We start from the raw sequence: 42196 nt of genomic DNA on the forward strand, positions 1-42196 counted from the left end.
AGATGTGCAGAACCAGGGCCGTACCGGTACCTGCTGGTCTTTTTCCGGCCTCTCTTTCTTTGAATCAGAAATACTGCGTACCGGTAAAAACAAAGGACTGAATCTCAGTGAAATGTACGTGGTGCGCAAAATGTACCCCTTAAAAGCAGCCAACTACGTGCGTATGCATGGAAAAGCCAACTTCGGCGAAGGCGGCGGCTTCCCCGACGATCTGCTGTGCCTCCGCGAATACGGCCTGGTTCCGCAAAGCGTTTACGATGGCAACAGGGATAAAGTATACAATCACGCCGAAATGGAAAGTCTCCTGGAAGGTATGGTGAATAAAATAGGCAACGCACAGGGCACTATCAACCCCGACTGGTCAAAAGCTTTTGACGGCGTACTCAATGCTTATATGGGCGATGCTCCCGAAAAGTTCCAGTATAACGGTAAGTCCTATACGCCGCAATCTTTTGCAAAAGAACTGGGCCTGAATGCTGACGACTATGTACTGATCTCTTCCTTTACCCACCATCCCTACAATTCACAGTTTGTGCTGGAAGTACCGGATAACTGGAACTGGGAAAAAGTATATAACGTAAACCTGAATGACTTTACCAGCATCGCTGAAAATGCCATCATGAATGGCTACACCATCGCATGGGCTGCTGATGTAAGTGAAAAAGGATTCAACTTCAAAGACGGACTGGCTATTGTTCCTGAAAAGGACTGGGCTGATATGTCGGCCGAAGAAAGAAGAAACGCCTTCCTTGAACCAGGCAAAGAAAAAACCATCACTCCTGAAGTTCGCCAGAAAGCTTTCGATAACTTCGAAACACAGGATGATCATGGTATGCATATCGTAGGCCTGGTGAAAGATCAGAATGGCAATAAGTATTTCCGGGTGAAAAACTCCTGGGGTACCGACAATCCCGGCCAGGGATATTTCTACGCTTCTGAGCCTTACTTCGCGTACAAAACCACCTGCTACATGGTAAACAAAAAAGCATTACCTGCAGATATCGCAAAGAAACTGGGTGTTAAATAATTTTTTTAGAGAGATAGAAAAGAGGGGAATATGTGTTAAACCTGTTCCCCCCGGAGAGAAGAACTTCGGAGTTGACCAAAAAGTAAAAACAAGATCAAGCTTCATTTCTCTGAAATCTTTTAGCGCCGAAATTGAAGGAAAAAACAAGGGCTGACCAAAAAGTATTGGTCAGCCCTTGTTTTTTGAGACAACTTTCAACGCTGCTGTCTCTTTTTGCAATCAGCGCCAGCTTGCAGATAAGACCGCCTGTTCCAATATGAGTGAACGTTGCTATAAAGCATTGTTGAATGTTTCTACCTGTCAGGCAGGGTTTATGAAATTATCAATGAGTCAGGGCCATAAAGTATTGCCGAGTATTTCTACTTGTCGGGCAGGGTTTATAAAATTATTAATGAATCAGACCTATAACGCATTGTTGTATCTTTCTACCGCTCATTGAACCTCCTGCCGATTACACAGATGTTATACCTGGTGAAAGCCCTGGCATTCGACAAGATTTTCCCCCTGCTTTCATATTTATCTTTTTAAAATATATTTGCTTCGATCAACTGATTATTATTGACTTTGTCAATTATTATCTTCCAAAATAAATATGGTAAAAGAGATCAGCGTTTTCTCACGCTGCCGGGCATAAGAATAACTTTCTAAACGGAATTTAAGTGGCAGCCCTGTTTGTTTCTGCCTCGCAAACCCTAAAGAGATCAGCGTTTCCCTTCCTGTTGCTGGGCATAAGAATAACTTCCCAAACGGAATTTAAGTGGCAGCCCTGTTTGTCTCTGCCAGGCCCATTCCTTTTTGCAAAAGAACCCGAAATGCTGCTGATAATAAGCATCGGGCGCTAAGCGGTAAACAGGGGTAGCTACCGGTTGCCGGGCAGGGAATGTACGAGGTAAAGAGGATAGCAGGCTAACGGGTTGTAACCCAAGCCGGTGAACAGGAGTGTCCTGTAAAATAAAAGACAAAGGCTTCACGGCCGTCAATGATACCGGCTTCACCATACCGGTTTGCGCCCCGGCCATTATAGCCGGGAATAAACAAAGCACACTAATCCACCATCGCTGCTGCATATATTATCAGGATATTTCTTCAAAACTTCCAATGCCCTCACGGACCAGTTCCGGCACAGGGCCTGTGCAATCTACCACTGTGGAAAAACCCATACCACCAGGGCCTCCATCTATCACAATATCTACCTGTTTTCCAAACTTTTCGTAAATGATCTCCGGGTCAGTGTATTCTTCTACGTAATCCTCTATCGGCAGCGTGGTGCTCATAATCGGGTTGCCCAGCTCTTTCACAATAGCACGACAGATATTATTATCAGGCACCCTGATACCCACTGTGTCCTTTTTCGTTTTCAACAATTTTGGCACCAGCCGGCTGGCCGGTAAAATAAATGTATACGGCCCCGGCAACGCTTTTTTCAACATACGGAAAACAGGCGTATCCACACTCTTCGCATAGTCCGATAAATGACTCAGGTCGTAACAGATAAATGAAAACTGCGCTTTTTTCGGATCTATCTGTTTAATTCTTGCAATACGCTCTATAGCCTTATGTTGTGTAATATCACAACCTAAGCCATACACCGTATCGGTTGGATAAATAATAATCCCCCCGTCTTTTAAACATTCAATGATCGTTTTTAAATGACGGGGATTCGGGTTATCCGGATGTACGTTTAACAGCATACATAAAGTTAACGATTGTGTGTCACTTTCAGGTTTTTAGCCTACCTTTCGTCCCGATTTTTCTAAACCTACGCGATGAACTTAAAAGGCATTGTTCCCAGAACGTGGAGGAGATTGAAGAGAGTTGTACTGGTTTTAATTGTTGCACAATTTTTATACATCCTGCTGTTGAAATGGGTGAACCCGCCTATTACTATCACCGAAATAGCCAGCTGGTTCAGCCTTTGGGGAACAGACAAAAAATTGCAGAAAACATGGGTGAGCTATGATGAAATATCCCAACATGCCAAGCTGGCTGTAATAGCCAGCGAAGACCAGCTTTTTACAGATCATAACGGGTTCGACTTTAAGTCGATAGAAAAAGCCATGAAGCATAACCAGCAGAGCAAAAAAATCAAAGGCGCCAGCACTATCAGCCAGCAGGTGGCCAAAAATGTTTTTCTCTGGCAGGGCCGCAGCTGGTTCCGGAAGGGCCTGGAGGTATACTTTACTTTCATGATCGAAAAAATATGGGGCAAACAACGCATCCTTGAAGTATACCTGAACGTAGCAGAAATGGGAGAGGGTATATTCGGTGTAGAAGCCGCTGCACAGGTAAATTACCATAAAGATGCCGCCAGCCTGAACAGGGAAGAAGCCGCCATGATAGCCGCCTGTTTACCTAACCCGGTCAAATATACCATCAATCCACCTGCACGGATCACGGCTTACCGGCAACGGAAAATACTGGTACAGATGCGCAACCTTGCCCCCGATCCGGACATTATGGAACTGGTTACAGGCAGAAAATAATCAGTGCCGGTGCAGCAGTTGCTGTACCGCCGCTATTGCCAACGCTTCCCGCTCTTCATAACTGCCCCTGATGTCTTTCCATTCCACACCGGAATTTATGACTATCTCCCGGTAAATATTATAAAAGTAATGACGCATTTCAGGGTCCGGATACTCCCTTTGCGGATCTTCCTCCCAGGGCAGATCAATATAGGTAAGCAGGTACAGATCGCATTGCTGGCGGGCTATCTGCTGTAGGATACGCGGATCGCAGCGCCCGTATTTATGCTCACTCCATACCTTGATCACATACAGATCAGTATCACAGATCAATACTTCATTGGCCCGGCTGGCCATCTGCTGCTCGAGCGCTACCTGTCCGGCCGCAATCTGCAGGAGATCGGCTTCTTCGTATGGCCGTTGGAGTTGGTCGATGTACTCACGCGCATATTCCGGCGTCCATACGGTATTAAAATGCGCCGCCAGCTTTTCGCTGAGGGTGCTTTTCCCGGTAGATTCAGGCCCTATAACAACTACTTTCTTCATGTATGTTCTCTTTGCAGCACTTCTTTTCTCCAGCTAAGATACCCGAATATGGCGATGGTAAATAAAAAGATGGTTAACCCTGCGGTAAGATACAGGTGCTTGTATAACAACAGCGGTATTGCTACCAGGTTGGAAATATTCAGCAATATCCAGTTTTCCAGTTTCCGCTTGGCCAGTAGCCACATACCCGCACAGGCCGTGGCAGATACAAAAGCATCCATTACCGGTACATTGGAATCTGAGAAACGGCTTAACAGGAAATAAAAAATTCCCCAGCCGGCCAGTGCGATAAAAATAGCGGTAACCAGCTCCCTGCTGTTGCTGCGCATCACCGGTGTGGCGGGTTGTTCAGGGCCCTTCTTTGCCCAATAAAGCCACCCATATACGCTCATCACCAGGTAATAGGCATTCAGCGCGGCATCTGCATACAGCTTAAAATGCTCCCTGGACAGCAGGTAGGTATAAATACCCGTGCTCACAATACCGGTAGGATATACCAGTATGTTATTATTTTTTTGAAAGATGACCGATAAAACAGCAAAGAAAACAGCGACTGCTTCCAGCCAGGTCATCTGGTGCAACCCCTCTAATATACCCTGGTATAAATCGTTCATAATGCGAATGTGGATCAATAATTCCGGATTATAGCCACCGGGATGCAGCTAATGCTACATCCCGGAAAATTATTTTTTTTCTCCGATCAGTGTACCGGATACATTCCAGAAGCTTTGGCTGCTCCCTTCCGGTTTACCCTGTGGAATAGCTACCTGTATAGTATGCTGTCCCGGCGTAATATCGGGTAAAGAAATGAATACCGGGGAGGTAAGCGTGCCCGGGCACCAGTTGGAACGGCTCAGATCAGAAGAAGAAAGCCCGTTGCCAAAATTACCGGAAGCAGGGTTCAGCAAACGGTAAGTAGCGCAATCTGTACGCCACGGAATAAAATGATATACCCGTTTTCCATCTACAAAAATTTCATTCTGCTTAGGATTAAACTCATCACCGCCTCCCCAGCCACCATGGCCGGTAGTCAGAAATCTTAACTGTATATTTTTAACCCCTTCCGGAATGGTAACGGTCACTTTAAGGGAATCTTTATCAAAGAGAGTGGCATACTCCTGTCCGGCCATTTCCATCAGGTTGGTAGTATTGAAAACGGGGTAGATCCAGTTGGCAGCGGGGCGGTTCTCATCTTCCGGATCACCTGGGTAATATTTAAGGCTCAGGCTTACCTTATGACCGCCTTTATCATAGTTGCCGATATACACGCCCAGCCATACATCGCCCTGCAGGCGGCCATGCAGTTCTGTGATATCTTGTTTATAGATAACGGAATCAGCCCAGTTATAGCCGGCAATTTTTACCTGGTTATTAAACTGCCGGACACCGAACGGCGTGAAGAAACGCAGTACTTCCAACGCAGGCAGATAATTGTCTGTAGCTACCATGCCCTGGTATTGTTTACCATTTTTAGCGCTGAATAACGGTAACGCCCCCACGCCTTTTTGCAGGCCGTCCAGGAAAGAGGTGGCTTTATCTGCCGGGATCATAAATACGGAACCTGTTCTGTCGTATGCATCGCCATTGGAATATTGGGTAAGCTCTGCAAAAAGAGTTTCTCCATTTTGGGCTGCCGGTAAATTTATTTTTTTTAGAATGACTGTACCGCCTGCAAAATGATACGTTTGATTAAGCTGTTCCCCCGGAGGATTAGGTGTGTTATTACCCCAGCTGATCTGTTCCTGGTTAAATACCGGCAGGGTAGTGTACCGGCTGTCGATTACCTGCCGCATATACGCGGCGTCGTTTACCAGCGAGCCGGTATTGGCTGGCCAGGCCAGCGCTGCTCCGGGTACTTTGCCCCAGGTGATCTTTTTTGCCAGGGTTTCACTGTTACCATTACGCACTATTTTAAGCACCAGGCCCAGGCCGGGCGCAATGGTAATATTTGGCGTGCCTTTCAGCGGCAGAGCATCGGTATACCATACTTCTATGGTGTTGGACCGGATAAACAATTTGGCTTTTCTACAGGGATATCCCAGTATGGTAGCGGTGTCTGGTAATAATTCGGGAACAGTATATTCAGAGAACGCTTTTTTCAGCGTGTATACTTCCCCGTTGGGAAGACTTAACACCTGCAGGGTAGCCTGTTCCTGCAGCTCCAGGAACTGCTGTTCTTTCTGTTTGCTGTTGCCTGGAACAATATGCGCCCGCTGATGGTCAATGACCAGCTGCAGTCCATTGCCGGGAATTTCTTTCCCGTTGCTGCTAAAGCCGTAGGTAATAATGGCCGATGCACTGTCTACCGGCTTCTTCTTTTGCGCCTGTACCGGTTGCAGGGCGGAGAGGATCCCGGTAAAAATCAGTATTAGTTTCTTCATTGTAACTGTTTGCTTATAATATCAGGGAGCAGCTGGCAGGCACGGCGCTGGTAAATACTAAAAAAAAGCACAGCCATAAAGACTGTGCTTTCGTTTAACACTATCATTCACTCAACTATGGCTTATTCTGCTTCTGCCACTACTTCTTTCACTTCCGGGATCATTCGCTTCATCATGCCTTCAATACCGGCTTTCAGCGTGATCATGGAGGAGGGGCAGCCTGAACAGGAACCTTGCAACATCAGTGTAACCGTACCATTTTCGTAGTCTTTGAACTGAATGGCGCCGCCATCCATTTCAACAGCCGGTTTCACATAGTTCTCAAGTAATTCCTTGATCCGTTTTACCACGTCTGTATCGTCTGCACTCACTTCATTGCTCGCAGTAGACTTGGTAATTACCACCTCGTCTTCATTGATAACAGGTCGGGAGTCTTCCAGGTATTCTTTCAGGAAGGCCTTCACGGTAGGAATTATATCGTTCCAGTCGGTTTCGCTGGTTTTGGTAAGCGTAATAAAGTTAGCCATGATAAATACGCCCCTGATGAAAGGGAAGCTAAACAGCTCTATGGCTAAAGGAGACGGTTTTGCACTGGCTTCATCCGGGAAATCAATGCTTTTGCCGGGGTACAGGAGCTTGTTGGCTACAAACTTCATGGTTTCCGGATTGGGCGTCATCTCCGTATATATGCTGATGATTGGATTTCCTGTTTTAATCATTTTATCCTAATTTACTTATGCAAAGGTAACATTTTTCAGGCAGATTTCCGGGATGCATCTGAATGTAGCCTATTGAAATTACCAATCCGGATATAGTTCCCAGTGATATCCCCGCCACTCCTTGATCTTCTACATATTATACAAATTTTTCATTATGTTATTAAAAGAACTTTCTCCGAAAATTCATGATGCGCTGAACCAGCAGGTGGAAATGGAAGCAGCCTCCTCCCAATATTATCTTGCCATGGCTTCCTGGGCGGAGGTACAGGGGTATAACGGCGTGGCCCAGTTCCTGTACCGGCACTCAGACGAGGAAAGGGCGCATATGCTGAAACTGCTGAAGTTTATTAACGAAAGAGGCGGTCATGGCCTGGTTCCGGCCTTAAAGCAGCCTACCGTGAAATTCAAGAACATCCATGCCATTTTTGAACATGTGTTCAGCCACGAGCTCCTGGTTTCCAAAGAAATCAATAACCTGGTAGATATGTGCCTGAAGGAAAAGGATTATGCCACACACAATTTCCTGCAATGGTATGTTACCGAGCAAATTGAGGAAGAACGCCTTGCCCGTCATATCCTTGATAAATTAAAGCTGATAGGAGAGGACAAGGGGGGTCTTTATATTTTCGACCGGGATCTTGCCACATTGGATACCAACGACAGGCATTAATATCTGATTTAATTTCTGCGTGCTACTTATTACTTTTGTAACCATATATGCAAACATCCAAAGTCTTAAAAGCGCGCAAAAGAATAGCCCTGATTGCTCACGACCATAAAAAAGCGGAGTTGATAGAATGGGCCACTTATAACAAAACGGTGCTCAGCCGCCATGAACTGTACGCAACCGGCACCACCGGCCTGCTGATAGAACAGGCGCTGGATGTATCTGTAAGAAAACTCCTCAGTGGCCCCCTGGGCGGCGACCAGCAAATTGGCGCCCTGGTGGCCACCGGGGAACTCGATGTGATCATTTTTTTCTGGGACCCCATGGAGGCATTGCCCCACGACCCGGATATCAAGGCCCTGCTCCGCCTCGGCGTGGTATGGAATATTCCTATGGCCAGCAACCGGGCATCAGCAGATTTTCTCCTTACTTCCCCCCTGATGCACCAGGAATATGAAGCCAGCCTTCCGGATTACAGCCAGTATACAAAAAGAAAGATTTAGCCAACCACCGCTACCCGAATTTTCCGTATTTTAAATAAAAGCTACGGGAATGAAAATTGCTGATACCCTTTACTTCGCAGCCATACTGGTTGGTCTGGTTTTTCCGTGCCATGCACAAAACGACAGCAGTAAGGCCAGCCGCGACTCCCTTACCGATTCACAACTGATCCTGACCACCCGCCTGCTCAGGGAAAGCGATTCCCTTCAGAAAGCAGATAATGAACAAAAAAGGCAATTGCAGCAGCAGCTGGCGCAGATCAATAATGACAATGACCAGCGTAAAAAAGAACTGCAACAAAAACTCTCCGCTTTTGAACAGGCCGATTCCCTGAAAAAAGCCGCCGCCACCCAGCGTATCCTCCGGATAAAAGCCATCAGCAAGGGTATTCCGGTGGTGCCCTTTCGTGACGATACCCTTTTCTATATTTACAATAAACTGGGCCCGCTGAAACCAAGCGACCGCGCTCAGAACATTGAGCATAAACTGAGGCTGCTGGCCGATGATCCCTTTTTTGCCTCTGACTCTATAAAAATTATACCCAACGAAAACAATATAGACCTTATCTATAACGAACTGGTACTGCTGACCGTAACAGACGACGATGCATTATGGCTGGAACAGGATAAAGCGCAGGTGGCACAGCAATATGCAAGCGCTGTGCGCAATGCCATCCTGCAGGAAAAGAAAGACAGCAGCCTGCAGAGTGTTCTCATCCGCATAGGATGGCTCTTATTGATTGTCGTTGTTTTTTCCTTCATCGTTTATGGTATCAACCGTTTATTCAAACAGCTGCGCAGAAGAATTGTACGCGAAAAAGACCGCTACTTTAAAGGCGTTAAAGTAAAGGAATATGCATTGCTGAACCAGCAAAAGCAGATAGGCATTGTTTTTAACATCCTGCGCATTGTGCGGATCATTGCCATTCTTCTCGTTTTTTATATTACCCTTCCCTTTGTATTCAGCATTTTTCCATGGACCAAAGGGATTGCGGACAAACTGATCAGCTGGACATTGTCTCCCATCAAATCCATCCTGCTGGGATTCCTGCACTATCTCCCCAAATTACTCACCATCATCGTGATCTATTTTGTAACCAGATACCTGGTGAAACTGGTGAATTACCTGGCAGAAGAAGTAGCTACCGGCAACCTTACTATCAAAGGATTTTATGCGGACTGGGCAAGGCCTACCGGAAGCGGCGTAAAGTTCCTGCTGTATGCCTTTATGTTCGTGGTAATATTCCCTTACCTGCCAGGGTCCGACTCAAAAATATTCCAGGGAGTATCCGTTTTTCTTGGCATCCTGTTCTCATTGGGCTCATCTTCCGCCATTGCCAATGTGATAGCGGGTTTTGTAATTACGTATATGCGTCCGTTTAAGATCGGCGACCGGGTAAAGATCGGGGAAATTACGGGAGATGTAATAGAAAAGAACCTTCTTGTCACCAGGCTTCGCACCATAAAAAACGAAGAAATTACAGTCCCCAACGCCAGTATATTAAATGGCCACACCATCAATTTTACCACGTCCAGCAAAGATCTTGGGCTCATCTTACACACTACTGTAACTATCGGCTACGAAGTGCCATGGAAAAAAGTACATGACATGCTGATCAAAGCGGCTGTAGCCACCGATGGCGTTATGAAAGATAAGCCGCCGTTTGTGTTACAAACCAGTCTTGATGATTTCGCCATTGCCTACGAAATCAATGTATATACCGACCATTCCCATAAAATGGCGGTTATCTACTCGGATCTTCACCGGCATATTATTGACGAGTTCAATGCAGCAGGTATTGAAATTATGTCGCCACACTTTATTGCACACCGCGATGGCAACATGACTACAGTACCGGCGGAATATCTGCCGGAAGATTACCAGGCGCCGGCCACAAAACTTAAGATGGAGAAAGATTAGTTCCCTATCTTCATAAGAATCACATATTTGTATCGAATCAGCCCTGCTTTTTGCTATTTTCGCATCTTACGGTAAAAAAAGTCAGGCTGATGTTGAAGCAATTTATAGCAGGCGTAATACTATTGATTATTGGAATGCAGCAGGCATGGGCACAATTGCCTCCCAAACGCGAACTGAGAGCGGTATGGATTGCCACTGTGGAAAATATTGACTGGCCATCCAGGCGCGGATTAAGTACAGAACAACAAAAGCAGGAGTTCATTGCAATACTTAATCAACAACAACGGAATGGTATGAACGCTGTAGTGGTACAGGTGCGCCCGGCTACCGATGCCTTTTATGCTTCACCCTACGAGCCCTGGTCTGAATATCTCACTGGTGTACAGGGCCAGGCTCCCAATCCCTACTACGATCCTTTACAATTCATGGTGGAAGAAACCCATAAACGCGGTATGGAGTTTCATGCCTGGTTTAACCCATACAGGGCTGTATTCAATACCAGCCGGAGCAGCGTGGCGCCCGATCATATCACCCGCCTGAAACCGCAATGGTTCGTTACTTACGACAATAAAAAATATTTTGACCCGGGCATCCCTGAAGTGCGCGAATATGTAACCTCAGTGATCCGCGATGTGGTAAAACGTTACGATATTGACGCCGTACATTTTGACGACTATTTTTATCCCTACCGGGTTCCCGGAAAAGAATTCCCGGATAACAGCTCGTACCGGTTATATGGCAATAATATGCTGCGGGACGACTGGCGCCGTGCCAATACAGATGCTATTATAAAAATGCTGAGCGTGGCCATCAAAGCGGAAAAGCCCTGGGTTAAATTTGGCATCAGCCCCTTTGGCGTTTGGCGCAATAAAGACAAAGACCCGGAAGGATCTTATACCAAAGGAGGTCAAACCAACTACGACGACCTGTTTGCCGATATCCTCAAATGGCTGAAAAACGGCTGGATCGATTATGTAACACCCCAGATCTACTGGGAACGCGGGCACCGGCTGGCCGACTATGAAATATTACTGAACTGGTGGAGCCAGCACGGCTATGGACGGCAGGTATATATCGGTCATGGCGTATACCGCATAGGCAGCAATGCCGCCTGGAAAAATCCGAATGAATTGCCGGCGCAAATAGAAGAAGCAAGGACCCTGAACACGATCCAGGGTAGTATGTTTTACAGTGCGGCCTCTTTCCGCGGCAACCCGCTTGGCATTGAAGACGCCCTGCGCACCCGCCTTTATAAATACCCGGCCCTGCGGCCTATTATGCAATGGCTGCCGAAAGAAACACCGGAGGCTCCTTATTTCATTGATGCCTTTGAAAGACCAGGCGGACTGGAAATACACTGGGCTGATGATGACACCAGCGGTCACACCAAACAATATGTATTATATCGCTTTGAGCAAAATGAAGCAATTAACGTAAGCGACCCTACGAAAATAATTGGTATCCTGCAGCAGTCGTCTGATCCTGAGTTTAAGGACCTCACTTATGTAAAAGGAAAACTGTATACCTACATTGTGACGGCACTCGACAGGATGCAGAATGAAAGTCATATCAGCGAGCCGCTGCGTATGCGGCTGGTGAATGGCAGGGCGCAATTTCTTTTTGAACCATAGCATGGAAGATGTATAATATGACTTCCTGGCGATAACGCCTATGTTGTAATACTATGGCGCATTAAAAGATCAATGCGCCTGTTTCCATATCAATAGCAGTGGCTTCAGCTGGAAGTTTCAGTTCCGGGAAGGCATCTGTATGCTGAAGGGCTGCGGTAGATCCCAGTGCAGCGCCAGCTACGCCGCCAACAAATGCCCCGGCAATGATCGCTGTCTGCCTTCTTTCATATGCCGACAGGTAAGATGAAATCACATAGCCATAGCCACTACGCGATAATCCTACCAGTGATTTATTATGGTATTTAAATACAGCGCCGTTCTTTACTATGCCCCATAGCGATGGAACAACGGTTTGCTTTCCATCGCCGGCAACGGCATATACCTTTACTTTACCCGCCTTGCCCTTTGTTTCAAACTGCGGGATATCCGGTTTATTCTGAAGGAAACTGTCAAACGACAGGTATACTCCGTCGCTCATAAGCGGCGCCTTCAGGGCCGGCAGTTCCCGTTTCTGTGCATAAATTGCATTGATCCCGGCCAGGGAGAGGACCGGCTGGGTATCTGCCAGTACAGAGTCGATGGCTGCTGCGCCTGTTGTATAAAACTCCTTAAAGGCGTTTGAAATATTGTTCCGGTGTTGGTGGGTTACATCAAATCCACCATTTAAATGAGCTATATCCATGGCTTTCAGCAGCTTGTAGCTGTCTTCCCCGGTTTGCACATAGGCCGTTGCCTTTAAACGGACATAAGCTTTTTCTCCCATCATCTGAGTGCGCTCTCCGATGCGGAGGTCCTGTACCACCCAGATAAGCCGTGGTTTTCCGGGAACGAATATCCCGCCGAAAGTATTATTTACGTACTCCTGGAGATAGCTGCCCATTTCCTTATCAGGCACTGCTTCCACTTTGTTATTAAAAAGGCCGGTTTGTAAAAACCCGATGCGGGCGGTATCCCATACCGCGCTGAGCACGGTGATACCGGATATTTTAGCCTGCTGGCTGTCGGCGGTAAGAGGAGCGGCCTTTCCCAGGCTTACTTTTTTCTGCGCAGGCGCTTCCGGCTGATCCTGTGCGGAAACCGGCTGTAAAAGCCCGGTAAACATCGCTAAAAATGCAACTGTGAAAAGTTGGCGGCATAGGTAATTGGTATAGGCCATCATATTATTAAAGGGTATTATCCAAATATAATAAATGGAGGGCAAAAAGCACCCGGTTATAAAGGAGGCTCCATCTGCCGGGTCCGGTAAGCCAGTCAGCCTGAGCCCAAAACGGTTCCAATTTATCCTGAGGAAGCAGTCATTTTTTCAAAAACTCTAACAATTCAGGCCATCTTTTTATTTTTTTCTAAATTTTAACCGTCTAACAAAAGTTTATATAAAAAATACCGCATTCCTTTAGTATCTTTAAACCGTTCCCGAATTATATCGTACACCATCACCCGCGGCGCAAGTCTGAAGGGAAGGGTGTGCCAAAGCAAAAAATCTAAACCAAATGGATGAAGTGAAGCAAACGCAAGGTTTATACCGTCCGGAATTTGAACATGATGCCTGCGGAACAGGTTTTACTGCCCATATTAAGGGTCGTAAATCCCACCATATTATTCGTGATGCCTTAACCATGCTGGAAAACATGGAACACCGCGGAGCCTGCGGCTGTGAGCAGAACACGGGAGATGGTGCAGGGATACTGTTTCAAACGCCCCATGAGTTCCTGTATGATGAATGCCTGAAACTGGGCATCGCCTTACCGGAGTTTGGAAAATACGGTGTAGGCATGGTCTTCTTTCCGAAAGAACCACGCTGGCGTGAAGAATGCCGCGAGATCTTTCAACGCAGCGCAGAGAAACTGGGCCTGGAAATTCTTGGCTACCGTAAAGTACCGGTACGCCCGGATGGCATTGGTGAGTCTGCCCTTTCTGTAGAACCGGAAATTGAACAGGTATTTATTGCCTGTCCTTATCATATCAGCGACCCGGAAATTTTTGAGCGCAAATTATTTGTGCTCCGTAACTACGTTTCCAAAACCGTTCGCAATACAGTTCCTAAAGAGAAGTCACTATTCTACATTGCCTCCCTCTCTTATAAAACAATTGTATATAAAGGTCAGCTGACCACCTACCAGGTACGTCATTATTATACAGACCTGAGCGATGAGAAAATGGTTTCCGCCTTTGCCCTCATCCACTCCAGGTTTGCTACCAATACTTTCCCCAGCTGGCGACTGGCTCACCCATACAGGTATATCGCCCACAATGGCGAGATCAACACGCTCAAAGGCAATCTCAACTGGTTACGCGCCGGCGAAAGGGACTTTGTTTCCAAATACTTCACTAAGGAAGAAATGGAAATGCTGCTCCCTATCGTGGAAGAAGGCCAGTCCGACTCTGCCAGCCTGGATAATGTGATTGAACTGCTCACCATGACAGGCCGTTCCCTGCCACATGTAATGATGATGCTGGTGCCGGAAGCATGGGATGGTAATGAAGATATGGGTGAAGAAAAGAAAGCATTTTATGAATACCATGCTTCTCTCATGGAGCCATGGGACGGTCCTGCTTCCATTTCCTTTACCGATGGTAAAATCATTGGCGCTACCCTCGACCGTAACGGGTTACGTCCAAGCCGCTTTGTAGTAACCAAAGACGATCGTGTGATCATGGCTTCAGAAGCCGGTGTATTACCGATTGATCCGAAAAATATCAAAGAAAAAGGCCGCCTGCAACCTGGTAAAATGTTTATCGTAGACATGGACCAGGGTCGCATCATAGGAGATGAGGAGCTGAAACAACAGATCTGCTCCCAGCAACCTTATGGCGAATGGCTGAATAAATACAAGATCCGCCTGGAAGAACTGCCTGAACCAAGAGTAACCTTTACTCACCTGGAACATGACCAGATCTTTAAATACCAACGGGCATTTGGTTACAGCACGGAAGACCTGGATAACATCATTGCCCCGATGGCTATTGATGGCAAGGAACCTGTTGGCTCTATGGGTACAGATACCCCGCTGGCAGTACTGAGCAACCAGCCACAGCACCTCTGTAACTACTTTAAACAATTGTTCGCACAGGTAACCAACCCACCAATTGACCCCATCAGGGAAAGACTGGTAATGTCGCTCGCAACCTTTGTGGGCAACAATGGTAACCTGCTGGATGAAGATCCGCTGCACTGCCACGGTCTGGCGCTGCGTCACCCGATCCTCAACAACCACGAGCTGGAAAAGATACGCAGTATTGATACCGGTTTATTCCAGGCCAAAACATTACATACCTATTTCAAGGCCGACGGCAAGCCCGGCTCCCTGGAAAAAGGTTTGGCCCGCTTATGCCGCTACGCGGTAGATGCAGTGGAAGATGGTTTTGAAGTAATCATCCTGTCAGACCGCGCTATTGATTCAGAACATGCTGCTATTCCGTCTATCCTCGCAGCCTCCGCCGTTCACCACCACCTGATCCGCAAGGGTTACCGTGGCCAGGTAGGACTGATCGTAGAAGCCGGCGATGTTTGGGAAGTGCACCACTTTGCCTGCCTGCTGGGCTTTGGCGTAACCGCCATCAACCCGTACCTGGCGCTCAGCACTATCCGTGATATGAAGCTGAACGGCAAACTGGACACCACGCTGGATGTAGATAAGCTGAAGAAGAATTATATTAAAGCGATCTGCGATGGCCTGCTGAAAGTATTTTCCAAGATGGGTATCTCCACCCTGCAGTCATACCAGGGTGCGCAGATCTTCGAGATACTGGGTATCAACCAGGCAACTGTTGATAAATATTTCACCGGCGCCGTTTCCCGTATACAGGGCCTGGGCCTGGATGAAATTGCCCGCGAAACACTGGCTAAACACTGGATGGGCTATGGCCGTAAAGAAACGCCGGTACAGCGTTTAACAGAAGGTGGCGTGTACCAGTGGAAACGTAAAGGAGAATTCCATCTCTTTAATCCAACTACTATTCACTATCTGCAGTTGGCCACCCGTATGGGCGACTATGCAGCCTTCAAAAAATATTCTAAAGCGGTAAACGATCAAAGTGAAAAAGCAGCCACCTTGCGTAGCCTGTTTACTTTCAAAAAGAATCGTCCGTCTATTTCCATTGATGAAGTAGAACCGGCTACCAGCATCTTCAAGCGCTTTGCTACAGGTGCGATGAGCTTTGGATCTATTTCACACGAGGCACACTCCACACTGGCGATTGCCATGAACCGTATCGGTGCAAAAAGCAATACCGGTGAGGGTGGGGAAGATGAGCTGCGTTATGAGCTGCTGGAAAACGGTGACTCTATGCGCTCCGCCATCAAACAGGTAGCCAGCGCCCGTTTCGGGGTAACCAGCTACTACCTGACCAATGCCGACGAATTACAGATTAAAATGGCACAGGGTGCAAAACCCGGTGAAGGCGGGCAGTTGCCCGGCCATAAAGTGGACGACTGGATCGCGAAAGTAAGGCACTCCACACCTGGTGTGGGCCTCATCTCTCCGCCTCCTCACCACGATATTTACTCTATTGAGGATCTGGCGCAGCTGATCTATGATCTGAAAAACGCCAACCGTGCCGCCCGTATCAGCGTGAAGCTGGTATCTAAAGCTGGCGTGGGAACTATCGCTGCCGGTGTTGCAAAAGCACATGCCGATGTAGTACTGGTTTCCGGCTTCGATGGCGGTACCGGTGCATCCCCCATCAGTTCAATCAAACATGCTGGTTTACCATGGGAGCTCGGTTTGGCCGAATCTCACCAAACGCTGGTAAAGAATAAGCTCCGCAGCAGGGTAGTGCTGCAAACAGACGGTCAGCTGAAAACCGGCCGCGACATTGCCATCGCTACCTTACTGGGCGCTGAAGAATGGGGTGTTGCCACCGCTGCCCTCGTGGTAGAAGGTTGTATCATGATGCGTAAATGCCATGTAAACACCTGTCCTGTTGGCGTTGCCACCCAGGATCCGGAACTGCGCAAGCGCTTCAACAGCGACCCGCAACATGTGGTAAACCTCTTCACCTATCTTGTGGAAGAGCTCCGCGAAATCATGGCCGACCTGGGCTTCCGTACCGTCAACGAAATGGTAGGCCAGGTAGAATGTCTCCAGATGCGTGATAACATCACCAACTGGAAAACACAGAAACTGGATCTGTCACCGATCTTATATAAAGAAGAAGCTTCTGCCGAAACCGGCCTGTACAAACAGGAAGAACAGGATCATGGTATCAGCGAAGTGATCGACTGGCAACTGCTGAAGGCTGCACAGCCCGCACTGGAAAAGAAAGCCAGGGTGTATCAGCAGTTCCCCGTAAAAAATACAGATCGTACTATTGGTACCATCCTGTCTAACGAAATATCCAAACGCTACAAGAGCGAAGGATTACCGGAAGATACCCTGCATTTCAAATTCATCGGGTCTGCAGGCCAGAGCTTCGGCGCCTTTACTACTAAAGGCTTAACGCTGGAACTGGAAGGAGAAGCCAACGACTACTTCGGTAAAGGGCTGTCTGGCTCCAAGCTGATCCTCTATCCACACGGAGAAGCAGGATTCAAGGCAGAAGAAAATATCATCGCAGGTAACGTTTGTTTCTATGGAGCCACCTCCGGTGAAGCTTTCATCCGCGGTAAGGCAGGAGAACGTTTTTGTGTGCGTAACTCCGGCGCTACCGTAGTAGTAGAAGGAGTGGGCGATCACGGATGTGAATACATGACCGGTGGTAAAGCGGTGATCCTGGGTGAAACCGGCCGCAACTTCGGAGCAGGTATGAGCGGTGGTATCGCTTATGTTTACGATGTGAAAGGTACTTTCGCCAACCACTGCAACAGGGATATGATCGACCTGGATCCGCTGGACCAGGAAGACGTAGCACAGCTGCAGGACCTGATTACTAAACATCATGCCTACACGAACAGCACCGTAGCGAAGTTTATCCTGAAAGACTGGGAAAACCAACTGCGTCATTTCGTGAAAGTATTCCCGAAAGAATACAAAGCAGCGTTGAAATCAGCAAAAACACAAGGCCAGAAAGTAGGTCACTAATTGAACAATTAACATTCATCATCAAAATATCCCTTGCAGGTAAGGGACTTGTGGAGGAAAATTATGGGTAAACCTACAGGATTCCTGGAATTTACACGCGAGCTTCCCGGGAAAGCAGATCCCCGGGAAAGGGTTGGTCACTATAATGAATTTGTAGAGCGCTTCCCGGATAATAAGTTAAATCAGCAGGCGGCCCGCTGTATGAACTGTGGTGTGCCTTTCTGTCACAGCGGATGCCCGCTGGGTAATGTGATCCCGGAATTTAATGATGCCGTATACCGCCAGGATTGGAAAGAAGCGTATGATATATTATCCTCTACCAATAACTTCCCGGAATTTACCGGCCGTATTTGCCCGGCTCCATGCGAAAGCGCCTGTGTACTGGGTATCAACCAGCCTCCGGTAGCTATCGAGGAAATAGAAAAACACATCATCGAAATAGCTTTCGATAAAGGACTGGTACAGGCAAAAGCACCGCGTATGCGTACCGGCAAAAAAGTAGCGGTGATTGGTTCCGGTCCGGCCGGACTGGCTGCTGCAGCACAACTGAACTATGCAGGCCACACGGTAACGGTATTTGAGCGCGACGATGCGCCCGGCGGACTTTTACGCTACGGTATCCCTGATTTCAAACTGGAAAAATGGGTGGTAGACCGCCGCGTGAAACTGATGGAAGAAGAAGGCGTGGTGTTTCAGTGCAATGCCAACGTAGGCGTGAACGTTAGTACCAATGATCTGCTGAGAGAATACAACGCAATTGTACTGGCTGGTGGTTCCACCATTCCACGCGACCTCCCGATCCAGGGTCGTGAGCTGAAAGGCATACATTATGCAATGGACTTCCTGAAGCAGCAGAATAAAAGAGTCAGCAACATCGCAGTAGAAGGCAGCGATATACTGGCAACCGGCAAAAATGTAATCGTGATTGGTGGTGGTGATACCGGTTCCGACTGTGTGGGAACCAGTAACCGTCATGGCGCCAGCAGCGTTACGCAACTGGAGCTGTTACCTAAACCTCCGGGCGAGCGTACGCCATTTATGCCATGGCCTACCTATCCGATGATTTTAAAAACATCTTCTTCCCACGAAGAAGGGGCAGACCGTAAGTGGGCCATCGCCACCAAATCCTTTATAGGAGATGACAACGGCCACCTGAAAGCCCTGCGCCTGGTAGACCTTCAATGGACTTCCAGCGCCGATGGCAGACCGGCTAAATTTACAGAAGTTCCCGGTTCTGAAAGAGATGTACCCTGCGAACTGGCCTTATTGGCTATGGGCTTCGTACATCCGCAGCATACCGGCTTACTGGATCAGCTGGAAGTGGAAAGAGATGAGCGCGGTAATGTAAAAGCTACCGAAAAAGATTACCTGACATCCATCCCTAAAGTGTTCGCTGCCGGCGATATGCGCCGCGGACAGTCACTGGTGGTATGGGCAATAAGTGAAGGCCGTGAGTGCGCAAGAAAAGTGGACGAATTCCTGATGGGCAGCTCCCAGCTGGAAAGCAAAGACCATTCACTGCAGGCAATGGCTTTATAATTCAAAAATGTAAATCAAAATTTTTCTCATAAGCAGGTTTAGATTTTGTTGTAACCTTCAGCCGGGCCGGGTTTTTACCCGGCCTATAATTTTTTAGGAAGACCGCTCCGGCAGTATCTTCTCTCTGTACCAGTCTTTGCTCAGAGCCGCCAATCATTTGTTCTCTCCCCGGTTTTAAAGACATAAATCAAACATCAGCAGAAACAAAGCCGGTATTCAGCTATTTCCGGGTATCTGCCCTCCTCAAACCAGATACATTTGTTTATTATGAAACAACTGTTGTGCTTTTGGGGCTTTATATTGCTGGGCTTCTCTGCGTCGGCACAAACTGAGCTGATTACAGATGCCCCCCAACTAAAGAAAGGGTTGTACAAAACCTTTGAAGAATTTCAATCCAATAACCCTTCTGAAGAAGGCGACCTGGTCATCAAAAACCGTAGTACTGCAGCCCAGATCTACCTGCTGGCCAACCGTAATGAACTGGTACTGCGGGATGCTTCCGGGCAGGAACATAAACTAAAAAATTACTGGGGTTTCTGCGATGGAAAAAACATCTATATTAAAGACAATGGCCTTAATAAGTTACAGGAAATAGGCTACTACTGCATATACGCGTTACATGGTATACAACCATCCCGCGGATATATCAACCAGGCTGATATGACTACGAACAGCATCAATACACCCGTGGTGCTCAAAAAAGTGCTGAATGTGGTAACCGGCCAGGTACTGGAATTATCTGCCTATAATCTCAAAAAATATATCCTTCCGCAAGACAGTACATTGCTCAATGAATTCAAAAGCGACCGGGAGAAGAAAGACCAGCTTGAATACTATATTTTCAGGTTCAACCAACGGAATAAACCTGTAATAAAATAATTGAAATCCCTTCAATTTGATGCTGTTTGGATTTCATTAACCCGCCTGGGTTAGTGGTATAGTATATTGCGTGCTTCACAATATTGTGAGATCACGTAATTTTTTTTTATGAAAAAAGAATTGATTGAAGCGCTGTTTAAACAGTTTGAACAGGCTTGTTACCAACACAAAGGTATTGAATGCTGGAGCGCCAGGGAATTGCAGCAAATTCTTGGTTATACACAGTGGAGAAACTTTCTAAAAGTAATTGACAAAGCAAAAGCTTCCTGCGAAAACAGCGGAGTACTGGTTGAAGACCATTTTGCTGATGTCAGCAAAATGGTAACTGTTGGAAGTGACGCAAACAGGCAACTCCAGGACATTGCGCTCACCCGCTACGCCTGCTACCTCATCGCCCAAAGCGGAGATACACAAAAAGATCCCATCGCTTTTGCGCAAACCTATTTTGCCGTACAAACCCGCAAACAGGAGATTGTTGAAAAACGACTATTGGATATTGACCGTATCAATGCCAGGGAAAAACTTTCCAGGTCGGAAAAAGTGTTGTCAGGAATCATTTATGAAAGAGGTGTGGACGATAATGGGTTCGCCAGGATACGCTCCAAAGACGATGAAGCCCTTTTTGGCGGATTTACCACCCGGGATATGAAAAAGAAGCTGGTGGTCCCCGAAAACAGGGCACTGGCAGATTTCCTCCCTGTCGTAACTATTAAAGCAGAAGATCTGGCCACAGAAATTACCAGTCATAATATAGGGGAAAAAGATCTGAAAGGAGAAGGCCATATACTGGAAGAACTTGTGGACAACAACGCTGCTGTTAGAAATCTGTTGCTACAAAGAGGCATACAGCCGGAAACACTTCCTGCCGCAGAAGATGTGGATAAAGTTAAACGAAGAATTCAAAAAGAAGATAAGAATGCCCTGAACCAGGACAACTAAAAAATAAACCGCTAATCCGGTCCTTCTCCATTTCTCCAATCTGTGCATTTTACTACTCACCCCATTTGTTTTCCCGCCAAAAAAAGTATGTCCGTTACCGTATTTAATGTATTCTTGCAATTACTATTTATTCCCGTATCCAGAGGTATGGATTTTGTTGTACCCCGCAGGCAAGCGCCCGGTTACACTATCCTGCCGGTAAAGTAAACCATAAGCGCGCTTTTGCGTTTATATTCAGTAATTTACGCTTGTAATACATTATAGTGACAGAACCAGCAGAAACCGGAGAAAAACACGGCCGCCCCTGGTGGCGATGGCTTATATGGATTATTGTTGCGGTGCTTCTTTTGCCCGTAATGGCTGTTTTATTACTGCAGCTGAACGGAGTTCAGAACTACCTGAGAGAACAGGGAGAATTATACCTGCGGAAGAAACTGCATACAAAAGTACAGATCGGTTATTTGCGCGCACGGGGCTGGCAATACCTGGAGCTTCGTAACGTTTACGTGGCAGACACTTCCAACCAGGCGCTCTTTTATACCGGTTCCCTGAAAGTACATTACAACCTTCTTTCCCTGATCAGCAATGAACTGAAAATAGACAAACTGGAATGGGATACCGTGCTGGTAAATGTATACCGCCATACCGGTGATTCCGCTTTCAATTACCAGTTTGCAGTAGATGCGTTTGTAACACCCTCCGATAAACCCGATACTCTTGCCCCGGAAACAGGCACCACCCTGCAATTCCGGCTGAAAGATATTTCCCTTCGCAAGGTGAAGGTAAGTTATATGGATGCCCCCGGCGGGATGTCGGCCATACTTACTTGGGACAGCTTGCATGTGGATCCGGACGACCTGCTGATTGATGATGGCATTTATGCGTTCAGGGGTATCGCCATCGACGGGCTAAAAGGCTTTTTCCGGCAACAATACATAGCACCTGCTGTTACTACTGCCGCACCTCCGCCGCCACCCGCCGATACCAACAGCGCCTCACTGCACCTACTGCTGAAAAAACTACAGATCAATAACAGCAGCTTCCTCTATGCAGATGAAGGCATGGGCATCTCCACTGCCTGGAAAATTGGCGCATTCCGGCTACGCAACAGCAGCCTGGACCAGGACTCCACCCGCATACAGGTGGGCGATCTGACGATCGGCAATACCGCCGGCCTGTTGATGATGGTACCCGGAAAAGACACGGCTACCTCTACACCAAAAGATACTACGCCAAACACCTGGCAGGTATTTGCGAACCAGGTAAATCTTGATAAACTGGCATTACGCTACGATAATGGCGGCCCGGCCCCCAAAGCAGCAGGCACCGATCCGGATTATAATCATCTGCTGCTGACGGCCTTCTCCAGTAAAATCAATAATATCCGGTATAAGCCCGACAGTATTATGGCTGGCATCAAATCGCTGACCGCCCGGGATAAATCCGGCTTTACCATCCGTAAAGCCAATATGGATGTCTTGTTTACACCTTATTCCCTGGCACTGCGTAACTTCCTGCTGCAAACAAATAAAAGCATTTTCCGCAAACAGGTAATTGTAACCGTTCCTTCCTGGTCCGGCATTTCCGGTCACCTGGATCAACTTGGCCTGGACGCGAATCTCGATTCTGTACAGGTAGCACTGGGAGAGTGGCTGCCTTTTGTTCCCGATGCCCGCAAAAACAAATCATTTGCACCCCTCTGGAATAAACAACTAACGCTGGCGGCTATATTAAAAGGTAACCTGGGAGAACTGAACATCAAACAATTGTACATCAACGATCACGAAGGCAACCTTATTAAAACAGACAACGGCCAGGTGTTCCATGCCACCGACCCCGACCGCCTCAGCGCCAATCTTCCTTCCCTCTATATACAATCGGGCAATAAGCCCCTGCGTGCCTGGCTACCCGCCGGCACATTACCGGATACGCCCCGCCTGCCGGAAAACATGCTGATCACCGGTATGTTTAAAGGAGGCATGAAAGACCTTGTAACGCAATTACAGCTGAAAAGCGAAACTGCCAACGCCAATATTAACGCACAACTGGTAAATATCACCGACAGCGTCCGCAGCAGCTACACTATCAGTATTCCATACTTCCGCATTAACCCGGGAGCGATGCTTTATGACACCACCTACGGCTGGATGTCCGGAAAACTGAGCGCTACCGGTCAGGGCTATACGATAAAACAAATGGTGGCAAAGGCCGCCGCCCAGTTGGATGAGGCTACCTATAACGCCTATACGTACCACGATGTAAGCGTAACTGCCGGTATCAACAACGGCGCCTTTGAAGCAAAAGGCGAAAGCGCAGACACGGCCATCACCGCTAACTTTGATATCAGCGGGCAACTGGTGGATACTACCATCCAGGCGCTGAAAGCAAATATGGAACTGACAAAGGCCGATCTTTATGCCACTCATTGGTATACAGAACCATTAACGGTGCAGGGAAACCTCCTGGCGGATTTTAACAGTATCGAGCCTGAGCGTATAGAAGGCGGCGCCTTCTTAACAAAATGGCAGATCGCCACCCAGGGACAGGTATTCCCGCTGGACAGCATCTCCCTGACTGCTGAATACAAAGATCAGCAATACCTTACTTTAAAAAGTCCGTTCGGCCTGATCAGCGCTAACGGTCATTTCGATTATACAAAAGTGGGCTCCGCGTTCACCAATATTATCAACAAACCTCTGCTGCCGGCAGACTCTGGCCGCATTGTAACTGTGCCCTCCGGGCAAATGCTGCAATGGAACGCATCCCTGCTGTGGCCCAAAAGCCTGCAGCAGATGATCCCCACCCTGCGCATGGAAGTGCCGCTGATAATGAACGGGCGCCTCAATAGCGACAGCAGCCTGCTTACGCTGAATGCGTATCTTCCAAAAATTAATTATGATTCCCTTCAGGTTGATAGTCTCCGCCTGGGCGTGGCTATCCAGGATAGTTCTTTTCGGCTGGGCGCTTCCCTGGCCCGTATGGCGCATCCTTCATTCCCGCTGCAGCACACCTTTCTTACTGCATATGCCAATACCGGCGTGGTTGATTTTGATGTGGTGCTGGATGATGTTAAAAGACAACCCAAATATAAAGTGGGCGGCATTTTCACCTTCCTGAAGGAAAACGCCATGCAGCTGTCCCTTAAACCAGGACTGTTGCTGAACAAACAGGAATGGACAGTGGCAGAGAATAATATTCTCCGGATGAAAAATGGCGCTCCCGATACCGCTAACATCAAACTATCGCAGGGCGATCAATCCATACAAATTGCCACCCAGGCAGATACCAGCGCCACTCCTGCGCTCCAGGCCAATATTGCCAACTTTAAATTGTCTACCATCACCGGCCTGCTGGCTACCGATACGTTGCTGGCAAACGGCATCCTGAATGCAGAAGCAACCGTGCACAACTGGAACCAGTCGCCACTCATACATGCCGTGCTGAAAATAGACAGTCTAACGGTGAAGAACACACGCATGGGCACCCTTGATGCCAATGTGGAAAACAACGGCCCTGGTCAGTATAAACTTACAGCGGGGCTAACCGGGAACGACAATGATATCAAAGTAGATGGTACTTATGATAGTACCATCAATGCCCAACTGGATATCAATAAGCTAAGTGTTGCCTCCCTGGAACCTTTTACAATGGGCAATGTTACTCATATGTCCGGCAACGCTACCGGCCAGTTTAATATTACCGGCACTCCATCTGCGCCAAAAGTATTGGGAAGCCTGCATTTCGACAACGCCACCGGCATGGTGACCATGATAGGCAGCACTTTTCATCTGCCCGATGAAGACATTGTAATAGATGAACGGGGCATACAACTGAATAACCTGGTAATAGCAGACAGCGCTAATAATGAACTGGTGGTGGATGGCCGTATCAATACCCGCGATTTCACCAGGTACAATTTCAATCTCGATGTTACTGCAGACAACTTCATGGCATTGGGCCGGCAGCAAAATCCTGATCAGTGGATTTATGGCCCGGCTTATATCGACAGTAAAGTGAAAGTCCGCGGCACAATGGACCTGCCAAGAATTGACGCGGTGGTAAAGCTGCGCGATAAATCGAGCGTTACCATGACCTTACCCCAGGAAGAACCCGGTCTCGCCAACAGGGAAGGAGTGATAGAATTTGTAGATAAATCCAATCCTATAGACTCCGCGTTGCTGGCCCGTGAGGATAGCATCAAATTTAAAACTACCCGCTTAAAAGGCATGTTCCTTTCCGGTAACCTCGATATCACGCCGGAATCCGTCATCAAAATTATTATTGATTCACAAAACGGCGATTATGTGCAGGCAAAGGGAACCGCAAGTATCAACGCTACCCTGGATCCCAGCAGCAAACTAAGTCTTACCGGCCGTTATGAAATCACGGAAGGTAAATACGAAATGTCGCTGAACCAGCTCATTAAACGTTCCTTCGACATAGAAAAGGGAAGCTTCATTTCCTTCAATGGTGATGCAACCAGCGCCGATCTGGATATCACCGCCAAATACACAGTAAATGCACCGGCTTACGACCTGGTGGCGGATCAGCTCCAGAGCATGTCTGCCGAACAACGCAATACTTACAAACAACGGATGCCCTTCCAGGTATACCTGATGATCAAAGGTAACCTGATGAAACCGGATATCAGCTTCCGGCTGGATCTGCCAGAAAAAGAAAGGAACACCCTCAACGGAACCCCGTATAACCGCCTGAAACAGATCAACCAGGTGCCATCCGAACTGAATAAACAGGTAATGGGATTACTGGTTCTGAATTCCTTTATCCCGGACGACCCGATGAGCACCCTCGATGGCGGTACCGGCGGAGGCGTTGGGCAGGCAGCAAAAAACAGTGTAAGTAAAATACTTTCACAACAGCTCAATAACATGGCCGGTAACCTGATCAAAGGAGTAGATCTCAATTTTGATCTGCAAAACCAGGAAGATTATTCTACCGGTACTGCACAGGAAACTACCAACCTGAAAGTAGGCGCTTCAAAACAACTGTTCAATGATCGTTTAACCGTTTCCGTTGGGTCAAATATTATGCTGCAGGGTAATCAGCAAAATGCCAGCTCATTGATCGGTGATATTTCTGTAGAATATAAACTTACCCGCGATGGCCGTTACCGTATAAGGGTTTACCAGCGGAACGACGGTCAGACAATCATCGAAGGACAGGTAGTGGAAACAGGCGTAGCCTTTGCACTGATCATGGATTATGATGAGTTCCGGGAGATCCTGCAACGGTCTAAATCCGATACTAAAAAACAAAAACTGCGCGACAGCAAAAAAAATAAAAAGGACGATAAAAATACGACAACGCCCGATGCGAAAAGTAAATAGCCATATAATCATTTACTGTAGCCTGATATGCCTGGTTTACCTGGCAGTCAGCTCCTGTAGTACCACACGGACCGTACCTGAAGGCGACCGGCTATATACTGGCAGCGACATAAAATGGATCACAGATACTATCGTAAAAAAGAAGCCCAAAGACTACAGCAACCTGGTTGATGGAATGAATAAAAGGATCCGTCCCAACAGGAACCGTAAATTCCTGGGTATGCCCATAAAGCTCTGGCTGTATAATCTGGGCAACGAGCCAAAAGGAAAAGGATTAAATTACCTGCTGCGTAAAAAGTGGGGAGAGCCACCGGTATTACTAAGCCAGGCCAAACCGGATTACACATCTGAAGTATTGGAGGAATACCTGGTAGATAACGGTTATTTCCAGGCAGGCGTGACGTCTGCTGTTAAACTATCCGGGAAGAAAAAGGCATCTATCAATTATACTGCTACTCCCAATCACCGGTACACTATTAAAAGTGTTACCTATTTAACAGACAGCAGCGCCATCGGCAAAACAGTAACATATACCAAGCCGGAAAGCTCACTGATCATCGGGGCCAATTATTCACTGGATTCCATAAAGGCCGAACGTGAACGCATACACGCCGCATTAAAAGAACAGGGCTATTATTATTTCACACCTGATTATTTACTGGTACAGGTAGATAGTACCAATAATGGTACTGTTGATCTGTTTGTGAAGATAAAAGATAATACCCCGCTGCTGGCGCTCCGCCCATACAAGATGCATGATATTATATTGTTCCCCGATTATTCGCTGGACAACGATTCCGCTTCCACACAGGGAACACCGGTAAAATACAAAGGCATCTATATTGTAGATTCCGCCCATCGTTTCAAATCTTCTGCATTTGACCGGTCTGTTTTTTTACGCCCTGATAGTTTATATCGCCTGAGCTCACATAATATCACGCTGCAAAGACTAATTAACCTGGGAGTATTCAAATTTGTAAAAGGACAGTTCTCCCCGGTACGCGATACCTCCGTTCACAACTTAACAGGCAGCGTATCAAACGTTAGCGGCAGGAGAGATAGCACCAGTCGCAGGGACAGCTCCGGCAGGAACTTCAACCGGCGGGATGCCACCTATACCCGCGATACATCGCAGGCCGGCAACTACCGCGCAATGGTCAGCAACCGGGTGGCCCTCGACAGCGGGTGGCTGGATGCCAGGCTTTTTCTGACACCCTACAAACGCCGCTCCCTTCAAACAGAATTACGCGGTACCTCCAAATCAAATGGATTTATTGGCTCCCAGATACAGATAACGGCTAAAAACCGCAACTGGCTGCATTCTGCGGCATTACTGGAAATAGGCTTACGTGGCGGGCTGGAATGGCAAACCGGCAATAAAAGCTCAGGAGGCTCCAACTCATATGGCCTGGGCGGAGAAGTAGCTGTTACTTTCCCCCGGTTCATCACTCCTTTCAGGGGATTAAACATTCGCACTCCTTATGTTCCTAAAACCAGGATCAGCGCCAGCTACGAATTATACAGCCGTACAGACCTGTATAACCTTAATGCATATACGTTGCAGCTGCAATACCTTTGGCAGCGCACACAATACCTGAGTCATATTTTTGCACCCATTGCGCTTACTTATGTGTTGCCTACTAAAACAACGCCCGCATACGACAGCATCCTGAAAAATGACCCAGGTCAGCGTAACGCTATTGAAAAACAGTTCATCCTGGGAGGCAATTACACCATTACTTACAATAACCAGCAGGCTAACCGGGTTCACAGCTTTTACCTGAGTGGTAATATTGATATTTCCGGGAACATTGCAGGCCTCATCATTCCAAAAAATGATACCGGCCAAAAAACTTTACTGGGAAATTCATTTGCGCAATACGAAAGGTTCACCGCCGAAGCCCGGCACTACTGGCAGTTAGGCAAAGGCAAACAATGGGTAAACCGGTTGCTGATCGGGTATGGTTTGCCATATGGCAACTCTTCCACACTGCCTTTCGTGAAACAGTTCTTCACCGGGGGAAGCAGCAGTATCAGGGCTTTCAGGGCACGTACCCTGGGGCCGGGGTCTTTCCATAACCCTGCGGTGGATACATCTGCCCTGTTGGCCAATGAAGCGGGCGATATTAAACTGGAGTTCAACTCTGAGTTGCGTGTGCACGTTACCAGTGTATTCAACGTGGCGGCATTTATAGACGCAGGAAATATCTGGTTACAGAAAGAGGTACCGGATAAACCAGGTAGTAAATTTGCCTTCAATACTTTTTATAAAGATATCGCCGTAGGCGGTGGCGTCGGTTTGCGGGTGGATGCGTCTATCGTGGTGGTACGGCTGGATCTGGCAATGCCATTCCGTATTCCTTATTTGCCCGAAAACGAGCGCTGGGTGTTTGATAAAATAGATTTTAGCGATCCCGACTGGCGCAAAAAAAACCTGATTCTCAATATTGCCATCGGGTATCCGTTTTAATATTACGGGGAGATGGTTTTAAGATCATCTCCCCGTAAATACATACTCATAGCACATCTTTCAGGTGCTTATAGTTCGATTTCACCGCATCAAATACATCTTCATACCGTCCGCTCAGGATTAGTTTTCCCATCCAGAGCGCAAAACCTTTCATCTGCGCAAATTCCACTTTCGGCGGCATTGCCAGCGATTCCGGGTTGGTGAACACATTTACCAGCACAGGCCCAGCTGTTTTAGCCGCCTGCGATAAAACGCTTTCCACTTCTTCCGGCTTACGGATCGTAAAAGCGGTGAAACCCATGGCCTCCGCTACGGCGCCAAAATCAGGATTCACCATATCCGTTTGCCAGTCGGGGATGCCGGCTACTTCCATCTCCAGTTTTACCATGCCCAGGGCGCGGTTGTTAAACACAATTACTTTTACGGGGAGTTGGTATTGTTTTATTGTCATCAGATCCCCCAGCAACATCGTTAACCCTCCATCGCCACACAGCGCATACACTTCCCGGCCCGGTTGTGCCAACGCCGCGCCAATAGCCTGCGGCATGGCATTGGCCATTGAACCATGATTGAAGGATCCCAACAGCGTGCGTTTACCGGTACCTTCCAGGTACCTGGCCGTCCAAACATTCGTCATCCCGGTATCCACCGTAAAAATGGCATCGGTGGCAGCGATCTTATTGAGGGTAGAAGCCACAAACTCCGGGCTGATGGCATTTTCTTTCCCGGTATCTTCTACATAGGTCTGCATTTTCTTTTGCACTTCCTTGTAAAAGGCTACCATTTCATCCAGGAAATCATGGTCTGTATTTTCTTTCAGCATAGGCAAAAGCGCCTTCAGTGTATCGCCGATATCCCCGCACAGCCCCATCTCCAGGGACGCCCTGCGGCCCAGTCTTTCCGGTTGTATATCTACCTGGATTATCTTCGCTTTTTCAGGAATAAACGGAGTGTACGGAAAATCTGTACCCAGCAACAGCAGTACATCTGCCTCGTGCATACTTTTATAGGCGGATGCCAGGCCCAGCAAACCGGTCATGCCCACTTCATTTGGATTATTATACTGTATCCCCATCTTGGCGCGGAACGAATAGGCCACCGGTGCTTTTAACAACGCGGAAAGTGCCACCACTTCATCATGCGCTTCCACGGCGCCTAATCCACAATAAATGGCTATTTTCTTTGCTTCTGAAAGTAAGCCGGCCAGTTGCTTCAACTCAGGGGCAGAAGGACAAATAACCGGTTTCGGACGATAAAGCTTTGTAGCAGTAGGAATATCCTTTGCATCGGCGGCAGCTACATCTCCCGGTAATCCTAAAACCGCTACGCCCTGCTTATGTACCGCATGTTGTAAAGCAGCCTGCAACATGCGCGGCGCCTGTTCTGCTGTAGCGGCCACCTGGTTATAATGACTACAATCATCAAACAACTTGATGGTATTGGTTTCCTGGAAATAGCCGCTTCCGAATTCATTGGTAGCACAGGTAGAGGCAATGGCCAGCACCGATGCCCCGGACCGGTGCGCGTCATATAATCCATTGATCAGGTGTACATGCCCCGGCCCGCTGCTGCCGGCACAACAAGCCAGGCCGTTCAGCTGCGCTTCCGCACCCGCAGCATAAGCGCCTGCTTCTTCATGCCTTACATGAATCCACTGGATCCGGCCATCCCGGCGCACGGCATCGTTAATATGATTCAAACTATCGCCGGTTACGGCATAAATACGTTTAATGCCGGCCATTGCCAGCATTTCTACCAATTGATCCGCTACAAGTTTTGCCATATAAAATTTGTTAGAATGAGTGCCTGATAAAAACAGTTGATCTCCCACATTGTTCAACTATGTGCCATTCATCAAATTCACCGTATACCGCTGGTAAAAGCATCGGAAAATTGACTTATTTTTAGACTATTGTCTAAATCGCTATCCGCATGTATATCCCTGCACCCTCACAACGCAATTGGGTACTGCTGTTCATTATCCTGGTAATGGCAGGCGCCTCTTCCTGTAGCCGGAAAATCACCGAAACAGGAAAAGCTTCCTATTACGCCAATTCTTTCGACGGTAAACGGACGGCAAGTGGTGAAACCTTCCGCCAGCGGGAACTTACAGCCGCGCATAAAACACTTCCCTTTGGTACCCGTGTTACCGTTATCAATATTGCAAATGGGAAAAGCGTAAAGGTTCGGATCAACGACCGGGGCCCGTTTGTACCAGGCCGGATTATTGATCTGTCGCACAAAGCCGCCTCCAGGATAGGCATGCTCAATACCGGTGTTGCCAATGTAGAAGTGAAATACAAAAAGAAGAAAAAATAAGCAGGAGTGAGGAGCCCCACTCCTGTATACAATTATCCTAACTGGTGTACGCCACCCTTATGTGCTGTATCACTCCGTTGATCATGCGGACCTTCAGCAAATTCTTCGACCATTTTCCTGCAAAATGCTGGTAAATCCTTTGGGGTACGACTGGTAACCAATCCTTTATCTGTCACCACTTCCTCATCTGTCCATAAAGCTCCCGCATTTTCGAGATCTGTTTTCAACGAAGGGTAGGAGGTTACTTTCCGGCCGTCCAGCTCCCCGGTTTCAATTAAAGTCCATGGACCATGACAGATAGCTGCAATAGGTTTGCTTTCATCAAAGAACCCGGTAACAAAGGCGATCACACGATCATTTGTGCGCAAATGATCCGGATTCATTACTCCTCCTGGCAATACAAGCGCATCATAGCTGGAGGCAACCACATCTTTTATGTTCTTATCTACCGGATAATCTTTTCCCCAGTCTTTCTCCGCCCAGGCACGCACCGTTTTCTCTTCCGGAGAAATAATATCTACGGTAGCCCCTGCATTCTTCAATGCTTCCAATGGTTTTGTAAGTTCTACTTCCTCAAATCCATTGGCTACCACCATGGCTACTCTCTTATCTTTTAATTGGTTTTCCATAAAATAATGTTTTAAATAGTTTGAAAATATCCAGCCTCCGGCAGATAAATACCGCGGCAATATATTCCTCTGCCACAAAAACGATTCCCTTTGTAATTCCTTATGCATAAGGTCTTTTTTATAAGATCTGTATGTTAGCGCCCGTATAATTTAATGCACAAACTGTTGCGGAAAACGGATTCTCATTCGTTTGTAATTTTTTTCTTTCTCAATTGCATTTGGGAACAGATGCTGCTTTATTTGTTGCCATACAATTAAGAACAATGAACAAGAAAACACTTCTGGCAGCGATGCTGGCTATTGCCTTCGCTGCAAACAACACATTTGCACAGGTCCCCGTGGCAGAGCTTCCTGGCTTTACCGCCTATGCCGATCCGGTAGAAGAACATGTTGAAATCAATGAGCGCTACGGCGTTGTTCACTGGACGGATAACAGTAATACTGTCAACTTTTATTTTCATGTAGCCAATCCCGGCTCCCTCAAAGTTTCCTTACAGGCAAAATCAGATGCCGGAAGCAAGGTATTGGTTACCGTAAATGGAACAGAAAAAATAGTTAGCATTCCTGCCAATAATGATTTTGTAAATATTCCTGTGCTGCAAACATCCGTTAAGAAAGCAGGCTTCTATTGCGTGTCATTGAAAGGATTGGAGAAGAAAGGAGATGTATATGCAGATGTAAAAGGTATTGGTCTTTCCGGCGCCGCTGTCAAAGATATTCAATATAACGCCAAACCCTGGCGCCGCGCGGCTTCCGTACATTTAAACTATCCTGTTCCTGAAGATAAAAATGTAGAATGGTTTTATGGGGAAATTAAAGTTCCCGAAGGAGAAGATAAACTGGGTACCTATTTTATGTCGTGCGGATTCCACCGGGGCTATTTTGGAATGCAGGTTAATTCACCCACGGAAAGAAGAATTATCTTTTCTGTTTGGGATGCGGGAGGGGAGCCGGAAGAACGGAGTAAGGTAAAATATGAAGACCAGGTTGTAATGCTTGCCAAAGGAGATAGCGTAGAAGCCAGCGGCTTTGGTGGGGAAGGAACAGGAGGGCACAGCCACTGGGTATATAACTGGAAAGCCGGGGATACCTATCGTTTCCTGATGCACAGTGTGCCAACAGGAAATACCACCACTTATACCGCCTATTTTTATGTGCCCGAACATAAGGAGTGGAAACTGATTGCCAGCTTCAGGGCCCCCAAAGATGGTAAGTATATGGGGCATCTTTATTCCTTCCTGGAAAACTTCTCCTTCGAAAATGGGCATCTTGGCCGTAAAGGATACTTTGGTAACCACTGGATAAAAACCAACACTGGTGAATGGATAGAGCTTACAAAGGCCAAATTTTCAAATGATGCTACCGCCAAAGCAAAAGACAGGCTCGACTTTGGCGGCGGTTCAGAGAACGGCTGGTTCTATTTATGGAACAGTGGTTTCAAACCTGCCAATGCAAAATACGGAGATCTGTTTGAGCGTCCTGCAACCGGTAAACCCCCGGTGATTGAATTACCACGGTTCTGATAATTCATAGGGCGGCGTTTGTTGTTTAACCGGTTGCTTAAGCAAATGAAAGGCGCTGTTATCCCGCAGGTCTTGTGGCGAAAGGCTACTTAAATTGTTTTTTGCATGATTACGCTGATCAGGTTGATTTTTCAGCTGTCTTACAGAACCGTAACCGGTGTTGCGTTGGAAAGATTTATCCTTTCCTGGATATATTATGAGAATTTACGGCTACCATGAAATCGTGTCGTTTATTATACTGCCATATCCTATATTAATACCCGTCGCCCGGCATTTTTTAGCCGGGCGATTTTTTTCCACCAAAAGAAAATTGCCCCACGTTTGCTGCATCAACACCAATTCTTCTATCTCATCAAACTTCTTTTTCCATCTTACCCCGCTCAAACAAATCTGCATTCTTCTATCTCACCAAAGAGAATCAAACCCGAACCAGTCAGTCTATATGTCCTATAGAATTTAAGTGGCGCATTTATTTTTACGCTTTACCTCCCGTTTTCGGTTCAAAACTATCTTCATAATTTTCTGTCACTGAAATAATTATTGGAACGTAGCGGTTGTTCGCTCTGCTATTTTGGTTTAAATTCGGTAATCAATCCTGATAACACCAGCGCATATGGCCTTCAAAAAGAAATTGCCTATTCCCGGCATGGTACAAGTACTAAACCCATTCAAGGTGAAGAAGCAACGTATCATGAACTTTAACCCGGCAGAAGGTGTAACCACCAGGAAACCGGCGGCAGAAACCAAGATCACCGTTTTTGATTACAACGCTAACCTTTGTTCAGAGCTGGTGCTGAATAAAATAGAGGATACTTTCAGGTATGCAACAGCTCCGCAGTTAAGCTGGATCAATATCGACGGCATCAGGAAGGAAGAGGTGCATGCCGTATGTGAGCAATTCATGATACACCCTTTATTGGAAGAAGATATCTTAAGTACAGGGCAGCGGGCTAAAATGGACGAGATCAACGACCGGATGTTTTGTTTACTCCCGATGATTTACTTCAACAGTGAAACTTCGTCGATCGATCTGGAACAGGTGAGCATTGTGCTCGGCAGGAATTTCGTGATCTCCTTCCAGGAAGATCCCGCACGGGATGTATTCGATCCCGTGCGAACCAAACTGTTAATTACAGGATCCCGTATCCGCAATGGCGGAGCTGATTATCTCTGTTACTCTTTACTGGATATAATTATCGACAACTATTTTATTGTAATGGATAAACTGGGAGAAAGGATAGAAATGATGGAAGACCTGGTGCAGCATCAGCCTAATACCCGCACACTGGCACGGATCAATTATTTACGACGCCAGGTTTTCCTGTTCAAAAGAGCCATTGCACCAGTGAGGGAACTGGTAAATGGTTTCCTTAAAAGCGAAAATGATCTGCTGGATGATAAGGTGACAAAATATTACAAGGACGTATACGATCACATCATTCAATGCAACGACCTGGCAGATAACTACCGGGATATGGTATTGAATTTACAGGAGATGTACCATACACAGTTAAACCTGAAGATGAATGAAATTATGAAAGTGCTGGCGGTAGTAACTACGTTGATGGCTCCGCCAACACTACTGGCTGGTATATACGGAATGAATTTCCAGCACATGCCCGAACTGGCATCCCCTAACGGGTACTATTATACCCTGGGAGGTATGGGTATCTTACTGGTACTAATGATCCTGATTTTCCGGAAACGAGGCTGGTTTTAGCCTTTCTTTTTGTACACAGGTACAGTAGAACAGGGTTCTCCATACATAATGCTCTTTACCACGGGACGCAACAAACGGGTAATTTCTGCATAGGCTATTTCCCCCACGCGTTTATCACCACATCCTTTAATTACAATCCTTTTATCAGTAAAAGCGGAGAGGTCAATTGTGCCCAGGTTCCTGAGATAGAGGGTATTATAGATAAATTCCGCATTTCCGAAAGCTGCATAAGCCGCTACCGGTTCCAGGTTAGTCATTACAAGCATATAAGCCCATAAAGGAACAACAGCATCTGCAGTGCATACCAAGCCCACATTCTTTCCGCGGTATTGCTCCCAGTCGTGCGACTGCATCGCTGCCCGGAAGTCCTTTTCCTTCAGGATAAGCCCCATAAACAGGTAATCCTTGATGTCAAATACTACAATTTCTCCCTGGGGATAAAACTGCTCCAGGTCAATCGTTTCTAACCCACTCTGCGCTACTTTATTTATGATTTCGTCCATTTTATCCATATTTAAGGATACAAATTTACGAATATCAGGGGAGGAATGTGAATAACCGCAGCGCAAACAAAAAAGGGAAGCAGTATTGCCTCCCTTTTTCTTATGTCAGTAAAAATGTAGTGATTTAGAAGAATTTACCACGGGTATCCTTCACGTCGCTTTTCTTTTTCAACACTTCAAACAGTTGTTGATCTAACATGGATTTAACCCCCTGTTCGTAAGCGGCCTGTTGTGAAGCAACGTCCTGGGCAGGCTGACCAGATGGCTGGAAGCTGTCTACCTTAATTACGTATACGCCCGCATTACCTTCGATAGGAGCAGACACTGCTGCTGTACCCCATTTCTTATTGAAAGCTGCGCCGGCAACGCGTGGCTCAAAGCCCAATGAAGCGATAAACGGAGTGGCGAAAGAAACGCCCTCTGCCTTGAGCTCTGGTTGGTTAGTTGCTTTAGCGGCTGCATCCAGTGTGGCAGGAGTTTGCAGTTTAGCAATGATCTGTTCTGCTTTTTTATGCTTTTTAACTTCTGCTTCTACCTGGGGTCTTACATCAGCCAGCGGAGCAGTACCTTCTTTACGCACGCTGGTTAAAACAGCAACTACGTATTTGTCGTCGAAGGTGAATACTTTACTTACATCTCCCTGTTTGGATTCATAAGCCCAGCGTACCAGTTCACGTGACTGTCCGATACCGGGGATAACAAAATCCATAGGGCGTACATTATCCGCAATTCTTTTATTCAGCTTCTCCTGTTGCACTGTTTTTTCAAAGGAAGCGGCATTACCGCTCTTACCTGCAAAGCTGCTGGCGGCACTGAAGGCGTTGTTATTTGTTTCCTTGCTGGCCTCTACAGATTTACCCAGGTAAGCTACTTTAACAGCAGGACCAATATTCTTCTGATCCATGATTTGAATAACATGGTAACCAAACTGGGTTCTTACTACTTTAGTCTGACCTTTTGAGCCATCGAAAGCAAAATCCTTAAATTCAGGAACAAATTGGGAAGATGGTGTCAGATCATATTCTCCTCCGGTCTGCTTGCTGCCCGGATCATCTGAGAACTGTTCAACCAGGGCTTTGAAATCGGCGCCGCCTTTAACTGCCAGCTCAAGGCTATCAGCACGTTTTTTGGCAACAGAGTCCGGTAAACCGCCCTGAGCGCCGGAAGCGATAAGAATGTGGCGAACTTTTACGCTATCCGGCATATTCTTACGATCCACCATTTTTGCAAACACGATCAGGTTGTTATCATAATATGGTCCAAAAACAGCTCCTACAGGCAGATTCACGATAGAATCCTTCATGGGAACTTTAGCTTCGTTTTTAGAAACATATCCGTCGTAATATTTAATATCTGAGTTACGGTTTAAACCCGGCAATATTACTACCGGAGGTAGTATCCAGTTCCTGCTTCATTGCCATGATCTGTTGAATGGCTGCAGCAGAATCAGCGGCGGAAGGAATAGCATCAAAAGATACGTATTCAATTTTACGGGATTCTTCTACTTTAAACAGTTGTTTGTGGTCCTGGATAAAACGGTCCAGTTCCGCATCAGTAACCTTAATAGTGGAATCAGCAATAGTTGCATATGGAACACTTACATAAGATACTGTGGCTGTCTGGCTGTTATCTTTCTGTTGTTGTTCCGCCAGCCATTTAGGATAATATATACCTTGTTTAATAAGGGTCACATATTTTAAACGCTCCTGGTACTTGGCAATGTAACTTTCCAGCTGATGTAAGCCTTCCCGGATCTGCGGATTGCTGCCGGCCTGTGAAATGGCCTGTTGCAAAGCATTACGGTCAAACTGGCCATCACGGGTAAACTGTTGTACAACTACCGGGTTAGGGTTTTTACCTTTGATCTGGTCAACTACTTCAGCCTCTGTTACGTCGATACCCAATGTTTTATACTGGGCCTGCATAATTTGTTCATTCAGAAACTCGTTCCAAACCTGCTCGCGGATATACTGACGTGTTTGTTCGTCAATATTGGGCATTTGCTGACGCGCATTATTTTCCGCGTCCTGAATACGGCGCTGATACTCTGATAAATCGAGATCTTCACCATTTACTTTACCCACGCTTGTATCACGACGGGATAGAGAACTTTTGCCAAAAAAGGCATCCTGCAACAGGAAACTAACAATAGCCAGGCAAATCACTACAACGATCACGACGGCATATTTGTCCCTGATTTTCTGAATTACTGACATATATTATATAGTCTACATTTTTAAGGATAGCAAAAATAGAATAAATAAACTGTAACTGCAAAAGAGTATTTTTTTACTTCAAACCCAATGCAGTAAAGGGTTTCAGGTTATTATAACACTTTCGTGGACTATGTAAGATTCACAGGTTTTCCACATGAGGGGCATCTGGTCAGCTTCTTTTTCCGCAAATACCATATATTTTTAAACCCCGATGGGAACAGCAGTTTAATCGGAATTAAGTGTCAGAAACTTAAAAAAGGTTATACACAAATGTTAAAAAACATTTTTCCCTATCCACATAAAAATGTGAATAAAAAGGGGCTAATTCGCTGCTGTATGCATTTTGACCATTTTTCATTCCTTGAAGTTTCTTTTCCACAATTGATGTGTAAAAACCCCTGTAAAACGCAAAATAAGGTGGGAAAACAGGCATCAATCCACAGGTAAAACTAATTTTGTTATTGTAGTAAAATTTACCCTTAAAAATCAAAGCCCGGAAATGTGAATAGTAAAAGCCTTCTTTTAACAATTTCCTAATACACTACTGACGGAAAAGATTTTCACGCCAGAGGATATCCACGTATGTGGATGAAAGTACCTAAAATCAATATTGACGCGGAATTGGCATGTTAATTTCGTGTGGAAAGCGTAGTAAAAAGGAATAACAACTACATTTGTACACGAGCCGGAAATTAAATTTCCACATATTCACAGCCCTAATAGTAGTGGGCTTTTTCTTTTAAATATTTAAATAAGTATATAGCTATGATTATGGAAATCGCTGAAGCGAAAAAAAATTTGCAACACAACGGATTTTTGGATATATCAGTCGACCCTTCTCTGGATTTATTTGAAGCGATAGAAGATTTGAAAAGGAAAAAAAATGCGATTGTTCTGGCGCATTATTACCAGGAGCCGGATATCCAGGATATAGCAGATTATATTGGCGACAGTTTGGGGCTCAGCCAACAGGCCGCCAAAACGGATGCCGACATAATTGTTTTTGCCGGTGTGCACTTCATGGCGGAAACTGCGAAAATTCTGAGTCCGCAGAAAAAAGTATTATTGCCTGACCTGAAAGCGGGTTGTTCCCTGGCGGATAGTGCTCCTCCTGAATTGTTTAAGAAGTTCCGTGACCGCTATCCTGATCATATTGTGATTTCGTATATCAATTGCTCAGCGGGTATCAAGGCGCTTAGCGATATCATTTGCACGAGCTCTAATGCCGAGAAAATCATTGAAAGCGTTCCTCACAATCAGCCCATCATATTTGCACCTGACAGGAATTTAGGGGCTTATCTGATCAAAAAAACGGGTAGAGACATGGTTTTATGGAACGGCGCCTGTATGGTACATGAAATTTTCTCCCTGGAAAAGATCACTAAATTGAAGGTTCGTCACCCGAAAGCCAAAGTGATAGCGCATCCGGAATGTGAACCGGCAGTGCTGGCAATCGCTGACTATATCGGATCCACTACGGGGTTACTGAAATTCAGCCAGAAAGATGATGCCCAGGAATATATCGTAGTTACAGAAACGGGTATACTTCACCAGATGCAAAAAGAAAATCCGGGTAAAACATTTATTCCCGCTCCGCCTAATAATGCCTGCGCGTGTAATGATTGCCCACACATGAAATTGAATACGCTTGAAAAGCTTTACCTCTGTATGGAATACGAACAGCCGGAAATAACCATGGAAGAAAGCCTGAGAATAGCAGCTAAAAAGCCAATTGAGCGGATGCTGGAAATCAGTGCTCAAGCTGGACTTTAATATAACTGTTTGATTTACAATTTTATTTAGATTTCATTTTTATTATATAAAATAATCTCTTATTAACGAAGGCCGTGAGAATTAAATATTCTTACGGCCTTCGTATTTAGGTAGGAATTAATTAATTCTCAGCTCGTTATAAAGGCGCTGAGAAATTCATATCTGACCGGTGGTTTATAGGTTCCCCATTTATTCACCGTGTAAACAATTTACTTCTGTTTAATGTTGAAAACGCATCAAAACCGTTTATCAACGATCTGAGAATTAAAAAAAATAAATCATCGTTGGGTAAGTGAAGGAATTATCTGAATATTCAATTCTCAGCGCACTGCTATTGGCTTGAGAGTGCGATATTTTTGATCTTAATGTGAAGGGCTATTGAATTTATTTTTCTTAAGCTCCTGAACGCTGTTTTATGAAGGCCCTGAGAATTGATTATTTAGTTAAATGATTGAGTAACCCTGAGTTTCCCTTTTCCAGCACATTGTCACGTCATTCATTTTAGAATTTCAGCTGAAGTTTTTCTTCTTGGCGTGGGACTTTCGTTTTGATCGTTTGCATACGATTATATAAAACGTTTACTGTAATAAAGGCTTCAGATTGAGTTACCCGGAAGCTTTTAAAGAGGGCTGTGAGAATCCAATATTTTATATTTTACTGGGGTAACCACGTGATTTTTATTTTTACACGATTCTCAGCGCGCTTTCAATGCGTTGAGAATTAAGTGATAGTTGGGATACCCCCGGGTATACTTATTTCGTTCAATCCTCAACGCATTGAAAGCGTGCTGAGAATTGGATATTTCCTTATGTTACTGATAAACCTTACGGGATGCCTGTTTTATGCGATTCTAAGGATGCTTTGAACGGGCTGAGAATTGAATATAATATTTTCACCTTCCATAATGGAAACAAATAGTCGGATATTGAATTGTGGACGTCTTCACAATGCGCTGAGAATCAAATATTGCAGAACATAAAAGAATACCCTCAGGAAGAGCATGTTTAGTAGATTATCAGCTGGCAATAAGTAGTCTGAGAATTGAAAATTTTAAATTTTCCCGGGGCATCCCTGAAAAAATTCATTCCACATAATACAGGATGGATTAGCAATGCCAGGAGAATTGATTTTTTCCCTTGTATGTATACATTTACCCGGCTGTACAATTCTCAGCAGATCATTAGGGCGATAAGATTTGTGTCTTTAGAATGGTGAAGAAGGGAAAGTATCGTCGAATTATCTCAGTTTTTAGTGAAAGTTCCGGATTTTATGAGAGTTATCGTGAATTTAATCGTTGGAAAAGGAGTTGGAGTTAAGAAATTATAGTGCTTTGAACAGGGAAGTGTGGATAAAAACGGAGGAATTGGAGGTTATTTTCGAGGAAATCAGTGAAATTTTTTAGAAAATTCTTCAAAATAGGGCAAAATTTGAAAGAAAAAGGCATGTTTTCCGACGAAGACACCTTTTTTATAAAAAATTTTCTTGGTTTTAGTTAATGAAGAAGGGTAGAGGAGTTAAATTTCCTCTACCCAAATATGATCGGCTTCTGTTTTTCTGAGTGATAAATTATAACCGGCCACCATAATAGAGATTGGATCTCCCAGTGGAGCAATTTTTTCAATTTTCACTGTTTCACCTGGTACGCAGCCCATTTCCATCAGTTTAATATGAAGATCGTCTTTTGCAAATTCTATAATTACTGCACTTTTTCCTGTTGACAGGGACGATAATTTTATAACGCCTTTTTTCATTTCCTTCTTGTTAATCTGTTTAAACCTTATACCGGCATAATTGGGATGCATACCTATGAATGATAAACAAAGTTACCTCTGTATGGGCAATATGCAAAAAAGAAAGGTCCGGCAAAACAAAATTTCACTTTACTTTTACATCCACATAAATTTTTTGAACATAGATGGCCATTCAGTTTACATCGCATGAGGTAAAGGATTATTTAAAAGGAAAGCGCAATCTTAAGTTATTCCTTAGAGATCTTTTTGCGGCAGAGGGGCAAGGTTTGCAGAGTTTGCATTACATTTTTTGCTCGGATACTTACTTACTTGAAATTAACAAGCAATTTTTACAGCACGATACTTATACAGATATTGTGACTTTTGAGATGGGAGAGGATCCCGCAATTACAGAGGGGGAAATATACATCAGCATAGACAGGGTACTTGAGAACGCAGAGAAATTTAAGGTGCCTGTGAGTCATGAATTACATCGTGTGATTTTTCATGGAGCGCTTCACTTGTGTGGTTTTAAAGATAAAAGTAAAAAGGATGCGGCCTTAATGAGAAGTAAGGAGGATGAATACCTGAAGAAATATTTCGGTGAATAGATGTTTGTTTCTATTTAAAGATGTTCCACGTGGAACATCTTTTCCAGCAGCTATATTGATGAGTAGCTGGGTTCAAATAAATCTCGGAGCGTTGATACTACTTTCTTTGTATGGAACCAGTAA

At 46.0% G+C, this 42196-nt stretch carries 30 protein-coding genes (1 of these 30 running past the window's edge); 17 read left to right on the forward strand and 13 right to left on the reverse strand.

The window, feature by feature from the left end:
• Positions 1–1027 carry the 3' portion of an aminopeptidase C gene (locus tag VIM72_RS19915; RefSeq protein WP_332004576.1) on the forward strand. 119 nt of this gene lie to the left of the window's left edge, so 1027 of the gene's 1146 nt are visible here — the last part of the coding sequence; its start codon lies off the left edge, out of view; it ends in the stop codon at positions 1025–1027.
• 701 nt (positions 1028–1728) lie between these two features.
• On the opposite strand, the gene VIM72_RS19920 is transcribed toward VIM72_RS19915, so the two are convergent.
• Both VIM72_RS19920 and VIM72_RS19925 read right to left on the reverse strand, forming a co-directional pair.
• On the reverse strand, positions 1729–2094 hold the full coding sequence (locus VIM72_RS19920) for a hypothetical protein (RefSeq protein WP_332004577.1): 366 nt from the start codon (positions 2092–2094) through the stop codon (positions 1729–1731).
• A 6-nt stretch (positions 2095–2100) separates the two neighbouring features.
• Positions 2101–2718 (reverse strand): L-threonylcarbamoyladenylate synthase, encoded by a 618-nt coding sequence (locus VIM72_RS19925; protein WP_332004578.1) that lies wholly within the window; start codon positions 2716–2718, stop codon positions 2101–2103.
• A 75-nt stretch (positions 2719–2793) separates the two neighbouring features.
• On the opposite strand from VIM72_RS19925, the gene mtgA reads away from it, so the two are divergent.
• Complete coding sequence (gene mtgA / locus VIM72_RS19930) at positions 2794–3510, forward strand: monofunctional biosynthetic peptidoglycan transglycosylase (protein ID WP_332004579.1); 717 nt, start codon at positions 2794–2796, stop codon at positions 3508–3510.
• Here mtgA and VIM72_RS19935 read toward each other — a convergent pair whose 3' ends face one another.
• From VIM72_RS19935 to VIM72_RS19950, 4 genes are all read right to left on the reverse strand, one after another.
• A complete protein-coding gene (locus VIM72_RS19935) occupies positions 3511–4035 on the reverse strand; it encodes an ATP-binding protein (protein WP_332004580.1) in 525 nt (174 codons plus the stop codon).
• Positions 4032–4649 (reverse strand): nicotinamide riboside transporter PnuC, encoded by a 618-nt coding sequence (gene pnuC / locus VIM72_RS19940; protein WP_332004581.1) that lies wholly within the window; start codon positions 4647–4649, stop codon positions 4032–4034. Before pnuC ends, VIM72_RS19935 begins: the two co-directional genes overlap by 4 nt.
• A gap of 69 nt (positions 4650–4718) precedes the next feature.
• Positions 4719–6416, reverse strand: a complete 1698-nt coding sequence (locus tag VIM72_RS19945; RefSeq protein WP_332004582.1) for a PNGase F N-terminal domain-containing protein — start codon at positions 6414–6416, stop codon at positions 4719–4721.
• Positions 6417–6538: 122 nt separating this feature from the next.
• Complete coding sequence (locus VIM72_RS19950; RefSeq protein WP_079471504.1) at positions 6539–7135, reverse strand: NifU family protein; 597 nt, start codon at positions 7133–7135, stop codon at positions 6539–6541.
• Positions 7136–7289: 154 nt separating this feature from the next.
• On the opposite strand from VIM72_RS19950, the gene VIM72_RS19955 reads away from it, so the two are divergent.
• From VIM72_RS19955 to VIM72_RS19970, 4 genes are all read left to right on the forward strand, one after another.
• On the forward strand, positions 7290–7805 hold the full coding sequence (locus VIM72_RS19955) for a ferritin (protein WP_332004584.1): 516 nt from the start codon (positions 7290–7292) through the stop codon (positions 7803–7805).
• A 47-nt stretch (positions 7806–7852) separates the two neighbouring features.
• Entirely contained in the window at positions 7853–8305 is a 453-nt protein-coding gene (locus VIM72_RS19960; protein ID WP_332004585.1) for a methylglyoxal synthase, read from the forward strand.
• 49 nt (positions 8306–8354) lie between these two features.
• Positions 8355–10223: a mechanosensitive ion channel domain-containing protein gene (locus VIM72_RS19965; RefSeq protein ID WP_332004586.1), complete on the forward strand. Its 1869-nt coding sequence runs from the start codon at positions 8355–8357 to the stop codon at positions 10221–10223.
• Between the two features lie 89 nt (positions 10224–10312).
• The gene (locus VIM72_RS19970; RefSeq protein ID WP_332004587.1) at positions 10313–11854 is read left to right on the forward strand and encodes a glycoside hydrolase family 10 protein; all 1542 of its coding nucleotides are present in this window, start codon (positions 10313–10315) and stop codon (positions 11852–11854) included.
• 61 nt (positions 11855–11915) lie between these two features.
• On the opposite strand, the gene VIM72_RS19975 is transcribed toward VIM72_RS19970, so the two are convergent.
• On the reverse strand, positions 11916–13013 hold the full coding sequence (locus VIM72_RS19975) for a hypothetical protein (protein WP_332004588.1): 1098 nt from the start codon (positions 13011–13013) through the stop codon (positions 11916–11918).
• A 331-nt stretch (positions 13014–13344) separates the two neighbouring features.
• Here VIM72_RS19975 and gltB point away from each other — a divergent pair, with 331 nt between their 5' ends.
• The 6 genes from gltB (at position 13345) to VIM72_RS20005 (ending at position 29049) form a co-directional block, all read left to right on the forward strand.
• The gene (gene gltB / locus VIM72_RS19980; RefSeq protein WP_332004589.1) at positions 13345–17874 is read left to right on the forward strand and encodes a glutamate synthase large subunit; all 4530 of its coding nucleotides are present in this window, start codon (positions 13345–13347) and stop codon (positions 17872–17874) included.
• Positions 17875–17937: 63 nt separating this feature from the next.
• Positions 17938–19413, forward strand: coding sequence for a glutamate synthase subunit beta (locus tag VIM72_RS19985; RefSeq protein ID WP_332004590.1), 1476 nt, complete (start codon positions 17938–17940; stop codon positions 19411–19413).
• A gap of 267 nt (positions 19414–19680) precedes the next feature.
• Complete coding sequence (locus tag VIM72_RS19990; protein ID WP_332004591.1) at positions 19681–20292, forward strand: hypothetical protein; 612 nt, start codon at positions 19681–19683, stop codon at positions 20290–20292.
• 108 nt (positions 20293–20400) lie between these two features.
• A complete protein-coding gene (gene dinD, locus VIM72_RS19995; RefSeq protein ID WP_332004592.1) occupies positions 20401–21231 on the forward strand; it encodes a DNA damage-inducible protein D in 831 nt (276 codons plus the stop codon).
• Positions 21232–21494: 263 nt separating this feature from the next.
• Positions 21495–26579 (forward strand): translocation/assembly module TamB domain-containing protein, encoded by a 5085-nt coding sequence (locus VIM72_RS20000; RefSeq protein ID WP_332004593.1) that lies wholly within the window; start codon positions 21495–21497, stop codon positions 26577–26579.
• Positions 26563–29049, forward strand: coding sequence for a BamA/TamA family outer membrane protein (locus VIM72_RS20005; protein WP_332004594.1), 2487 nt, complete (start codon positions 26563–26565; stop codon positions 29047–29049). Before VIM72_RS20000 ends, VIM72_RS20005 begins: the two co-directional genes overlap by 17 nt.
• 46 nt (positions 29050–29095) lie before the next feature.
• On the opposite strand, the gene VIM72_RS20010 is transcribed toward VIM72_RS20005, so the two are convergent.
• Positions 29096–30832 (reverse strand): thiamine pyrophosphate-dependent enzyme, encoded by a 1737-nt coding sequence (locus tag VIM72_RS20010; RefSeq protein ID WP_332004595.1) that lies wholly within the window; start codon positions 30830–30832, stop codon positions 29096–29098.
• Between the two features lie 149 nt (positions 30833–30981).
• Between VIM72_RS20010 and VIM72_RS20015 the strand changes: the two genes are divergently transcribed.
• Positions 30982–31368 carry a septal ring lytic transglycosylase RlpA family protein gene (locus VIM72_RS20015; RefSeq protein WP_332004596.1) on the forward strand — a complete coding sequence of 129 codons (387 nt, stop codon included), beginning with the start codon at positions 30982–30984 and terminating at the stop codon, positions 31366–31368.
• Between the two features lie 32 nt (positions 31369–31400).
• Here VIM72_RS20015 and VIM72_RS20020 read toward each other — a convergent pair whose 3' ends face one another.
• Positions 31401–31997 (reverse strand): type 1 glutamine amidotransferase domain-containing protein, encoded by a 597-nt coding sequence (locus VIM72_RS20020; RefSeq protein WP_332004597.1) that lies wholly within the window; start codon positions 31995–31997, stop codon positions 31401–31403.
• Positions 31998–32260: 263 nt separating this feature from the next.
• Between VIM72_RS20020 and VIM72_RS20025 the strand changes: the two genes are divergently transcribed.
• Positions 32261–33520, forward strand: coding sequence for a DUF3472 domain-containing protein (locus VIM72_RS20025; protein WP_332004598.1), 1260 nt, complete (start codon positions 32261–32263; stop codon positions 33518–33520).
• Positions 33521–34193: 673 nt separating this feature from the next.
• Positions 34194–35240, forward strand: coding sequence for a magnesium/cobalt transporter CorA (gene corA / locus VIM72_RS20030; protein ID WP_332004599.1), 1047 nt, complete (start codon positions 34194–34196; stop codon positions 35238–35240).
• Here corA and VIM72_RS20035 read toward each other — a convergent pair.
• The 3 genes from VIM72_RS20035 to VIM72_RS20045 all read right to left on the reverse strand — a co-directional run bounded on the left by VIM72_RS20035 (position 35237) and on the right by VIM72_RS20045 (position 37959).
• Positions 35237–35743, reverse strand: coding sequence for a DUF2480 family protein (locus VIM72_RS20035; RefSeq protein ID WP_332004601.1), 507 nt, complete (start codon positions 35741–35743; stop codon positions 35237–35239). The genes corA and VIM72_RS20035 overlap by 4 nt on opposite strands.
• A 124-nt stretch (positions 35744–35867) precedes the next feature.
• Entirely contained in the window at positions 35868–37046 is a 1179-nt protein-coding gene (locus VIM72_RS20040; protein ID WP_332004602.1) for a peptidylprolyl isomerase, read from the reverse strand.
• 55 nt (positions 37047–37101) lie between these two features.
• Entirely contained in the window at positions 37102–37959 is an 858-nt protein-coding gene (locus VIM72_RS20045; protein WP_332004603.1) for a SurA N-terminal domain-containing protein, read from the reverse strand.
• A gap of 771 nt (positions 37960–38730) precedes the next feature.
• Here VIM72_RS20045 and nadA point away from each other — a divergent pair.
• Positions 38731–39732 (forward strand): quinolinate synthase NadA, encoded by a 1002-nt coding sequence (gene nadA, locus VIM72_RS20050; protein WP_332004604.1) that lies wholly within the window; start codon positions 38731–38733, stop codon positions 39730–39732.
• A 1514-nt stretch (positions 39733–41246) separates the two neighbouring features.
• On the opposite strand, the gene VIM72_RS20055 is transcribed toward nadA, so the two are convergent.
• Positions 41247–41483 (reverse strand): FeoA family protein, encoded by a 237-nt coding sequence (locus tag VIM72_RS20055; RefSeq protein WP_142685526.1) that lies wholly within the window; start codon positions 41481–41483, stop codon positions 41247–41249.
• Positions 41484–41647: 164 nt separating this feature from the next.
• On the opposite strand from VIM72_RS20055, the gene ybeY reads away from it, so the two are divergent.
• Positions 41648–42073 carry an rRNA maturation RNase YbeY gene (gene ybeY, locus VIM72_RS20060; protein ID WP_332004605.1) on the forward strand — a complete coding sequence of 142 codons (426 nt, stop codon included), beginning with the start codon at positions 41648–41650 and terminating at the stop codon, positions 42071–42073.
• Positions 42074–42196 lie beyond the last annotated feature (123 nt).

Origin of the sequence: Chitinophaga sp., from assembly GCF_036569185.1 — a bacterium.
In the GTDB taxonomy this organism is placed as follows: domain Bacteria; phylum Bacteroidota; class Bacteroidia; order Chitinophagales; family Chitinophagaceae; genus Chitinophaga.

Bases quoted from the DNA above. Each gene is read 5' to 3' on its own strand.
- nadA (WP_332004604.1), top strand. From the start codon at position 38,731: ATGGAAATCGCTGAAGCGAAAAAAAATTTGCAACACAACGGATTTTTG.
- gltB (WP_332004589.1), top strand. From the start codon at position 13,345: ATGGATGAAGTGAAGCAAACGCAAGGTTTATACCGTCCGGAATTTGAA.
- VIM72_RS20055 (WP_142685526.1), bottom strand. From the start codon at position 41,483: ATGAAAAAAGGCGTTATAAAATTATCGTCCCTGTCAACAGGAAAAAGT.
- VIM72_RS19985 (WP_332004590.1), top strand. From the start codon at position 17,938: ATGGGTAAACCTACAGGATTCCTGGAATTTACACGCGAGCTTCCCGGG.
- VIM72_RS20015 (WP_332004596.1), top strand. From the start codon at position 30,982: ATGTATATCCCTGCACCCTCACAACGCAATTGGGTACTGCTGTTCATT.
- VIM72_RS19925 (WP_332004578.1), bottom strand. From the start codon at position 2,718: ATGCTGTTAAACGTACATCCGGATAACCCGAATCCCCGTCATTTAAAA.
- VIM72_RS20020 (WP_332004597.1), bottom strand. From the start codon at position 31,997: ATGGAAAACCAATTAAAAGATAAGAGAGTAGCCATGGTGGTAGCCAAT.
- VIM72_RS19965 (WP_332004586.1), top strand. From the start codon at position 8,355: ATGAAAATTGCTGATACCCTTTACTTCGCAGCCATACTGGTTGGTCTG.
- VIM72_RS19960 (WP_332004585.1), top strand. From the start codon at position 7,853: ATGCAAACATCCAAAGTCTTAAAAGCGCGCAAAAGAATAGCCCTGATT.
- VIM72_RS20005 (WP_332004594.1), top strand. From the start codon at position 26,563: ATGCGAAAAGTAAATAGCCATATAATCATTTACTGTAGCCTGATATGC.
- ybeY (WP_332004605.1), top strand. From the start codon at position 41,648: ATGGCCATTCAGTTTACATCGCATGAGGTAAAGGATTATTTAAAAGGA.
- VIM72_RS19955 (WP_332004584.1), top strand. From the start codon at position 7,290: ATGTTATTAAAAGAACTTTCTCCGAAAATTCATGATGCGCTGAACCAG.
- VIM72_RS19920 (WP_332004577.1), bottom strand. From the start codon at position 2,094: ATGCAGCAGCGATGGTGGATTAGTGTGCTTTGTTTATTCCCGGCTATA.
- VIM72_RS20035 (WP_332004601.1), bottom strand. From the start codon at position 35,743: ATGGACGAAATCATAAATAAAGTAGCGCAGAGTGGGTTAGAAACGATT.
- VIM72_RS19945 (WP_332004582.1), bottom strand. From the start codon at position 6,416: ATGAAGAAACTAATACTGATTTTTACCGGGATCCTCTCCGCCCTGCAA.
- VIM72_RS19975 (WP_332004588.1), bottom strand. From the start codon at position 13,013: ATGATGGCCTATACCAATTACCTATGCCGCCAACTTTTCACAGTTGCA.
- VIM72_RS19970 (WP_332004587.1), top strand. From the start codon at position 10,313: ATGTTGAAGCAATTTATAGCAGGCGTAATACTATTGATTATTGGAATG.
- VIM72_RS20040 (WP_332004602.1), bottom strand. From the start codon at position 37,046: ATGAAGGATTCTATCGTGAATCTGCCTGTAGGAGCTGTTTTTGGACCA.
- VIM72_RS20045 (WP_332004603.1), bottom strand. From the start codon at position 37,959: ATGTCAGTAATTCAGAAAATCAGGGACAAATATGCCGTCGTGATCGTT.
- VIM72_RS19950 (WP_079471504.1), bottom strand. From the start codon at position 7,135: ATGATTAAAACAGGAAATCCAATCATCAGCATATATACGGAGATGACG.
- VIM72_RS20010 (WP_332004595.1), bottom strand. From the start codon at position 30,832: ATGGCAAAACTTGTAGCGGATCAATTGGTAGAAATGCTGGCAATGGCC.
- VIM72_RS20025 (WP_332004598.1), top strand. From the start codon at position 32,261: ATGAACAAGAAAACACTTCTGGCAGCGATGCTGGCTATTGCCTTCGCT.
- VIM72_RS19935 (WP_332004580.1), bottom strand. From the start codon at position 4,035: ATGAAGAAAGTAGTTGTTATAGGGCCTGAATCTACCGGGAAAAGCACC.
- dinD (WP_332004592.1), top strand. From the start codon at position 20,401: ATGAAAAAAGAATTGATTGAAGCGCTGTTTAAACAGTTTGAACAGGCT.
- pnuC (WP_332004581.1), bottom strand. From the start codon at position 4,649: ATGAACGATTTATACCAGGGTATATTAGAGGGGTTGCACCAGATGACC.
- VIM72_RS19990 (WP_332004591.1), top strand. From the start codon at position 19,681: ATGAAACAACTGTTGTGCTTTTGGGGCTTTATATTGCTGGGCTTCTCT.
- mtgA (WP_332004579.1), top strand. From the start codon at position 2,794: ATGAACTTAAAAGGCATTGTTCCCAGAACGTGGAGGAGATTGAAGAGA.